Here is a 57,671-nt window from a genome sequence, read left to right on the forward strand (position 1 = left end):
TCCGCTGGGTACGGGTTTCAAGGGGCTTGACGAGGCTGGCACTGAGGGTGCAGCAGAGTAGAGCCATGGATCAGGATCAACGCCACTCGCACCCTTTCGTAGAGATTTCTGCAGGGGAGTACCGAGCTAGCATTTCCACGTTCGGCGGTGGCCTACGAAGTCTGGAATATGCGGGAAAGCCCTTGGTGGTTTCCTACCCCGAGGGGACTTATCCACCGCTTTCTTCCGGCATTATGCTGGCGCCCTGGCCGAACCGCACCGCCGATGGTGTGTTCGCCCACGACGGTGTACTGCACCGGCTGGACATTACTGAGCCGGGACGAGCCACCGCCATCCATGGATTCGTGGGACAGATGGCCTGGCACATTGCCGACCAGGGTGAGGATTTAGTAACGCTGGAGCTTTCTACCGGCCTACGGGCTGGCTGGCCGTGGCCCTTGCTGTTGCGGATGACATGGGCCGTACGCGCTGCAGGTAGTGGAGAAGGCGAGGGGCTATTCGCCACCTTTGAGGTGCGTAATGAATGCGACGCTTCCTGCCCCTTTGGTCTGGGGTGGCACCCCTACCTAAGCGCGTTAGGTACCCCGCTGGACGATTGCGTTGTGCACCTGCCGGTCGGAACGAACCTGCCACTGGATTCCGTGCGAAACCTGCCCGCCGGGCCGGAGATTCCTGCTCGCCGGGTGTTGCCGGACGTGGAAGCGGGCCAGCGTATGGCAGGGGTTTGGCTGGATCACTGTTTCGGTGATGTCGATAGGGCACAAGGGGTGACCGCCGAGGCACAGTTACTGAACCCCGAGGGCGAGGGTGTGCGTCTGTGGGTAGGAGAGGGCTTTAAATGGTTCCAGGTGTTTACCGCGGATCCGGCTCGTCGCGAAGGATACCCCGGTGTAGGACGGGCATTAGCTGTCGAACCGATGACGTGCCCACCGGACGCATTGCGTTCCGGTCGTGACCTTATTCGCCTGCAACCAGGCGAAAAGCGCAGCTTTGAATGTGGGATTTACTGTGTTTCGCGTGGGGGCGTCGAGACCTAAAACAAAGGTACTTCCATAAATAGAAAAGAATTTCCTTTATAGCACTACGCGGCGTTAAGATTTCTATTGAATCAAACATCCAATAGTTCTCGTCGCTGGTAGTTGTGAACTAAAACGATTGGTGCCTGGGACGGGAACCCGACGTTCCTGGAGGTTCGCAGCTATGACAGCTGAAGGACTACGTTTGGACGCGAGCTGGGTAGACTACGCGCTGGTCGCGCTATACTTCGCTTTCGTCCTCGGCATCGGATGGGCAGCTAAGTCCAAGGTGTCCAGCTCAATCGACTTCTTCCTCTCCGGCCGATCCCTACCCGCCTGGGTGACGGGTCTGGCCTTTATCTCTGCCAACCTGGGCGCCGTTGAAATCGTGGGTCACTCGGCCAACGGCGTGCAGTACGGATTCGAGACCATGCACTATTTCTGGATCGGTGCGATCCCGGCCATGGTCTTCCTCGGCATCGTGATGATGCCCTTCTACTACGGCTCTAAGGTGCGCTCCGTTCCGGAGTTCATGCAGCGCCGTTTTGGCAACGGCGCGCACCTGGTCAACGGCATCTCCTTTGCCGTAGCTCAGCTGCTGATTGCCGGCGTGAACCTACTGCTGCTGGCCAAGGTGGTTAACTCACTGCTCGGCTGGCCACTGTGGGTCACCCTGGTTGTTGCCGCGGTCATCGTTTTGTCGTACATCACCCTGGGTGGTCTGTCCGCAGCGATCTACAACGAGGTGCTGCAGTTCTTCGTGATTATCGCCGCCCTGCTGCCGCTGACAATGATCGGCCTGCACCAGGTTGGTGGTTGGGATGGCCTGCAGGCCAAGGTTGCAGACTCCTCGCACTTCCACACCTGGCCGGGCACCGAAATCTCAGGCTTTGAGAACCCGGTCGTCTCCGCTATCGGTTTGGTCTTTGGCCTGGGCTTCGTGCTGTCCTTCGGTTACTGGACCACCAACTTCGTGGAGGTCCAGCGCTCCATGGCAGCCGATTCGCTGTCCTCTGCACGGAAGACCCCGATCATCGGTGCGTTTCCGAAGATGTTCATTCCGTTCCTGGTGGTTATCCCGGGCATGGTTGCAGGCGCGACTGTCACCCCGATTATGGATGGCTCCGCCGAACCGAACGATGCCATCCTGTACCTGATGCGCGACCTACTGCCGAACGGCCTGCTGGGCGTGGCCATCGCAGGTCTGTTGGCCGCATTCATGGCTGGTATGGCGGCTAATATTTCCGCCTTCAACACCGTGTTTTCCTATGACATCTGGCAGTCCTACATCGTGAAGGACCGCGACGACGACTACTACCTGAAGGTCGGCCGTATGGCCACCGTCGGCGCTACCGTCATCGCCGTGTTCACCGCCCTGTTGGCCTCCAACTTCGGCAACGTCATGGACTACCTGCAGACGCTGTTCGGCTTCTTCAACGCCCCGCTGTTCGCCACCTTCATCCTGGGTATGTTCTGGAAGCGCATGACGCCCACCGCAGGTTGGGTCGGCCTGGTTTCCGGTACGGGTATCGCGGTTGTCTACTGGGCTATAGCCACCTTCGGCAGCACCGACGCTAGCTTCTTCAACCTCCCGGGACAGGGCACGGCCTTTGTCGCCGCATCCTTGGCATTCGTCACGGACATCATCGCTTCCATCCTGGTTTCCATGGTCACCAAGCCGAAGCCGGATGAGGAACTGGTGGGCTTCGTCAAGTCCGTCACCCCGAAGGAAAACCTCACGGATGCTGCCGAAGCCAGCCTGCCGTGGTACCGCCGCACCGTACCGCTGGGCATCCTATGCCTGGCCATGGTGCTCGTCCTCAACATCGTGTTCGCTTAACAAGGACGCAAGTTTTTCAGAAAGGAGTGAATGGACACAATGGCTAAGAACACTGCTAAGAAGGGCTCCCACATGGCGGGTGCCTTCGATATCCGCAATGTCATCGGTTCCCTCATGGGCCTGTACGGACTTGTGCTCTTGCTGAGCTACTTCCTGCTTGACCCGGGTATGGATGTATCCACCGGCGAGCCGAAGAACGAAACATATAACCTGGTGTGCGGGTTGGCCATGATCGCCGTGGCAGCGATCTTCGTACTGTGGACCAAGTTGGATCCAATCAAGATTGATGAATCCGCCGAACCGCAGGAACCGCAAACTAAATAACGCATTGCCCGCCCCACTGAAGAGGCGGGCTTTTTCTTCGTGCGCTTCTATGCGCATTAACTAAAGGGAGTGATCCACGCCGTGCAGCATGATTTCAAGGTAACTCGAACGACACTTGCGGATGGCCGCGAGCTGCTGTACTTCGACGATGAACCGGCATACGTGGCAGGGGAGAAACAACGGGAGCTGCACGATTCCCGTGATCTGCCACAGGCCACCACGGAATCCGAGATGCGGCAGGATCCTTTGACCGGCCAGTGGTATGTCTACGCCGCCCACCGTATGAACCGCACATTCATGCCCCCGGCGAACGAGAATCCGCTGGCCCCCACCAAACCTGGCGAACTGCCCACTGAGGTGCCCGCCGATGATTACGACGTCGTGGTTTTTGAAAATCGCTTCCCCTCCCTGTCCATGCACATGGAGGTGCCGGACGACTTCGCCACACAGGTCGACGGCCAGGAGCTTTTCCCCCGTAAGCCCGCCATTGGCCGCTGCGAGGTCGTCTGCTTTACCCCGGATGTGAACTCCTCGTTTAAGGACCTGTCCTACGAGCGTGCCCGTACCGTCGTCGAAGCCTGGGCCCACCGCACCGCTGAGCTCTCCGCTATCGAGGGCATCCGCTATGTGTTCCCCTTTGAAAACCGCGGCAAGGAAATCGGCGTGACGCTGCAACACCCGCACGGCCAGATCTACTCCTATCCCTTCGTTCCGCCGCGCGCCGCCGAGGTAGCCACGCGCGCTCGCGCTTTCCGGGAAGACACCGGCCAGGATCTTTTTGACGCCGTCTTGTCCGCTGAAAAGGAATCCGGCACCCGTGTACTTCTCGCTGGAGAGCACTTCACCGCTTATGTTCCGGCGGCAGCAAAGTGGCCGGTCGAGGTCATCCTAATGGCCAACCGGGCAGTCCCGGATTTCGCGGCACTCACAGACGAGGAAAAGGATGAACTCACCCGCTTCTACCTAGACCTGCTGGGCCGTATGGATCGCTTCTTCGAGGGCATTGAACGTACTCCCTATATCGCTGCCTGGAACCAGGCGCCGGTGGGGGAGGATCGCGAAAACGGTCGCCTGTACTTGCAGCTGTATTCGATGATGCGCTCTGCTGGGCGCATGAAGTTCCTGGCGGGAAGCGAGTCCGGCCAGGAAGCCTGGATTTCCGACACCACACCAGAAAGAATCGCCGAGCGCTTCCGGGAGGTAGCCGACAATGCCAACTAACGTAACCCCCCGCTGGCTGCAGACCCGCACCGAGGAGCAGGGCACCGCCGACGTACAATCCCTATTCCAACAGGTCTACGGCTATCAATCTGCGGGTGTGTGGTCCGCGCCGGGCCGCGTCAACCTGATCGGTGAGCACGTGGACTATGCCGACGGCATCAGCCTGCCCTTCGCGCTCTCGCAGCGCACCTACGTGGCCGCCGCCAAGAACAATGACGGTGTGTACCGCGTAGCTTCTCGCTACGGTGACCCAGCCGAAATCGTCCACGTCGAGATTCCTGTTTCCGAGGTTGGCCCCAATAATCCAGCCAACTGGGCCGGCTACGCAGTCGGAGCCATCTGGGCGGCCATCGAGGCCGGGCTGATGCCTGCCGGTGGATTGAACCTCGCCATTGAGTCCGACGTGCCAGTCGGCGCAGGGCTTTCCAGCTCCGCAGCGTTGGAATGCTCGGCGGCTCTTGCGGCCTTCGACCTAAACGGCAGCGCACCCCTTGATGATGCGGTGCGCAGCGGACTCATGAGGGCATCAATAAGAGCAGAAAATGAGGTAGTCGGCGCCTCCACGGGCGGCCTCGACCAGCGCATTTCCCTATTCGGGCAGGCTGGCCACGCGCTCGCCATCGACTTCGCCGAAGACAGCGCCACGTTAGTTCCTTTCGACATCGCGGCGCGCGGGCTTGCGATCCTCATCATGAACACGAATGCCCCGCATCGCCTGAACGATGGGCAATACGCCGCGCGCCGTGCCGTGATCGATGGGGTGACCGCCGACCTGGGCGTGAGCAGCCTACGCTATGCGAAGGACGCAGAGGCGGACTCTGCCCGGTGGGCACAGGCGAATGGCCAAGACCCACAGCAGGTGGCGGCACGCGTACGCCATGTGGTTAGCGAGATTGCCCGCACCGCGGAAGCGATCCAACAGATCAGTGGTGGAGACGTGGAGGCCTTCGGCCGATCGATGCAGGGCAGTCACGCCTCCCTGCGCGATGACTACGAGGTCACTGTGCCGGAGCTAGATACCGCGGTGGATATGGCAATGGAACAGGGAGCATTGGGCGCCCGCATGACCGGTGGTGGATTCGGCGGCTCCGCCATTGCACTGCTGCGCGAGGATCGGGTGGAAGCAACGGCGCAGGCTGTGGCGGAGGCATTCGCGAAAAAGGGCTTTAATGAACCCGAGTTTGTGGTGGCTTTGCCGAGCGACGGCGCGCACCGGAACGCCTAAATCCCAGCTAAATAGATTAATTGCTGTGCCGCGAGTAAGGTGTTCACCCGTGTTGCGAACAATGCTGAAATCAAAGATCCACCGTGCGACAGTTACGCAGGCCGACTTGCACTACGTCGGCTCGTGCACCATCGACGCTGATCTGATGGAAGCTGCCGACATCCTTGAAGGCGAGCAGATCGACATCGTCGACATCGATAACGGCAACCGCCTGACGACCTACGCCATCACCGGCGACCGAGGCAGCGGAGTGATCGGTATCAACGGTGCCGCCGCGCGCCTAATCAGTCCCGGTGATCTCGTCATAATTATCGGGTACGCCCAGTACAGCGAGGAAGACCTGAAGGACTACGCCTCCCGCGTGGTTTTCGTGGACGAGAACAACAAGCAGGTGGAGCTCGGCGGAGACCCGGCCCACGTGCCGGACGGCTCGGGGCTCAAGAACCCGCGCCACCCGGAGGCTTAGCAACTGTTGATTGGCTAGGCCTCCCACTTGCCTATTTGCCAGCGGTGTCAATCGACATGTTCTTTAGTGTTACTTTTCTCACAGGCCACAATAAAAGATGCATCTCATATAGAACTTTTATTGATGGGGGCATAGGGTGGAAATATGCACTTGACCACGTTTGCAGATCTCGGCCTGAGGATACTTATGGTTCTCGGGGATCTGCGGGAAGGTGAGAGAGTGACTCTCGCTGACCTCGCGACGCGTATCAACGGATCGACTAACCATGTGGCAAAAGTAAATGCCCGGCTCGTCGATTTGGGATGGGTGACTGCCGTACGAGGTAGGAGTGGTGGAGTGTATCTGGCGGATAGGACCCGTCAGGCAAGTGTGGGCAAGATATTGCGCCAATTGGAAGGTCCCGGCGAAGTCGTGGATTGCGAAGGCGGCCAACGTTGCCCTCTTGCCGCCCGCGACTGTGCTCTCCGTAGACGCCTCGCCGCAGCACGCGAAGCATTCTTCGCGGAGTTGGATGGAGACACTATCGGCGACCTCATAGCGAATACCGCACCCGCACATTCTGGAAAAAGCCGCACTTATCAGAGCCTTGGGTTACCACATACTCCACAGAGGCCTGGCGCAAAAAAGTAAGGAGCTTGACGCTTTGTATATCTCAACTCAACCTCAAACTACTGATATTTCCCTGGCCCCCGAAAATGAGGAAATCATCAAGGCAACTTTGCCTATTGTCGGCGGGGCAATTGAAGACATCACTCCAGTGTTCTACCGCACCATGTTCAAGAAGCATCCTGAGCTGCTCTCTGACCTATTCAACCGTGGTAATCAACGTTCAGGTGAGCAACAAAAGGCTTTAGCCGCTTCCATCGCTACTTTCGCTTCTATGCTGGTCAACCCCGATGCCCCTGACCCACGCGAAATGCTCTCCCGCATTGGTCACAAACATGTGTCCCTCGGCATCACAGAGGACCAGTACCAGATCGTGCATGACAATCTTTTCGCCGCCATCGTAGAGGTGTTGGGCGAAGACGTGGTAACCCCCGAGGTTGCTGCCGCATGGGACGAGGTCTACTGGTTGATGGCCAAAGTATTGATCGATTTCGAGCGCAACCTTTACCGGTCAGCTGATGTGGCCGACGGGGATGTGTTCCGAACTGTTACTTTGCAGGAGAAGAAGCAGCTTTCCCACAACGTCGTGGAGTTTACCTTTAATGGCGTGAACTTCAGTGACGCCTTGCCTGGCCAGTATGTTTCCATTGGAGTTGAACTCTCCGACGGTGCTCGTCAGCTTCGCCAGTATTCCATCGTCGGCACTACGGAGGAGACCTTCACCGTCGCCGTGCAGCGTGATGGCGAGGTCAGTTCTTTCCTCATGGATGAGTTGGAAACCGGCAGTCAAGTGGAAGCCACCCTGCCGGCCGGCGACCTGGTTCTGCAAGACGATGATGCCCCGGTGATTTTGGTTTCACAGGGAATCGGCTCTACTCCGATGGCCGGTATGTTGGCTGCTCTAGTTGCTCGCTCGGCAACGGGTGGGGTACCGAGTGTTACCGCTATTCACGCTGATGCCGCCCCAGAGACTTATGCTCAGCGAGACATCACGGAGTCCCAAGTCTCCGCACTCGCGGAAAACGGTGAAGCTCGCCATATCGTCCGATATCGAGATAACGGTGAAACCGTAGAGCTTGCCAAGATGGCAGAAGAAGGGCTAATCCCACAAGGAGCTCACTGGTACCTATGTGGTGGCAGTAAATTCCTGCAGAACCTGCGCGATCAGCTTGCTGAGCACTCGGATGCGCTATCGCCGAAGGAGATTCACTTCGAGCTGTTTAGCCCCAATGACTGGTTGATTTAAGGTGCGCTAAACTTATGTCCTGTGACTGACGCATCGAAAACCCCAGCTTCTGACGTCCCTGAACAGCTACGCATCCGCCGTGAAAAGCGGCAGCGCATCCTCGAATCCGGCAAGGACGCTTACCCGGTAGAGGTGCCACGCACCCACTCCCTGGCCGAGGTGCGCGCAAAGTGGGCAGTGAAGAAGACTGACGGTGAAGCTGAAGAGCAGCCGGTTGAGGCAGAGGGCGTCACCTACCTCGCCGCAGGCGACGAAACCCAGGACGTAGTGAGCGTGACCGGGCGCCTGATCTTCATGCGCAACACGGGCAAGCTGTGCTTCGCCACCCTGCAGGATGGCGACGGGACGCAGCTGCAGGCCATGCTTTCTCTGGCGGAGGTTGGCGAGGACGCACTCGCGGCTTGGAAGTCCGACGTGGACCTTGGCGACTTCATCGGCGTAACTGGTCGCGTGATCGCCTCCCGCCGCGGTGAGCTGTCCGTCATGGCCAGCGAGTGGGTTATGGCCGCGAAGTCCCTGCGTCCGCTGCCGGTTGCCTTCGCTGAAATGAACGAAGAGACGCGTGTGCGCCAGCGCTACAACGACCTGATCGTGCGCGAAGAAGCTCGCAAGAACGCGATGACTCGCGTGAAGGTTATCCGCGCGCTGCGCGACTACATGGAGGGCGAGGGCTTCGTAGAGATCGAAACCCCAATGCTGCAGACCCTGCACGGTGGCGCGGCGGCTCGACCGTTCGTCACGCACTCCAACGCGCTGGACATCGACCTTTACCTGCGCATCGCGCCGGAGCTGTTCCTGAAGCGCGCCGTGGTGGGCGGTATTGACCGCGTCTTCGAGATCAACCGCAACTTCCGTAACGAGGGTGTGGACAAGTCCCACTCCCCGGAGTTCGCAATGCTGGAGACCTACGCAGCATGGGGCGACTACGACGACTGCGCGCGTACCACCCGCGAATCCATTCAGTACATCGTGGACCAGCTGACCAAGGGCACCGACCTAGAGGGCACTGGCAAGGTGCGCCTCGCCGACGGCACCGAGTACGACTTCGGTGGGGAGTGGAAGGAAATCGAGATGTACCCCTCGCTGAACGAGGCACTTGCGCGCAAGTACCCCGGCCAGCCAGAGGTGACGATCGACTCCACCGTTGAGGAACTGAAGGAAATCGCCAAGGTTATCGGCCTTGACGTTCCCGCCAAGGGCGGCTGGGGTCACGGAAAACTGGTGGAGGAAATCTGGGAGATCCTGTGCGAGGACCAGCTGGAAGGCCCCATCTTCGTGCGTAACTTCCCGGTCGAGACCTCCCCGCTGACCCGCCAGCACCGCAGCAAGCCAGGTGTGACGGAGAAGTGGGACCTGTACGTCCGCGGCTTCGAGCTGGCCACCGGCTACTCCGAGCTGGTGGATCCGGTTATTCAGCGCGAGCGTTTCGAGGATCAGGCACGCCTGGCCGCCAATGGTGACGACGAGGCAATGCGTCTGGACGAAGATTTCCTGGCCGCCATGGAGCAGGGTATGCCGCCGACGGCAGGTACCGGCATGGGTATTGACCGCCTGCTCATGGCCCTGACCGGCCTGGGTATTCGCGAAACCGTACTCTTCCCGATCGTGAAGCCAGAGCGCGACAACTAGTCGAGCGGCATACCTAGTAACTAATACAGACGCTAGGGATCCCCTCGGGTGGTACCCGTGGCGACCACCCGACTAGCGTTGCCGTTCAGCGCAAAAGGTGCACAATCGTGCACCTTTTTTCGTATTCGGGTGTAATTCAGGACGCCAATTGCCCCAAAGTGTGACGCGCGCCATTAGAGTGGTTTACGCTACATACATAATTATCCGCACATGCAGATATTTGATTTGCGCTGACAACCAGTGAAAGGTGGCCGCACGAAATGAGCGACCGAAGCAAGCGTGCCGATTCAACTCCTGGCCTGAACAACATCAAGCGAGATGCAATCGGCACGGTTATGGGAGTCCTGACGAAGTTCACAGGCTCCGACCTGGCAGAGAAGTACGGCCTCGGCAAGAAGGTCGACCGCGTTGCCTATCAGTCCACTAAGACCGGTATGCGCACCCTCGGTGCCGTGAACCGCCAGTTCAAGAAGATCAAGGGCTCTGGCAAGCCGGTTCGTCTGGCAAACCAGACCACCGACGAGAACAACCAGCCCGTCCCGACTGAGGCGCCGGCACCGGGTAAGGCACTGTTTGACCTGACCCCCACCGAGGATCAGGAGATGATCGTCGCCGCAGTACGCGAGTTCGCAGAAGAGCGCCTGCGTCCCACCGGCCACGACCAGAATGAGGCATCCGAGCCTGCCGAGGGTCTGCTCGAAGCAGCCGCCGAGCTGGGCGTTGCCCTGATCAACCTGCCGGAGGAGTATGAAGGCATCGCCTCTGCTTCTGGCGCTACCACCAACGCCCTGATCGCCGAAGCCCTGGCATTCGGCGACATGGGCCAGGCTGTTGCCATCCTGGCGCCGGCTGGTGTGGCGAATGTCATCACCAACTACGGTGACGACTCCCAGCAGAAGACCTACCTGCCGGAGTTCGCTGGCGAATCCGTCCCGGCCTCCGCTGTGGTCGTCTCTGAGTCCCGCCCGCTGTTCGACCCCTTCACCTTGCAGACCACCGCCGTCCGCGAGGGCGATGACATCGTTATCAACGGCGTCAAGACCATGGTTCCGAACGCAGGCAAGGCTGAGCTGTTCATCATCGCCGTCAACCTGGACGGTGAAAACACCTTCGTCATCGTCGAGTCCGATACCGAGGGTCTCGTTGTCGAGGCTGACCCGTCCATGGGTCTGCGCGGCGCTGCCCTGGGGCGCGTTCTGCTGAAGGACGTCCGCGTTCCCGCCAGCCAGCTGCTGGGCGGCAAGGACTTGTCCGCTGAAGAGCGCAAGGAAAACTACGCGGAGATCATCCGTCGCTCCCGCCTGGGCTGGGCCGCACTGACAGCCGGCACCGGCGAAGCCATCCTGGAGTACACCAAGAAGTACGTCAACGAGCGCGAAGCCTTCGGCGAGCCGATCTCGCACCGTCAAGCCGTAGCCTTCATGGTCGCCAACCTGCGCATCGAGCTCGACGGCCTGCGCCTGATCCTGCTGCGCGGTGTTTCCCGCCTGGACCAGGGCCTCTCCTTCAACCGTGAAGCCGGCCTGGCTCGCCGTTACGCCTCCGACAAGGGCATGGTCATGGGCCTCGACGGCGTGCAGCTGCTGGGTGGCCACGGCTTCACCAAGGAGCACCCGGTCGAGCGCTGGTACCGCGACATGCGCGCCATTGGCATCGCCGAAGGCGTAGTCGTCGTCTAACTCCCGCCACACATTCGAATCGATATCGAATAAGCACTAGGAACTTCAAGGAACCACATCATGATTAATCTGGAACTCCCCAAGCGTTTGAAGGCGGGCCAGAACCAAGCGCACCAGGCCGCCGCCGAAATCTTCCGTCCGATCTCCCGCAAGTACGACCTCGCGGAGCACGAGCGCCCCGTTGAGCTGGACACCATGGCCAGCCTGGTCGAGGGTATGGCAGATGCCGGCCAGGCAATGGCTGGTGCCTCCGGTGGCCGTGGCGATGCCAAGAAGCAAGATAAGGGCGTCAAGAATGGCGGCAACATGGCCTCCATCCTCAACGTCATCGAGACCTGCTGGGGCGACGTCGGACTGACCCTCTCCATCCCTTACCAGGGGCTGGGCAACGCAGCCGTCGCCGCAGTGGCCGACGATGAGCAGCTCGAGCGCTTCGGCAAGATCTGGGCCGCTATGGCCATCACGGAGCCGCAGTTCGGCTCCGACTCCGCAGCCGTTGCCGCCACCGCCAAGCTAGATGGTGACGAGTACGTCCTGAACGGTGAGAAGATCTTCGTCACCGCCGGCGAGCGCTGCACCCACGTTGTCGTCTGGGCATCCGTCGACAAGTCCGCAGGCCGCGCAGCCATCAAGTCTTTCGTCGTCCCGCGCGATACCCCGGGCTTCGAGCTGGTCCGCCTGGAGCACAAGCTGGGCATCCGCTCCTCCGACACCGCGCACTTCATCCTGGATAACGTCCGCATCCCGAAGGAGAACCTGCTGGGCTCCCCGGAGGTGGACACCAAGAAGGGCTTCGGTGGCGTGATGGCCACCTTCGACAACACCCGCCCGATGGTTGCCGCCATGGCCGTTGGTGTTGCTCGCGCCGCGCTGGAAAAGCTGCGCGAGATCCTCACCGATGCTGGTGTGGAGATCAACTACGACGCCCCGGCGTGGAACCAGCCTGCAGCTGCCAGCGAGTACATTCGCCTGGAGAGCGACTGGGAAGCCGCATACCTGATGACGCTGCGCGCCGGCTGGATGGCCGACAACAAGCAGCCGAACAGCAAGGAAGCCTCCGAGTGCAAGGCAAAGGCCGGTCGCATGGCTACCGACCTGACCCTGCGCGCGGTGGAGATGGCCGGAGCTTATGGCTACTCCGAGCGTGACCTGCTGGAGAAGTGGGCTCGCGACTCCAAGATCCTGGACATCTTCGAGGGCACCCAGCAGATTCAGCAGCTGGTTGTTGCACGACGCGAGCTGGGTCTTTCCTCCAAGGAGCTCAAGTAAGAGCCAGCGCTTAAGGCGCCCAGCCTGTTAAAACAGGCGCACCGAGTGATCAACGGGGCCATGGCCTTTACCGACTAGCAATTTGTCGGCATTGGCGATGGCCTCGTTGAGCCATTTAGTGGACCATTCCAGTGCTTGCTCTAAGGAATCGCCTGCCCCCAGCCGCGTGGCCAGGGCAGAGGACAATGAACACCCCGTGCCGTGGGTGTTTTTGGTTTCCACCCGTGGCGAACTGACTTTGTGGGTTGTCCCGGATGGGGCCACGGCAATATTTCCGGCCTCCGACCCGGCGAGATGACCCAGTTTCACGATCACGGTGGTGTCGGTTTTTGTCGCCCACTGCGTCGCGATTTCAACTGCTTCCTGCTCGCTGCTGGCGAGGTCGGTGTTGGTAAGGAGTGCCAGCTCGGGGAGATTCGGCGTCACCACAGAAGAAGCAGCAGCAAAGTCCCGCAGTGCGTCCTCGGCATCGGCAGTGAGCAGCCGATCGCCGGAGGAGGCTACAGCCACGGGATCCAACACCGTAGTGACATGGTGTTTCTGCAGGTAATCGCGCACAGCCTGAATAGTTGCTGTATCGCCAAGCATTCCGATCTTTACGGCATCAACGGCGACGTCTTCAAAGACGCAATCGAGCTGCGCACGCAGAAAATCCAGCGGGGGAGTGTGGATTTCGCGCACGCCCTGCGTGTTCTGTGCAACGAGTGCGGTGATGACGGACATGCCATAGCCGCCTGCCGCCATGATGGATTTGAGATCGGCCTGCGCGCCGGCTCCACCCGTCGGGTCGGTACCGGCGATGGATAGAACGCGCGGGCGGAGGGGCTGAGATTGTTGCTGGTTCATACCCCTCATTATTGCGCACCCAGGCGCGCACCTGTGTGGGGCGGTGTTTGGAGCCCAGCCCGATTGGTTTTCGCTTAGGTTGGTTTTCGTTTAGGGTTGCGGCAGTTCGCGCGGAACCACCTTGCCCACCGCATTGCGGGGGAGCTTGTCCAGGTAGATGAAGTAGCGCGGCACGCTGTGGCGAGCTAGATGCGCCTTGACCTCTGCCTTTGCTTGCTCCTCAAACTCCGCCTTTTCTGCATCAGTCAGTTCGGCGGCAGTCTTGCCATCCGGTACAACCCACGCGCACAGGGCCTGTCCGAATTCCGGATCCGCCACACCACGCACGGCCGACTCTGCGACGAAGTCCATGGAGTTGACCACATCTTCCGTCTCCTGGGGGAAGACATTCTCTCCGCCGGAAACGATCATGTCGTCACTGCGACCGGAAATAAACAGCAGTCCATCCTGGTAGTAGCCGAGGTCACCAGTGGCGACCATGCCATCGATGATCTCCTTATCGGAGCCGGGGCGGGTATAGCCCTCGAACAGCATGTCGTTCTTGACGAAGATGCGACCGATCTCGCCTTCCGGCAGTTCAGTGCCGTTGTCGTCCAGGATCTTCAGAGTTGTAGCCATGGGCGGCTTGCCGGCGGTGTTGATGTGCTTGCGCAGGTCCTCCGGTGTTGCAATAGAAGCCCAGCTGACCTCGGTGGAGCCGTATAGGTTGTACAGCACATCGCCGAACTTTTTTTGAGTCTCGCGCACAACATTCGGCGGCAGAGCCTCGCCCGATGTGGCGATGATCTTCGTGCCCGGGTTAAATCCCTCCGGCACAACCTCCAACATACGGCGCAACATCGTCGGCACCATGGCAATCGTGTACGGCCGGTTCTTCTCAATCAGCTGGACGGCGCCTTCGGGGGAGAAGCGGCGCTGCATGATCATCGTGTTGCGCAGCGCCAGAGCCAGCTGGATCTGCGCGAAACCCCAGGTGTGGAACATGGGGGCAGAAAGGAACGACGGACGGTGGTGGCGCATCGGAATGCGGCTCATGATGGACGACGCTGGCATGTACGTCTTCGGCTCCGGTCGCCGCGCGCCCTTGGGGGTGCCGGTGGTGCCTGAGGTGAGGATGATGGTGCGGCCCTGGCGCGGACGATTGGGAATAGAGAGGTTCTCCGGCGTGGTACGCAGAACCTCGTTGAGGGACGCCCAGTCTTCGCTACGGGTGGCGTAGTCTCCGCTTGCGATTGCGTCGCGAATATTGGAAGGCTTCTTCAGCGCTTCCTCGGCCTCCCGGGAAAGCCCCAGCGTATCGCCGTTTTCCCAGGCGATGATCACCGGGCAAGCGTCGAAATCCTTCGGCAGCAGCGGCAGGAATTCCTCGTCGATAAAGAGGATGTCGATCTTTTGCTCCTGGATCACGGCCTGGGTCTGTTTTGCCGACGCCCCCGTATTGAAGAGGACAATGTCCGTACCCAGCCGGCCATGCGCGCACAGAGTGAGAATGAACCCGCGGTGGTTGCGGCACAGAACGCCGATGCGATCACGTTCGCGGACGCCGGTGCGGAACAGGGCTTGCGCCAAGGCTGTGGATTGTTCGTGGAGTTCTTGGTACGTCATCGAGCCCGCGTCATCGATAATGGCCGTGTGGTAGGGGTCGCGAGCAGCACCGATGGCAAGTAGGCCGGCAGGAAGGAATGCCCATTGGAAGACTCCCTTGAGAGCCTTGGAAGCGGCGACGGGGCTCATGGAGCCCAGCACTCCGGATTTGAACAGGGGCAGGGTGCCTTTAAGGAGTGTGCCAGCAGTCCCGATGTGATCGGTGAGGGTGGGTTTCGGCAACTGAGCGGCGGCTGCTGCGTTCATTTTTGGGTGACTCTCCTTAGGGGTCTTCCTCAGGCTTGGTGAGCTAGGCTTGGCGAGCTTCAGTGGTCTACATCACTGTAATGTTTAGATACGAAAATGTCTCACTTTGAAAAAATAACTATGAGAACAACATATGTGGGGGCGCGTGTAGAAAGCGGGTGTTGAAGCGGGGTGGTAGGTGCAAATTAGGCTGAGTTGCTGCCGCGCAAGCGCTTATCGAGACGTGCGTTCGCTGACGGCGTACAGCCTAAAATGTGTGGCTAGAATTGTCTGTTGACCTGCTGATACTTGGGTATCTGGGGTGGGGGTGGTGTCGGAATAAAGGAGGAACGGCGCAGAGTTGTACGGAAGGCGATATGAGTTGTCCGCACTCACGGCTAAGGTGGGCAACATTGGCGAATACGCAAGCTACATCTTTTGAAAAAGGGAGCACACCATGTTCGAGAGGTTCACGGATCGCGCGCGCCGCGTCGTTGTGTTGGCGCAGGAGGAAGCACGCGCGCTTAACCACAACTACATCGGCACTGAGCACATCCTGCTCGGCCTGATCCAGGAAGGCGAGGGTGTAGCGGCCAAGGCTTTGGAATCCATGGGGATCTCCCTGGATGCCGTGCGCACCGAAGTAAAGGACATCATCGGCACCGGTGGTCACCCGCCGAGCGGCTACATTCCTTTCACTCCGCGCGCCAAGAAGGTGCTGGAACTTGCACTGCGCGAAGCGCTGCAGCTGGGCCACAAGTACATCGGTACCGAGCACATTCTGCTCGGCCTAATCCGCGAGGGTGAGGGCGTGGCTGCCCAGGTGCTGGTGAAGCTCGGCGCTGATCTCTCCCGCGTGCGCCAGCAGGTCATCCAGCTGCTCAGCGGTTACGAGGGGAACGACGAGGACAACGGCGGTGGCGAGCCTGCCACCGCCGGAGTTGGCAGTAGCGCTGATGGCGCACCGAGCCGACCCGGACAGAAGTCCAACTCCCTCGTACTGGATCAGTTTGGCCGCAACCTCACCCAGGCAGCCAAGGATGGCAAGCTCGACCCGGTCGTTGGTCGTGAAAACGAGATCGAGCGCGTGATGCAGGTTCTGTCCCGCCGCGCCAAGAACAACCCGGTGCTGATCGGTGAGCCCGGTGTGGGTAAGACCGCTGTGGTTGAAGGCTTGGCGCTGGACATCGTCAACGGCAAGGTGCCGGAGACGCTGAAGGATAAGCAGCTGTACTCCCTGGATCTGGGTTCCCTGGTGGCGGGTTCCCGCTACCGCGGTGACTTCGAGGAACGCCTGAAGAAGGTGCTCAAGGAGATCAACCAGCGCGGCGACATCATCCTGTTTATCGACGAGATCCACACCCTCGTCGGCGCGGGTGCTGCCGAGGGTGCGATCGACGCAGCCAGCATTCTGAAGCCGAAGCTGGCCCGTGGCGAGCTGCAGACCATCGGCGCGACCACCCTGGATGAATACCGCAAGCACATCGAGAAGGACGCTGCCCTGGAGCGCCGCTTCCAGCCGGTACAGGTACCAGAGCCTTCCGTCGAGCTGACCGTAAAGATCCTGAAGGGCCTGCGCGACCGCTACGAGGCACACCACCGTGTATCGATCACCGATGGCGCACTGACCGCCGCAGCTCAGCTGGCAGATCGCTACATCAACGACCGGTTCCTGCCGGATAAGGCCGTGGACTTGATCGACGAGGCGGGTGCACGTATGCGCATCAAGCGCATGACTGCCCCGAAGTCGATCCAGGAGGTCGACGACAAGATTGCCGAGGTACGCCGTAAGAAGGAAGCGGCTATCGACGAGCAGGACTTCGAGAAGGCAGCAGCTTTGCGTGATGATGAGCGCAAGCTGGGCGAAGAGCGCGCCGAGAAGGAAAAGGCATGGCGTGCAGGCGAACTGGACGAGGTTGCCGAAGTCGGCGAAGAGCAAATCGCCGAGGTCATGGGCACCTGGACCGGCATCCCTGTCTTCAAGCTGACGGAGGAGGAATCCACCCGTCTGCTGCATATGGAAGACGAGCTGCACAAGCGCATCATCGGCCAGGACGATGCCGTCAAGGCTGTCTCTCGTGCGATCCGCCGTACCCGCGCCGGGCTAAAGGATCCGAAGCGTCCGTCTGGTTCGTTCATCTTCGCCGGCCCGTCCGGTGTGGGTAAGACCGAGCTGTCGAAGGCTCTGGCCGAGTTCCTATTCGGTGACGACGACGCACTGATCCAGATCGACATGGGCGAGTTCCATGACAAGTTCACGGCCTCCCGCCTGTTCGGTGCCCCTCCGGGATATGTCGGCTACGACGAGGGTGGCCAGCTGACCGAGAAGGTTCGCCGCAAGCCGTTCTCCGTGGTGCTCTTCGATGAGATTGAAAAGGCACACACCGAGATCTACAACACCCTGCTGCAGGTGCTGGAAGATGGTCGCCTGACAGATGGCCAGGGGCGCATGGTGGACTTCAAGAACACCGTTCTGATCTTCACCTCCAACCTGGGTACCAGGGACATCTCGAAGGCTGTGGGCATGGGCTTTAGCTCCTCCGGTGAGGCCGACGAGGACACTCAATACGAGCGGATGAAGCAGAAGGTCGACGACGAGCTGAAGAAGCACTTCCGCCCAGAGTTCCTGAACCGTATCGACGACATCGTGGTCTTCCACCAGCTGACCCGCGAGCAGATCGTGCAGATGGTCGACCTACTGCTGGGGCGCGTACGCACTGCGCTGCAGCAGAAGGATATGGATCTGGAGCTCACCGAGCAGGCGAAGTCCCTGCTGGCCAAGCGCGGCTTCGACCCGGTTCTGGGTGCCCGTCCACTGCGTCGCACCATTCAGCGCGAGATCGAAGATCAGCTGTCCGAGAAGATCCTGTTCGGCGAGATCGGAGCAGGCGAGATCGTCACCGTGGACGTCGAGAACTGGGACGGCGAATCCAAGGGCGACGATGCGAAGTTCGTGTTCGGCACCAAGCCCAAGCCTCTGCCAGAGGTTGGCGAGGATGAAGTTGCCGACGAGGCACAGGAAGCTGTGTCTGTCGCCGCTGAGGGCAGTGTGCCGGAGGATAAGGATTTTGACGCCGCCGAATCCGGCGACGATTGGGATCAGAAAGGCTAACGAAAAGCCAGCCTAGGCCTCATAAAAAGCGGCCTAGGCCTTGTTAAATGGAACTGGCCGACCGTGGATCACGTTATCCAACCAGTCCAGAGCCGGTACCAGGTTCGTTAGCATTGGCAGCATGTGATCGCCCAGCGGCACGGTGTGGGGGAGGGTGTGCTCCACGTAGTTCACCTTCGTGCCGCCCTTTGCCCACTGGCGTGCCATGCGTCGGCTCTGCTCTACCGGGATCGTGTCGTCGTTTGTGCCATGGCCGACGTACACAGGAACCTGAGGCGGGCGGTTACCGATGCGTTGGGCGTCAACAAGCTTCTTAAATGGCTGCTCCTGCAATAGCTCCGTCAGTGACTCGCCGGACTTCGTCAGGGTGCGGGTGTCCGTGTACGCGTGACGCAGAAGTGATTCGGGAAGGCATTCGCTCGCGGTCTGGCGCACAAACTCCTTGCCCTTATCATTCATATGCTCTTCGACGGTGCCGCGGATCTCTGGGTTGGAGATCAAAAATCCGTTGAGGGTGTATCCGAGTGCGGCGGCCAGCGGGCCATTATCGATGGCTACCGACGTGGTATGCAGATCCGCAGGCACACCGCCTGCATAGCCGGCCTTCAGGTTAATCTCCGGGGCATAGGTGGGAGCCAGCTCCAGTGCTGCAGCAGACGAGCCGCCACCCTGGGAATAGCCCCACAGGGCAACCGGTGCGGACTGTGGAACTCGCTGCAGGTTCTTCGCCGCGCGAGCCATATCTAGGGTGGCATTTCCCTGATCCACACGGTTCATATATGTGTGCTGGGCAGGTGTACCCAGGCCATTTAAGTCAGTGAGAGCCACAGCCCAACCGCGGGAGAGGGCTGCTGCAACGGGAGCGGCTTCGTATTCCAAACCCATCGACAGTAGCTTGCCTGGGGCACACGCATCACCGCTGCCCTGGGTGCCTGGCGCGACTACCAGTAACGGGCGCTCACCACCGCCGGTGTAGGGCGCGCGGGGGACCAAAACTGTGCCAGTCACAGGAACTGTCTCGCCCCGGGAGTTGGTGGAAACATAAGCCACGCGCTGGGCTTCGCTATTCGTCCAGTCGACAAAGGGGATGCCCAAGGCGAAATTGCTCGGGGCAGTTTTCAGGATTTCTCCCGGCTTGCCTTTTACCTGGAGCGGCAGGGAGGAGTAGAAGCTGTCTGGATCGTAGTTCGGCAGGGAACCGACGGCGGACTTGCCACTGCCTGTTGCCGCAGCTTTGGAGAGCGAGCCGTCGACAGAACCATAAAAGCCGCCCGGCGCAGGGGCGGCGACCGCTGGGGCTGCAGCAGCGGAAACTCCGGCGACAGGCAGGAGAGCTGCACAGGTTACGGAGAGAAAACGGGAACTTAGGGAGCTAATAAAACGGTTGGAACCGGGGCGAGAAAACGTCATAGAAAAATCCTAAACGCTTCAACGGCCCTAAGTGTTAGGTTGCGCTAGTTAGATGTTCCAAACGGGGTTAAGTGGTGCTTTTAGTGGTTTCGGTAGCGTCGTCTACTTGCTCGTCATCCGCGTTATCCACATTGGCGGTGAAAGGATCCAGTGCCTCAAGGTCGACCTCTTGATCCTCGTCGTTGGGTACCTTGCGGCTCAAGTCGATAGCCAAGCCAATGGCAGTGAAGACGATGGTGGGTAGCAGCCAACCCATGCCAGCATCCATCAATGGAACCCAGCTCAGTGCATTTTGCAGCGGCTCGACCGGCACGTTTAGCGCTGCCAGGAAATCGATGAAAGAGAACACGAAAGCCACGGCCACACCAATGCGGTAGGAGAACACCAGCTTGTGCTGACGGCATAGCAGGTGCACATAGGACAGGGTGATGAGCACGATCGCTGGCGGGTAGATTAGGCCGATCACGGGGCCGGAGACGCTCAGAATCTTCTCCAGACCAAGGTTTGCAATCGCTAGACCAACAAGTGTGAGGATCGTTGCCCACCAGCGGTAGCTGATCGCCGGAACCAGTTCGTGGAAGAACGTGGAAGTTGCCGCGGTCAGACCAACGACGGTGGTGATGCAGGCCAGCAGCACGATCAGGGAGAACACAATCTCGCCGGTTTCGCCCATAGTCAGGTGTGCAGCGGAGCTCAGGATAGCCGCGCCGTCGCTGTAGGTTTCCTTGTCGGGCATGCGGGCACCGACCAGTCCGAGACCTAGGTAGACCATCATCAGGAAGAATCCTGCGGTGAAAGCGGCAATACCGGAGAGCTTGACGATTCGCTTGTGATCGGTCTCGCCCTTTTGGCTAAAAGAGCTCACAACGATCAGCGCAAACGCAAGGGCACCGATGGAATCCATCGTGAAGTAGCCCTGAGAAATACCGTTGACTAGGGGATTAGAGGAATATGCCTCGGTCGCAGGAATGCTCGGGTCATGCAGCTTCTGTAGGCCAACTACAGCCAGCACTGCCAGCAGGATCAGCAGTACTGGGGTGAGGGCCTTACCCAGAGTGTCCACAACCTTGCCAGGCCACAGCGTCAACAGGTAACAGACCAGGAAGAAAGCGAATGTGCCAGCCAAGCGCCACCAGCCACCCGTGAGGTCAAAGGTGGACTCGATGCCCAGCTCGTAGCCGATCGCCGCTGCACGCGGCACGGCGTAGAGCGCGCCGATGGACAGGTAAGCCACGATGGAGAAAATGAGGCCGAACACGGCGCCGGCGCGGGAGGCTAGGTCGCGGACACCGGTTCCGGAAATCGCGATAGCGATAACCGTCAGCACTGGCATCAAGACGCCGGTGAGGAGGAAGCCAATCATGGCGGGCGTGAAGTGCTCACCGGATTCCACGCCAAGCATCGGAGGGAAGATGAGGTTGCCGGCACCGAAGAACATGGAGAACAACATGAGGCCCACGGCCACGACGGTTCCCGTCGTTTTCGGACGCTTCGAAGTCGAGGTTGTTGAAGTCGACATAGAACATTCCTAAATGTGATTTGGGTAACGTATATCACTCTAATGCACATTCGTGTACAAAAGCTAAGTCGCACTAGCCCCGTCCGTCACCACCTAGTGAGGCAGGTGGTATTTGCCCTCGTTGTAATCCAAGAGCCCGTCGACGAGTAGCGATTGCAAAGCTCGCTCTCGTTGTTCCTGCTCAGGCCATAGGAGGTCTATTTCTTGTTTAGTGACGCCCCCTTCTCCTGCTTCCCGCAGTAGCCCCATAATCTTTCCGCGCACTTGGCGATCCGTTCCCTCAAACTTCTGCACCCGTCGGGCAGCTGCTGTCGCTTCAGCCTCAGTGGGCTGGGGCTTGCCTGCATTCACCCACGCACAGTCATCGATGACAGGGCAGCGGTCGCACGCTGGGTTTTTCGCTGTGCAGACCAGGGCGCCTAGTTCCATGAGGGCAGCACACATCAGGTTTGCATCGTCGGTCACAGAATCTGTGGCGGAAGGCTGAGAGTGTGGCGAGTGGGGGAGTTGGCGTCCAACCAAACGAGGGTCCGGATCCACATACGGCAGCAACGATGCCACATCCGCCAGATCCCGCGCCCGCGCGGGACCTTGCAAGAACCGTCCATCGACGAGGCGACGGTAGACGCGCCGAACATTCGTATCGACCACGGGCACGGCCTGGCCGAAAGCGAAAGCGGCGACAGCGCGTGCGGTGTAACTTCCGATGCCGGGCAGGGCCTCCAGCTCGGCGATGCGGCGGGGGACCTCTCCACCGTGGCGCTCCACACAGGCGATAGCGCACTCGCGTAGGCGCAAGGCGCGCCGGGGATATCCCAGGTTAGCCCACTTTTTCAGAACCTCTGCCTTCGGCGCCTCCGCTAGATCCGCCGGGGTGGGCCAGCGTTCCAACCAGGCTTGCCACAAAGGAATCACACGGGCGACAGGCGTTTGCTGACTCATCACTTCGCTGAGCAGGATCGCCCATGGGGTTGTGTCTGGGTGGCGCCACGGCAAGTCGCGGGCATGGCGGGCGTACCAGTTATTGAGTTTGCTGGGTAGCCCTTCTGAGTGCCGGAGGCAACGTTGAGACGAGTCGGTATGTGGGGAGTTCATTGCACGAATCACTGTAGCGCGATGCACAATGGAGGCATGACTTCGAGCCATCACAAGACCCCGCAGCAGGCTTGGGACAGTCTGCGGGAGGGCAACCAAAGATTTATGCGTGGCGAATCCGACCACCCACACCAGGATCTCAGCCGGCGTATTACGCTGCAGGCTGGACAGAAGCCGCAGGCTGTGGTGTTGGCGTGTTCCGATTCGCGAGCGCCGGTGGAGATCCTCTTTGACCAGGGTCTCGGTGACGTTTTCGTGATCCGTACTGCCGGGGAGATCACCGATCTGTCGGTGCTGGCTTCACTGGAATTCGCAGTGGATTCCCTGGAGGTTCCACTGGTCGTTGTGTTGGGTCACGAAAAATGCGGTGCGGTTGCCGCGGCCTCTCGGGCATTACATGGTGGCGATATGCCGGCAGGCTTCCAGCGCGTGCTGGTGGAAAAAGTGACCCCCTCGTTGCTGTCGGCGAAGAAGCGCGGCATGGAAAGCAGTGAGGATTTCGAGCGTAACCATGTGGCGGAGATTGCGGATCACATTGTGGACCGTTCGCCGGAAATTCAGGCACACTTGGCTGATGGACGATGCGCTGTGGTGGGATTGCGCTACCGGCTTTCGGATGGGCTGGCGGAGCCACTTGTCAGCTATGGGCTGGACATCGAGGGCGCGCAGCGAGTGCACTGATTTGCACGAGCACTGATTTGCGTGAGCACTGTGTCTATCCGCCTCCTTTTGGCAGCAAGCATTTAGCATTGATTTTGTGACTGATGCAGACAATAGGCGCCCATTGCCACGCGAAGTGTATATCCGCCGCCGTATTGCCGCGGTGGTGATTCTGGTCGTTGTGATCGGTGTGATCTGGGGTCTGATCAGCCTGTTCAGTGGGGGTGAGGAACCCGAAAATGCCGCTACAAGTGAGTCGGCTGCCACGACGTCCGAGCAGCAGGACATGACCAGCCCACCGGAACCGCCGAAGGGGGCGGATTCCAGTGAGTCCAAGGACGCGAAGGCGTCCGAAAGTAAGACCGAGGAGTCTACGACCGAAGAGAACAAGGACGAGAAGAAAAAGGATTCTTGCTCTTTGGCTGATTTGAAGGTCACCGCTCGTCCGGGCGCGCCGACGTTTAACGCGGATCAGCAGCCGAATTTCTTCGTCAAGATCGAGAACCCGACGAATGCGGATTGCGACATCAACTTTGATGATGCGCCGCTGAAGTTTGAGGTCTTCACCATGGGTAACTACCAGCGCGTGTGGGGCGATATCGATTGCAACGCACCGGAAGTTGTTGGTGAGACCAAGGTCAAGGCGGGCGAGTCTCTGAACTACGAGATGGCCGCATGGTCTCGCACTACGTCCGCGCCTAACAAGTGTGAGGATCGCCAGCCGGTAGGCCCAGGCAGCTATCTGCTGTATGCGCACGTTGGCAACAACACGTCCGAGCCAGCCTCGTTTAACTTGCAGTAGACCGTTAACCGCCGGGGGCAACGAGGCAGAAATTAACTGCCTCGCAGAGGGTAGAAACCTCCTTTACCTGCATCCCCTTCGGTGCCTCGAAGTGGCAGTTCTTCGGCACCAGGGCTGTGCTGAAACCAAGGCGATAGGCTTCGGCCAATCTTTGGGTGAGCTGCGGAATACGCCGTACCTCACCGCCCAAGCCAACTTCTCCTAGAGCCACCAGCCCCAACGGTAGTGGCGTGCGTTTTGCCGTGGAGGCCAATGCCAGCCCCGTAGCCAAATCCGCCGACGGCTCCAGAATTTTCATGCCACCAACCGTCGCGGCGTAGACCTCCTTATCCGCCAGAGCTAGTCCGCAGCGTTCGGAGAGCACTGCCAGTACCATCGATACTCGCGAGGCATCCATGCCTGTGACATAGCGCTTGGGATTCTTAAACTCGCTGTTGAGCGCCAAGGTTTGCAGCTCACCCACCATGGCTCTGCGGCCGTCCATAACCACTGTTACTGCAGTACCGGTCACGGACTCGGTGCGGTGATGGAGGAATAAACCGCTGGGGTCGGAGACCTCCTGGATGCCATGGGCAGTCTGCTCGAAACAGCCGACCTCGTCCGTAGCTCCGAAGCGGTTCTTAATACCCCGCAGGAAACGCATGGAGGAGTGCTTGTCGCCCTCGAAGTTCAACACGACGTCTACCAGATGCTCAATGGTGCGCGGACCTGCAACCGTTCCTTCCTTCGTTACATGGCCTACGGCAATCACAGGGGTACCGGACATTTTCGCCAATGTGGTCAGGGTGCTCGTGACGGCACGGGTCTGCGCTACGCCGCCGGCGACACCTTCTACGCCAGTGGCCTGCATTGTCTGCAAGGAGTCGACGATGATGAGCTCCGGGGCGAGTGCGTCTATCTGTGCAAGTCCGTTTTCCAGGTCATTTTCACTGGCAAGATAGAGATTGTCGTGTAAAGCCCCAGTGCGCTCTGCACGGTGACGCACTTGTCCGACGGATTCCTCCGCTGTGAGGATCAGTACCGTGTGCCCCTTCTTGGCCCAGGCAGCGGCAACCTCCAACAAAAGGGTGGATTTACCCACGCCGGGTTCACCTGCTAAGAGCACTGCGCTGCCGGGAACAATGCCACCGCCCAGCACGCGGTCAAGTTCCCCGATACCCGTTGGCCGGTGCTTGGCGATCGTCGGATCCACCTTGGTTATCGGCTGGGCACTTGCTCCTGGAACCAAACCCCCGACCCCGAGTCCGCCGCGGCGTCCAGCGCCACCCTTGCCACCAGACCCAGCTGCTATGCCGGCGAGCCCCATAGCCCCGAGGGCACGCGAATCTCGTTCCTCTAGCGAGCCCCACTCCCCGCACTGTGGGCAGCGTCCCATCCATTTTGAGAGCTGATGATCGCAGGATGTACATTCGAAAACCCGGCTTGCTTTGCTCGACTTACTTGCCATGTTCACAACAATAAACGCCGCCCCGGACAACCAATGTCCAGTAGCGGCGTTTGTTCGATTATGTAGCGACCTATTTGATCGCTCTGCTCGACCTACTTATCGGTCAGGCTGCCGTCCTCGTCGCGGTGCAGCTTGCCCGACTCAGGAACGTATCCGTTCACCGGAGCGTTCAGCTCTACCTCGCCAACATTTATCTTGAAAGTTACCTTCTTGTGTCCGCCGACGTAAACGTCCTGCAGACCCTTGATAGAGGTGGTGGCGTACTTCAGCTGAGCCTGCCCCTTGGTCTCCAGATCCTCCATAGCGAACTTGCCATCGCCAACCAGGGAGCCGCCAGCCGGGATCTCCGCGTTGTTGATTCCGGAGACCTCCTTGCCGTCGACCTTCACGGACTCAATCTTGACGGCCTGACCCTTCTCATCCTCGTTGGTCACGGTGAACTTCAGCGCCAGGGTATTGTCCGGGCCAACCACCACGGAAACGTCCTGCACGTCAGCGTGGCCAGCGTTGCCGTGCGCACCGTTGACGGCGGCCACCTGGCTGGAAGTCTGGGTGATCTGACCTGCGCCACACGCAGACAGTGCGAGCGCGGAACCTGCTGCGACCAGCGCCAGCGCACCACGGGCAAAGGTCGTCTTCAGGGGCTGGGCCTTGAGGGTCTTCACGATGCGTTCCTCCATCTGAGGCATGTCTTAAAGCAGTTGAATAAAAACGTCTGCAACCAGCCTAGCCTGTAGCCCCCCGAGACACCTAGCCAAGGAGCCAATAATGGCTAATTAATGCCCCTTAATGCACAGTTGCTCGGATGCGTATGCCCCGAATGCGGGTAGTGGGGCTGATTGCGGTAGAATTTATCGGGTATTTGCGCACTTATTTCCCAGTGCCCGTCACACCCCCGCCATAGCCCTTCGGAAGGACGTTAGAGGAATATTTATGGAGTTCGCAGTCGGAGATACGGTCGTTTACCCGCACCACGGCGCCGCTGTTATCGAGGGCATCGAGCAGCGGGAGTTCAAGGGGGAAACCGTCGACTACTTGGTGCTGCGTATTAACCAAGGCGACCTGTCCGTTCGCGTGCCGGCGGCAAACGCCGAAAAGGTTGGTGTGCGTGACGTGGTGGGCGAGGAAGGCCTGCGCAAGGTCTTCTCGGTACTGCGCGAGACCGATGTTGAAGAGGCTGGAAACTGGTCCCGCCGATACAAGGCCAACCAGGAGCGCCTGACCAGTGGCGATGTGAACAAGGTGGCCGAGGTTGTGCGCGACCTGTGGCGCCGCGATCAGGACCGCGGCCTGTCTGCAGGTGAGAAGCGCATGCTGGCCAAGGCTCGCCAGATCCTCGTAGGCGAGCTCGCTCTAGCCGAGGGTGTGGACGACAAGAAGACTGATGCGCTGCTGGCTGACATGCAGGCTGCTATTAAGCGCCACCGTGAGGCCGCCGCTGCTGCCCGTGCGGCGGGCGTGGACGAGGATTCCAAGTCCGGTGGCTCCATCGATCTGGACGACGAGCTGGACGGCGAAGACTAAGCCGAGCTAACGCCGTGACAGCGAACGTCTATGCACTTGTCGCCGCTGCCGGTAGCGGCACCCGCCTGGGGTTTGACACCCCGAAAGCTTTCGTAGAGCTCCACGGTCGGTCGTTGCTGGAACGGTCGTTGGACGGCCTGGCGGCGTCCCAAAGTATCGATCAAGCGATTGTGCTGGTCAGCGAGAACATGCGCGACCGCGCCGAGCGCATCATCAGTGATCCCATCAACGTCGCGGAATGGGCCCCCATGACCGTCAGCGTGGAGCTTGGCGGTGGCGAGCGATTCGATTCTGTTTATGCGGGCCTCGTTGCGATCCAACGGCGGTTAAACGCTGCGGGCGAGGCCACCACCGGGCGCTTCGTCGCCGTTCACGATGCCGCGCGTTGCCTCACCCCACCTGCCATGATCGCTGAGGTCGTCGACCGCGCGCGCCGTGGCGTCGCAGAAGGTTCCTGGTATGGGGCGATCCCGGTGTTGCCGGTGGTAGACACTATTAAAGTTATTGACGCCCCCACCTCCGGCCCGCGCGCAGGTCAGACGGTCGTGGAGCAGACCCCAGACCGCGCTAGCCTGCGAGCGGCTGCTACACCGCAGGTATTCGACCTGGAGAAGCTGATCGAGGCCAACGAGCAGTACCTGCGCACCACGGAGATCAGTTCTGCACATGCGGTGGATCGAGTGGGTGCCTCGCCGTTACCGCTGGTAACGGACGATGCCTCGCTGATGGAAATGGCAGGTTTCCCGGTGGTGGCGGTGGACGCGGATCCGCTGGCGATGAAAATCACCACACCCCAGGATTACCGCGTGGCGCAGATGATTCTGGATGGCAGCGAAGGCTAACAACCCGCTCCAGACAAGTAGAACACAAGCAGAGGCGAGAGGCAGACCGTATTGAACACCCCACACATCATTCCCCGCGTAGGTATTGCAACTGACGCTCACCAGGTGCAACCAGGTAAAGACTGCTGGATGGCCTGCCTGCTGTGGGAGGGGCAGGACGGCTGCGAAGGACATTCCGACGGTGACGTGGTGGCGCACGCAGTGGTGGATGCTCTGCTGTCTGCCGCAGGGCTGGGAGATCTGGGTAGTTTCGTCGGTGTGGGGCGCAAAGAGTACGACAACGTCTCCGGCGAACGCCTACTGCGTGAGTGCCGCGAGCTGTTGGAATCTAAGGGCTTCGTGATCGGGAACGCGGCGGTGCAGATGGTGGGGAACCGCCCGAAGATGGGAACCCGGCGTGAGGAGGCCGAGAAGGTGATGGGAGAGCTGATCGGCGCGCCGGTCTCCGTCTCTGCGACCACGACCGATCACATGGGCTTCACCGGCCGCGGTGAGGGTGTGGCGGCTGTGGCGACGGCGGTTGTGTGGCAGGCGCAGAACTAGTTGTTGACAATCCTTTCGCGCCCTCGTAGGTTTGTTCCATCAAACAGAACCCCTGCGCATTAAAGGTTTGGAACTTTCTTGTCGAATAGCTACTCGTTTTCTTTTAGCTACCCGCGCTCCAATGAAGGGGTTGAGGTTCGCTCTCTCGCGTATTCCGCGACGCCGACGGTGATACTGGGAGTAAACGGTGCAGGTAAGACCACGCTCATGAAGCTGCTTGCTGGTCAGCTAACACCGTCTAAAGGCGCTGTGCCGAAATTGGGTCGAGCTGTGTACGTCCCGCAGCATTTCGAAAACATTAATGGGGCGCGCATTGTCGACTATGTTTCCTACGTCGCTTGGCTTAATGGTGCCGGTTGGAGGGAGAGCAAGAGGTCCGCAGCCTATTGGATTGAATTCGTCGGACTGAAAACACACGCACATAAGCAATGCAGCAAGCTTTCTGGTGGGCAGCAAGCTCGCGTGCAAATTGCTACAGCCCTGAACTCTAATGCGGAGCACATTTTGCTGGACGAACCCAGCGCTGCACTCGACCCATTGGCGAAACGGGATCTGCAAGGACTCTATCGATCCATCGTGGAATCGGGTGTTGGTCTTTGGGTTTCTAGCCACCAGCCTTTGGAAGTGGAGAAGCCGTTCGAACATGTACTTGTATTGCATGAGGGCAGAGTTGAATTCCAGGGGCCGATAAGCGATTTTCTACGAGTTGGGCGCGAATCACTGGGGACGGAAAAGTCACATCAATATTCCGACACTGTGAGAAACCTTGCGAAGGCGTTTTCAAGGAACGGTGGTCATGACGAGGATTAACGCTCTCAATGTTGCTTTAGTGCTCGCGGCTTCTGTGCTTGGTTTGGTAAGCGTTGCGTTGAACACCAACCCGGTGCTTACGCAGGACAACGCGGTCTCCAACAGTTTGGCTCTCTACTATGCGTTGGGGCCAATTCTGGGGTTTATCGGAGCCAAAGAGATGGCACGGTTCCGTTCTTTCCTTGAGTCTCGCGGCTCTGTACAGGATGTTTTTAGAGTCTGGCTCCGTTCTTTGGCACTGCCACTATTGCTCGCGGTGGTTGTGGTGCTGGCTTACCTCATTGTGCAGCTGGCGGATATCAGCTACGTAGAGTCCGCAAGGTCGCTTGTTCTGGGGCTGGCCTTCATCGCTCTTCACGGCGTGGCATGGCTGAGCTTGGGGGCGACTTTAGGACTGTACCTACCAGCAATTGTGTCGATCGCTGTCGGCCTGCTTCTTCCTTTTATCCTGGTCGCTTATCCTATATCGCTCTCAAACGTGGCGTGGCGACAAATGTTCGGACAGTCGTTCGGCTCTTGTTGCCAGGTCTCACAGAGTGTGGACCCGATTCTGTGGAAGGCTTCGGCGCTGGTGTTGGGGGCTATATGCGTTTGTTCGTTGCTGTTGACCGCGGCTTTTCACGGAAACCGGCTTCGGGGGCTGTTTGTGCGACCTATCCGCGTGGCAGCTGTTGTTCTACTCGGTGTGGGCTGTGGATTAGGCTACGGGATCGCCCAGGACGGAAACTACGATTCCGCGGTGCCTCGCCCCCAAGAGCGTATGATCTGCGACAGAGCATTGTGTTACTGGCGTGAAACCCCACCTGATCAGGTAGGCGCAAATCGCAAGGTGTGGGAAACTTTAGGCGTCACTACCTACAGGCTGATCGACGCCGAACCACAACGGGACGGCGACATCCGGCTCGCCCGTTCGGGGCAACAATCGGAAGTGAAGCACGCGCTACTGTTTGAGCTCCTCAGCAACGAACCTACGCTTAAGAGGGCACCATCGTGTTGGAGTACTCCGCAGGATCCATTATCCGTAGCGGAGGCTCTCCCCGATCTGACGGAAAAGGAACTGGAAAGGGCCACACTGACTCCATCCGGGCAGTGGCGCGGGGTGCATGGCACGAATGAGGGAGTGGACGTGAAGTTCATCCTGGATCGGGCGAACTCCGAGTGCTGGGGGAGATAGTGACTGCCCAGCATCGAGCACAGATCTATTGGCACGGACACTCCGCGACCTACTCGGCGATGCTTCAGATATTCGGTGTCGTGGGTGCCGTACTTTTCGGCACGACCACTATTCCCATTCCCTGGGCTTCGTGGAGTTCGTCCGGTGTCATCCCGTTTAACTTCGTGTTCGCCATAGCCATCGTTAGCTCTGCTGTGATGTACTGGGATAATCGGCTTTCCCAGCTGGAAGAATTGACTGGCCGGCCGTGGGTGGCCTGCGATTGGATTTTCCTGGGCATTTGCCTGGGGGAGTGCGGCGTTGTTGCAATTTTAGGAAACCCGGGGATGCTGCAGTACACGCTTATCGCACTGGGGGTTATCTTCGGTACATGCCTTGTAGCGGACCTGCGCAAAAGTTTCTATGGCTTGTTGCTACTAACCGCTGCGCAGTGCCTGCTCATATCGGTGTTGCCTAGCAAGTACTTGCCATTGTTTTGGTCCCCCAGGACCGACGTGATTGTGATTGCACTGCCCATCTGCCTACTACTTTTCGCGGCTACGCGGAGCTCCATGAAGAAGGCCGAGCCGTGGTTGGATCAGTTCAGCAGTTAATGCGGTTGCAGATTTCTCCGATGCCATCGATCGCGATGCGCACCTCGTCGCCACCGGCCAGGTACTGCGGTGGGGTCATGCCATGGCCGACGCCCTCTGGCGTGCCCGTCACAATGACGTCACCGGGCGCCAACGAGGCGAAGTTGCTGATGTAATCCACCAGATCCTGCGGCTTAAACACTAGGTCGGCAACGCTGTGCTCTTGGCGGAGTTCGCCGTTGACCCAAGTGCGCAGTACCGCCCCTTCCGCAATCGGATCGAAGTGCTCAGCGGGAACCATCCATGGGCCGAAACCACTGGAGCGATCCAGGTTCTTCCCCTGCAGCCACTGCTGGGTGCGATATTGCCAATCGCGCTGGGAGAAGTCATTCATCACGGTATAGCCCGCGATCTGTCCAGCTTCGCCCATGATTACAGCCAGTTCGCCCTCGTAGTCTGCCTGGGCGGAAAGCTCTGGGGGAACAATGACCTCGTCGAAGGGACCCGCCAGGGCGGACGCGTACTTTACGAACAGGGTGGGGTGGTTTGGGATGGGGTGCCCCATCTCCGCAATGTGCTCCCGGTAGTTCAGGCCTACACAAAAAATTTTCCCCGGGTTGGGGACGACAGGCCCTAGCTGCTCGGGGGTGAATTTCACCGTGGGAAGGGCTTCCATTTCGGAATCGCTCAATTGTGCTTTGTATGGGAATTCGGCCAGGAGCTTGCCCTCGCCACCCTCGGCAGAAAAAGACGTGACTGCGATGGGCTGCCAGGCGCCCCGATCGTTCAAGCGGATAGTGGCGAATCTCGGAGCGTTCTGAGCGTTCACTTGGGGCTCCCCTTTCTGCTGTGGCTAGGTGCCCTCCACGATACTGGCATGCAGGGGAAAGGGGCTGTCGGTCCATGCCTATACTGTGGGTGTGACTTTGCGAATTTACGACACTGCCGCCCGCCAGCTCCGCGACTTTGAGCCTCTCCGTGAAGGCCATGCCTCGATCTATTTGTGCGGGGCGACCGTGCAGTCGATCCCGCACATCGGACATGTGCGTAGCGGAGTTGCTTTTGACATTCTGCGCAACTGGCTAGAGGCCAAGGGTCTGGACGTCGCTTTCGTAAGGAACGTCACCGACATTGACGACAAGATCTTGACCAAGGCCGCGGAGAACAACCGCCCGTGGTGGGAGTGGGCCGCCACGCACGAGCGCGCGTTTAACTGGGCTTATGACCAGTTGGGCGTCACCCCACCTTCCATCGAGCCCCGCGCCACAGGGCACGTGCCGCAGATGATCGAGTACATGCAGCGCATCATCGACAACGGCCACGGCTACGCCGCAGACGGCAACGTGTACGCGCAACCCGCGACGATCGATAACTACGGTTTCCTGTCCGGCCAGAAGCTGGATGAGATGGATCAGGGTGAATCCGCGGGTACCGGCAAGCGCGACCCGCGCGACTTCACCATGTGGAAGGCAGCCAAGCCGGGCGAGCCGGCCTGGGATACTCCGTGGGGCCGTGGCCGCCCGGGTTGGCACATCGAGTGCTCCGCGATGGCCACGACCTACCTGGGCAGTGAGTTCGACATTCACTGCGGTGGGTTGGACCTGCAGTTCCCGCACCACGAGAACGAGGCCGCGCAGGCGACGGCAGCGGGGGATGGGTTCGCGCGCTACTGGATGCACAACGGCTGGGTGACGATGTCCGGTGAGAAGATGTCGAAGTCCCTGGGCAACGTGCTTTCTATCCCGAATGTGCTGAAGCTGGTGCGTCCGGTTGAGCTGCGCTACTACCTGGGCAGCGCGCACTACCGTTCGATGCTGGAGTACTCCGAGGCTGCGCTGGGCGAGGCCGCTGCGGGCTACCGCCGCATCGAGAAGTTCCTGGTGCGCGCCATCGAGTTCGTCACCGGAGAGACCGCCGTGGACCCGCAGGCGCTGCCGGTCGGCGAAGTGCCGGCGCGGTTCGCGGAGAAGATGGATGACGACCTGGCCGTACCGCAGTCGTTGGCCGTGATCCACGATATTGTTCGCGAGGGCAACAAGCTACTGGAGGCTAAGCCCACGGACGAGGTAGAGCAGCAGGTCAAGCAGATCGCTGGACAGGTTCGTGCGATGGCTGCCGTGCTGGGTGTGGATCCGCTCAGCGAGACGTGGTTGGAATCCACCAAGGCCGCTGCGGGCGGATCCGACGTGGCGATGGGTGCCCTGGATGTGCTGGTCAAGGCTGAGCTGGAGCGCCGCGCCGAAGCCCGCGCGGCCAAGGACTGGGCCACCGCCGACGAGGTACGCGACCGCCTGGCCGAGGCTGGCGTTGAGGTTACGGATACAGCCGATGGCGCGAAGTGGTCGCTGAAGGGGTAGTTCCATAGACGTACTCGTCGGGCTGTAACTCTGATCCTGGAAGCTCGACCTCGTCGTCATATATTTCTTCGGGTACGAAGTATTCTTCGTCTTTCGACCACATTGGGTTCAGGCCTGGCAAGAACCAAATGGTGGCGGCAGAAACGATGGCAATGATGATGCCGCCCAGTGTTGCGTGCTCCGGCGGGATGTACCAAAAACCGGCCACGATCAGGGCGCCGATGGAGCCGATACATAGGGGGAGGAAGAGGTTCAGATTCAACCTGTTTGCGGTTCTGTATTCGACCCAGTCCTCGCTGGGGAAGCGGCCGCGGGCTTGGGAGCGGATTCGGCGCTGCGTTTTCTGAGAACATACGACGCATGCGATGGCGACTAGTGCCAGCCCGACTCCGGCGATAATAAAGTCGCCGACTACTGCGCCGTATGCCATCACGCCGATCGATACGGTTAGGGCAAAGCGTTCGGTCGCGGAAAGCGGAATTGCCTGGTGGGGGTCTACTTCAGGGTAGAGGTTGGCCAGAGGGGCCGGGGTGTATGCGGTCATCCTTCGTGTCCTTTCTCGGGGGTGAGAGGTGGGGGTGGGAGACGAAGCTAAACACAAGATGCTTCTGTCTCTTAGGCTGACGTCATGATACTTTCAGTTAAGTTGAGCCTTACCTAATTAAGGTAACACTATCCTAAGTTAGTGGTAAATCCTGGGTAGAAGGTAAGGCTGCGTAAGTCTTTTGATGTTTCAGTTCTGAGTAGGATCAGCATGCACCTTTCACTGTTTGGATCACGTCGAGGCTCGGTGCGACGGTCGTTCGGTCGTACATCCACGGCCGTGGCCGCCACCTCCGTACTTGCCTTCGCTCCCGTAGCATTTACCACGGTCGCTACTCCCGTTGCCTCAGCGGCGGGAACCTGTGAATTTAATTGGGGTATCAAGCAGAGCTACCGTGCCTATATCCAAGGCCCTGTCGCTAAAGGCGGATGGGGTGGCGACGGTATCGGCTTTACCGGCGATAAGACCGGCCCGAATGGCACCTTCCAGTTCAGTCCCCAAAAGCCCCAGGTAAACGGCGATACGGTGACCGTTCCGCTAAACGGAGTTCTCCGTTTCAACGGTCACAACTATGGCGGCGATGACCTGCTAGATATGACGCTCTCCGATTGGAAGGTACGCGCAAAAGGAAAAACCGCCGAGATCCTGGTGGACTATGTCTCCTATGAGTCGGACATGGTCGATAAGAGCAAACGGGGAGCCAAAATCACTGGCGACGATGAAGTCATCGCCAAGGTGAACCTGTCTACCCCGGTGAACCCCGGCTCAGGGAGCGTAAACCTTTCTGGTTCTACGACGCTTACTCAAGGTGGCAGTCGGCTGTTTCTCGCTTACAAGGCGGGAACCTCGATGGATCCAACCAGTGGCTCAGTTGCTTTGGACGGCAGCTGTGGATCAGATTCGGGCAGTGGCTCGGGATCGGGCGAAAAGCGCACGCTGACCACGATCGATGGCAACTTCACCGGCTTTAACAAGGAAGCTATGGGAATTCTGTCTGAGACGAACGACACGATGAACGCCCTGACCACTTTCATGGGTAACTCCCAAGCCTTCTTGGACGAGTATGAATCTTTCGTCAATCGCGGGCGCGGTAAGAACGGATCTTCTAGCGGAAGCGACTCCGGAACTAGCTCCACCTCCGGAACGAGCTCCAACTCCAACTCCGGTTCTGGTGGCGGATCGGCCTCTGGTGGAGCATCGCTTGGATCCGGAAACAGTGGTGCGCGAAACGGCGGAACAGGCGGCGGGTCGGCCTCCAGCGGAGGCGGAACAACCCGTGGCGGTGTCGCTGCAGGCGGAGCAGCTGGTGGCGGTGGAGATCTGCACTGCGCGTCGGTCAAGGCAGTCGAAAGCGCCAAGGCATCGTGGGCTCTGAAAGAATCCTTCCAGTCGTACATCACCGGCTCTATCGCTAAGGGCAAGTGGGATTTGAGCGGGGTCGGATACAGCGGTGGCAAGTATCAGTTCACCGGCAACGGTGGCAACGTCGATACATCTTCGCAGCAGGGAACGATTTCCTATGGTGGCGCGATGCAATTCACCGGTCACAACGGAATTCTCGACCTGAACATTGCTAATCCGGAGATCCAGTTCAACGGTGGAACAGGAAGGCTTGTTGCCGATGTTCGTTCTTCAAACATGGAAGGCGAGAAACGAGACTTCGGGCGCACAGTGCTGGGAGACCTGAGCTTTAGTTCCCTTGATGTCTCGGAAAACTCAGTAAGCGGAGAGGCGAGTGTATCGCTGACCCAGGATGGTTCCGTAGCTTTCGCTGAATTCTACGATCCGGGAACCCAGCTAGCGCCGATATCTTTCAGCGCCCAGCTAGGTGGCCAGGGTGACTGCGACGCAGTGGGCGGTACTTCAGCATCTGGATCGAATGCGGGTGGATCGGGCGGTGGTTCTTCTGCCGCGCACAATGCTGCCGCCGCGAAGCTCGCCGGCAATAAGGACGGTTTCGGCAATGGCGTCGACGGCGATTCTTCATCGGCTGGGTACGAAAACGGATCGAGCAAATTCAAGGTTAAGCCTGTTGCGGCTGAGGGCCAGGATGAGAATCCGACTTCTTACCTTCTCGGATTGATCGTAGGAGTCATCGTCGCAGGTGGAAGCATCGGTCGACTGGTTGTAAGTAATCCGTCTTAATCCGCCTACTAGGTGGCAAAACACTGTTCAGTTAGAAAGCACGTTTTAATGTCCATTGTTCCTAATCGAACTGTGCGGTTAGCGTTCCGCACCTGTGTGTTGTTTATCTGCACGGCCAGCCTCGCTGCGTGTGGCGTTAAGGGCGCCTATGAATCCGAAGCTGATGCTGCTCTGCGAAACGACATCAAGAATGCCGCTGATCTGCAGGACCCCCGTAGCTTTGAGGGAGTTTCGGAGGTCAAGGACTTCACGGATGTGGAGCCTGTGACCAAGAATCCATCCCCGAAGCTGCCGGTGGAGCTGACCGACGCAGACGGCCACGATGTCAAAGTTAATAAGCTAGATCGGATTCTGGCTCTAGACCTGTATGGCACTTACACTAAAACCCTTACTGGCCTGGGGCTTGCCGACCGGATTGTAGGCCGCACGGTCTCTTCTACTGAAAACATCTTGGCCGACAGGCCAGTGGTCACTCAGGGTGGGCACAACATCAACGTGGAAGCCGTGTTGTCGTTGGAGCCGGATATCGTCATCGTGGACCACTCCATCGGTCCACGGGACGCTATCGATCAGATTCGTCAGGCGGGCGTGACCACCGTGGTCATGGAACCGACCCGCACGATCGATTCGGTGGCCGAGGACATCACCACGCTCGGTGCTGTCGTGGGGCTCCCGGAGGATGCGGAAAAGCTTGCAGATCGCACAGTCGAGGAAATAGATCTGGATAAAGAGACCATCAAGAAGATGGTGCCCTCTACACCGATGCGGGTGGCATTCCTTTATGCTCGTGGAAATGGTGGAGTGTTCTTTATTATGGGCGAAGGGACCGGAGCCAAAGACCTGATCGAGGGCGTTGGTGCGGTTGACGTGGGGACGGAGAACAACCTTTCCTACATCGAACCAGCCAATGCGGAGTCGCTAGCTAGGTTAAACCCAGATGCGTTCATCATGATGACCGGCGGGTTGGAATCCACCGGAGGGATCGAAGGTCTGCTCAAACGCCCCGGCATAGCCCAAACCACAGCAGGGCAGAAGCGGCGCGTAATCACGATTCCAGATGGTCAATCGCTGGCGTTCGGTCCTATGACTGGGCAAACACTTTTGCGGACAGCGAAGGCGTTATATGACCCACACGGTTAACACGAACGAGTTTCTCCGGGCGCGAACGCGCCGATGGGTAGGGATTTTCGGTGCACTGGTGGTGCTAATGCTTGTTGCTGCGGTGCTATCGATCGTGCTTGGACAGTACTACGTGCCACTGCAGGATTTAGGTTCAATCTTGCTGGGGAAAGACCATCATTCAGGTCTGGCCTCCAGCGTAGTGTGGGATATTCGCTTGCCGCGCATCCTGCTGGGGTTCCTAGTCGGCGCATGTTTGGGTGTGGCTGGAACATTGATGCAGGCGGTGTTTGCCAACCCTCTGGCCGAGCCATCGATTATTGGCGTGACCTCGGGCGCCGGGGTTGGTGCGGCGTTGGCAATCGTCTTTAACCTTGCTTTCTTCGGCACGTTCACCGTTCCGTTCTTCGCCTTTCTTTCCGCATTGGTTGCCGCTGGCCTGATTTACCAGCTAGCACGAAGTCAAGGCCGAGTTGTGGTTATCAATCTGGTTCTCACAGGTATCGCGGTCAATGCCGTGTGTGGAGCAATTATCTCCTTCATGGTCTATTTGGCTCCGACCGCCAGTCGGGAAGAGATCATCTTTTGGCAGATGGGATCCCTAAATGGTGCCCAGTGGAAGCACGTTTGGGCGGTTTTGCCGATCACGATGGTTGGAATTGCCGTAGCCCTACGGATGGGTGGGGCACTAGACGTGCTTGCTTTGGGTGAGAAAGCCGCTGGTCACACAGGGATCAATGTAAGTCAATTGAGAGCGATTGTGATCATCGCTGCGACCGTACTCACTGCAGGTGCAGTTGCCTTTGCTGGGCTCATCGGCTTCGTAGGGCTGATTATCCCGCACCTGTTGCGAACGGTCATGGGGCCGGAGAATTATCTCCTCATCCCTGCTTCTGCGCTTGGCGGGGCGGTCTTGATTGGTCTGGCCGATGTGGCTGCCCGCACGTTGATTGAATTCGCAGATTTGCCGATTGGCATCTTCACTGCCCTTGTCGGCGGCCCGACTTTCTTCGTTCTGCTGCGCCGAATGATGCGAAAGGGGATGCACGCATGAGTGCTCACGGTAGCGATGCGACTACTAACAGTATGGCTATCGGCGATAAGGCCATTGAGGTATCTGGCCTCGCCGTCGACGTTGGTGCCAAGCGGTTGCTCAGTGACATTAGTTTTGTCGCTCGTGCCGGCGAGGTCACAGGGCTCATTGGGCCGAATGGTGCTGGTAAGTCGACGCTGCTCGCCGCGCTGTCTGGGGATATTAAACCTACTGAGGGTGTGGTTTCCGTCGCCGGATTAGACCCCTCTCGGGCCGATGCAAGGGCAATGGCGCAGCGCCGTGCGGTGTTGCTTCAGGATGTCCAAGTCGCGTTTGAGTTTCTTGTTCGAGATGTTGTGGCGATGGGACGGCGACCGTGGCGAGGGACAGTCGATAGCAGTGTGGATGAGCTCATTGTTGACGCTGCTCTGGACGCCACCGGTTCCACTGCGTTGGCAGTTCGTGACATCGTCACTCTTTCCGGTGGCGAACGTGCTCGGGTTGCGTTGTCCCGAGTTTTGGCCCAGCAAACACCGGTGGTGTTGTTAGACGAGCCGACCGCGGCGATGGATATCCGTCATCAGGAACAAGTCTTGAGCTTGATGCAGCAGATCGCTCACAGAGTTGGAACTGCGGTGGTGATTGTGTTGCATGACCTCGACGCAGCTGCGGCGTATTGCGATCACATCGTCTGTCTATCGAATGGGCGAATTGCCGCCGCTGGATCGGTTGATTCGGTCTATACCGACGAGATTCTCTCCAGCGTTTATGACTGGCCCATCGAAGTTGTCCGCAGTGCGGATAATGACGTCTCTGTTCGTCCGCGGCGGAGGGATCCGCCAGCTGCAGTAGCTCGACTGCTTTCTGCATATCAATCCATTCCATTCACTAGGGCTAAGTCCCTAGGATCCATTCATCAGGAGTAATTCTCATGTCTATTAAGTCAACTCGAAATGTCATGCTCGGCACTGTGATGACTTTCGCCCTGGGCACTGCTGCACTTTCCGTACCCGTTGCATCGGCACAGGATGGCGCATCTCAAGCTCAACCTGAATGCAAAACTGTTATCACTGGCGGTACCTTCAACTGGGGATTGAAGGAGAGCTTCCGCAGCTACATTCTGGGGAATATCGCTAAGGGAAGCTGGGAGACGAAGGGTGAGGTTAAGGAATCTGATCCTGCCAACAAGAAGTCCAAGGACTTCCAATTCCAATTCCAGGTAGACCCAAGTGTATCTAGCATTGAGGTCGATTCCGAGGGCAACGTAACCAAGGCAGAGATCGGCACCAAGCCGTCCGATGTCGTTTTCGAAGGCCATCATGGCGCGTTGTACTCGAACTTCAAGTCCCCTTACATCACGGCCGAGGGAGCTAGTATTCAGGGCGGCGCCAGCTATGAGGGATACTACGTGCCTGGCAAGCACATGACTGAATATACGCCTGAGGACCGTATCGAAGAGAACAAAGTTTCCGGCAGGGACGTGTTCTCGAAGGGTAACGGAGACTGGAAGGTCAACGGGGATACTGTCACGCTGGATGCAAGCAGCATGACCTACGTTCCTAAGCCAGGAACGGATGGGGACAAGAACATTGTGGAGGGCGTAGACGTCCTATTCATGGGCATTTACTCGGCGGACTACAAGCCAGAGCTGGATGACATCAATGTTTCTCTGACCACCGAGAAGAAATGTAAATCGCCAGGGGAGCCGAATCCGGATGATGAAGGTGGTTCCGGCCCGGACAACCCGAGCAACCCAGACAACCCGGACAACCCAGACAACCCGGATGACCAGGGGCAAGGCCAAGGTTCGCTGGGCAAGTTCGGAAAGGTGTGGAACTACATTCTTGGCACGGTCGGAATCCTAGGCATGCTGGCGATCATTGGCCACGCGATCAACGTGTCTGGCGCTCTCGATGGCATTCACAAGAAGATTGATGAATTCCTACGCCACCACAACTTGCGCTAATAACGAGTTCCCTTTTCTCGTTCAGCGACAAATTCCAGATTCCACGCGGATCTTGAAACTCTTTCGAAAGGAATAACGTGATGGCTTCGACCTCCACACTTTCAAACACAAGCTTTAACACAGCCGAGCCGATCTCTCAGGCACTGCGCAATGCCACTGCGGAGGCGCACGGGCGCGCAGAAGGATCCGAGTTCATGAGCACCCTTTTCAAAGGCGAGCTTGACGCTCAAGCGGTGTATGCGCTTTCGGGACAACTCTGGTTTGTCTACAGCGCTCTAGAGAACGCTGTAGAAAGAGTCTCCGGCACTCCCATCGGGTCGGCTATTGCCGATCCGCGCTTACAACGTTGCGCTGCGTTGGAACACGATCTGACGTATTGCCTCGGCTCCGATTGGCGCGAACAACTTGAACTACTGCCCGCCACCCGGCGGTATGTAGATCGCCTCGACTCTTTCGGGGAACAAGACGTTGTACGAGTGATCGCTCACCACTATGTCCGCTACCTCGGGGATATTTCCGGCGGTCAGGTTATCGCTGCGCGTGTAGCAGACCTCTACGATGTCGATCCCGAGGCATTGAAGTTCTATGACTTCTCCGCTATTGGCAAGATCCCTCCGTACCGAACCAACTACCGTCAGCGCCTCGATAGCCTGCCACTCACAACGCAGCAGCGTTCCGCATTGATTGAGGAAGCCATCGATGCTTTTGGTATGAATTTTGCACTGTTCACAGATCTTTACGGAGTCTGCGCGTGAATCCACCTTTCTTGTCCAAGTCCACTTCCCGCCACTTCGTTGCCAGCGCCCTGGCCAGTTCCGTCGCGTTAAGCGGCATGGCGGTTCCTGTAGCACAGGCAGAGGAAGTGTCCGCCCCAGTGTTAGAAGCCGGTGCTTTTGCTTGGCCGATCAAAACCTCTTTCCTTAAGCATGTGCAGGGGCCGGTCGCTAGGGGGACTGTCATCGGTGATGGAGGTGCGGAGTTTAAGGGAAACCAGTTTGTGTTCCCGGTCAACACCCAAGAAACGAAGCTGGACCCGCAGGGTAATGGCACGATTGCCCTGGACGGCAGCGCACATGTGACCGCATACAAAGGTCTTGGTAAGAACGGCGGACCAGCTTTGGATGTCTCTTATTTCGACTTGAAGTTGAACGTCACAGGTCAAACGGTATCGCTTATCGGGGACTACTCCCTTTCCGGTAACACGGCGAACGATCCTACGCAGCTAGACAAGCGCGGCGACGATGAAGTAATCGTGACCTTCCTCCTGGAAGCCCCGATTGATCCGGGTAAGGATTTCGTTGCCCAGAACCGTCCCACAACGGCCGGTATCGGATTGCAGAGATCTCTACTCCGCTACAATGAGGGCGAAAAGCTGGAGGGCGCGGATGTGGACCTACTGCTGGACTATGACGATGGCAAGCAGGTAGAAAATGTAACCCCGCAGGAACTGCAGGGAAGCGCAAGCGGATTCTCCGGTTCTTCTAGTGGCAGTTCCAAAAGCTCGCCCCTTGGCATCGCGGCCGGTGTGATCGCCGCCATTGCGGCAGTGATTGGGGTAGGGGCACTGGCCTCCGGGCACGTGGATTGGCGCGGAGTTTTAAAGAACTTCGGCATCAACGTCTAGAGGTAAAGCACCACACCACCCCATCTGCGAAGAATTGTTGGTCGTTCCAGCTGCTGCCGACAGGATTGGCAGTGGAAGTAACAAATTCACAGCAGGTGGGGTGCTTTGCTGTCCATGTACTCGTGAGCCTGGTTCCAGTTTCGCGTGCCGGGGAAGTAACATACACAAACGCACGTAGTCGACCAGGTAAGAGGGGCATTAACAGTGGCGGGCAACACCCAGCGCAGCGGAGGCGTGCGCAAGAAGAACAAGAAGGGCGCAACCAAGGGCTCCGGCGGTCAGGGGCGCCGCAGTCTGCGTGGCAAGGGAGCCACTCCGAAGGCGGAGGATCGCGTTTACCACGCCGCCTACAAGCGCAAGCAGGCTGCCAAGCGCCGGGCTTCCGGCGCGCACGACCGCTTCGCCAAGGAAGAGAACCAGGTGGAGTTGGTGGTCGGCCGCAACCCGGTGATCGAGTGTCTGCACGCCAAGGTTCCCGCCACCGCGCTCTACGTCGCGGAGGGCACCAAGAACGACGAGCGCCTGGCCGAGGCCGTCCACACCTGCGCCGACCGCGGCATCTCCGTGCTGGAGGTTTCCCGTGCCGAGCTGGACCGTATGACCGGCAACGGAATGCACCAGGGCATCGGCCTGCAAATCCCGCCGTTCCAGTACACGCAGGTCGAGGACCTGATCGAGCGGACCACCTCCGCACCACAGCCCGGCCTAGTCGTCGCGCTGGATAACATCACCGACCCGCGTAACCTCGGTGCGGTCATCCGCTCCGTCGCTGCATTCGGGGGTCACGGTGTGATCATCCCGGAGCGCCGCAGCGCCTCCGTTACCGCCGTTGCTTGGCGCACCTCCGCGGGCACGGCCGCCCGCCTGCCGGTCGCGAAGGCCACCAACATGGTGCGCTCTCTGAAGCAGTTTCAGCAGGCTGGTTACCAGGTCGTGGGCCTGGATGCTGGTGGCGACCACACTCTCGACACCTACGACGGCACCACCCCGACCGTCATCGTCGTCGGCTCCGAGGGCAAGGGTCTGTCCCGCCTGGTGGCGGACACCTGCGACACGATCATGTCGATCCCGATGGCCAAGTGGGTCGAGTCCCTTAATGCGTCGGTCGCTGCGGGCGTGGTGCTCAGCGAGTTCGCCCGTCAGCGTCGCGCCGCTAAGTGACGCCCCCTCGTTCCAACCATAACCAGTCTCAGCCCTAGTCGAACATTTCCTCCTGCTTATCCCACTGCACCTGCGCCCATGCTTCCCGCAACTCGGGCTGTGGGTCGTAGATGGTTTCCTCGCCGGTGGGGAAGTGGGCGTCGAAAACCTGTGTGGCGAAGCCCAGCGAATAGGGATCAAAACCTGGGTCGTGAGAGTGCACGAACTGTCTCCACCGCGACTGCATAGCGACGGTGGTGGCGCGCATCTCGTCGCGGCCACCGAGTAGCACCGCAATGCGCCCCTTGTCCTGGTCGTAGCGCTGGAAGAGGATCGGCAGGTCCAGGGCGTGCATCGCGCCCATGCCGGAATAGCGCAGGAACGGGGTGGTGGTATCCAGGCGGTAGACCCACGCTCGGTCGCTCGGGTGATTCTGCGCCAGGTACCAGGAAGGGCCGGTGAACAGCGCATCGCCGAAGAAGCGCCCCTTCAGCTTGCGGGACTTCGGGCCACCATAGTGCTGCTCCAGGATGTTCGTGGCGTGGGCGGCGGAGCCGGAAATCGCGTGGGCGAACGTGCGAGTGCGCGTGTACTGCATAGAGTTACGCTTCGGCTCCAGGTGCATCATGTCGTACTCGTTGCGGTTAGAACCGATCAGCAGGGGCACATCCATCATCGCGCCGGGAGTTAGCGGGTGCTCCGGTAGTAGGTCGCCGTCGATCACCGGCGCAAACGGGCCGGCCTTGGAAATGGGATTGTCTGCGTGGAAGCGAACGATCTCATCCGAGAGGCGCCCCAAAATTGCGTGCTCGGCGGTTAGCAGATCTTCGGTGGCGGCCTGCAGTTCCTCATCGCTGAGCTCCGGAGGGGCCTGACGAACCGGGGTGCGCTGATCCAGTGGCATAGATTCCTCTGCTCGCATCCGGTGCAGCCAGCGGGCTGCGAAATCCGTCCAGTATTTCGCATTAGCGCGTGTGTGGACGATCATCGGGGCGGGGGATTGCGCGATAGCCGCGCTGAACAGGCCCTTGGCAGATGGGGTGGCTAATAGGGCAGTGACCATGGATCCACCACTGGATTCACCCATGATGGTCACACGGTCCGGATCACCACCGAAGGCGCGGGCATTGTCGTGGATCCAGCGCAGTGCTGTCAGCAGGTCGGAGTGGCCTGCGTTGCTATCCATGGTGTCCGGCGTGTGCGTGCCTTCGCCCAGCGCCAATTGGCCGAAGATGCCCACGCGGTAGTTCACGGCCACGTACACACAATCGATGGCCTGGGCAAAATACTCACCGGAAAGCAGAGGCTTGTTCGCCGAGCCGTGGATATTCGATCCGCCATGGAAGTAGACCACCACCGGGCGGTTGGCCTCCGGATCAATGGCAGGCGTGGGGGAGTTTGCGGGACGCGGAACCACCACATTGAGCCATAGGCAGTCCTCGGTGCCCTCCCAGTTACCTGCGGACTTGCGCGCCGGGCGGTATTGGGAGCAGGCGTCTCCGGAAGTTGCGGCGTTAAACACGCCCTCCCATGGGGTAATGGGTTCGGCGCGGCGGAAGCGGCGTTCGCCGATAGGCTTTTCGGCGTAAGGGATGCCACGGAAGGCGGTGACGCCGTTCTCCGCGTGGCCTTTGATTAGGCCGGTGGTTGTGCGGATGATCCAGGGGTTGGTGGGTTGTGAGTTAGATGCCGTCTCGTTAATCACAAGTGCTACTCTAACGAGCTACTCGAGCGGCGTCCCTCTTACGGGGGAGATGAATATATTTTTAGCGCTATTAGTGGGGTGAGGGGCGCGCGAGTTAGGTGTGGTGTATGTGGCCCGCGGTTTCGTTGCTGGTCTGTTTCGATACTGACTCGCCGGCAGTCGAATACTCCTGAGCTCGCACTGCATCCGCCTGTACGTGCCGGGAACGCATCCACGCAATAACACGGCATACTAGGTAAATCACAAAGCTCAAGGTGGTTACGAACACGGAAACCGGTAGCCCCGGCGCCAGCGATGCCACCAGCCCTCCGACCGCCGCGACAACGGAGAACGTACCCGACAGCACCACGGCCAGCACCGGATTGCTGGTCACCTTCACCGCCGCCGCACCCGGGGTAATCAGCAACGCAATCAGCAGAAGCGCGCCGACAATCTGCACTCCCTGGCTGGCCACCACGCCGATTAATGCGGCAAATACCAGCGCCAGCAGGCGCACCTTTACACCAGAGGCAGCGGCCAGCACCGGATCCACCGTGGCGAACAAAAGCGGCCGCCAGAGTAGCGCCATCGTCACTACCACTAGAACAGTCAGCACCGCCAGGATGTTTAGCGAAGCCGAGCTCACGCCCACGATCTGCCCTGTCAACAGGCTAAACGCCGAAGACGACCTACCGGGGTAAAGATAAATAAACAGCACGGAAAGACCCATGCCGAAGCTTAAGACCACCGCCACGATGGCGTCTTGTTCCTTTTGTCCCAGTGCCGTCAGCGCCACAGCGGCCAATACTGCGCCGATCAGTGCACCCCAGCTCACGCTGAAACCAAAAAGCAGCGCGGCTGCCGCACCCATCAGCGCCAGCTCACCGGTGGAGTGTGCGGCGAAGCTCATTTTCCGCATCACGATCAGCGGTGCAATCGCGCCGGAGACGATACCCAGAAGCAGCGCTGCCAATAGCGCATGTTGAACGAAGTCCACCGAGAGCAACGCGAGGGTGTCATCCCACCAGTCGCCGGTCTGGAATTGGTTACTCATACGACCACCAGCTTTCCGTCCACATTCAACACCTGCACATCGGTTCGGTACAGCCGGGAGAGCGTCTCGCTGTTCATTACTTCCTTTACCGTGCCGATGGTGTGCCCATGCGGGGCGAGGTAAAGCACGCGATCGGTCACATTAAGGATCGGGTTGATGCCGTGGGTTACGAAAACGATCGCAGTGTTGTGCTCGCGCCGCCTGCGGTCGAGCAGCTCCACGGTCTGTTTTTGCGCCCGCAGATCCAGCGAGAGCAGCGGTTCATCGCACAGTAATAGCTCCGGATCCTGAGCCATCGCCTGCGCCTGGCGAATCAGTTGTTGCTGGCCACCGGAAAGTTCACCTACGCGGCGCTTGGCCAGGCCAGTCGCGCCTACCTCTTCTAGCGCCGCGTCTATTTGGGCCTTCTTCGGACGCCTATTTTTTATGACGCCCGCTGCAAGAGCCAACCCAACGAGATCCCGCGCGCGTAGCGGAATGGATGGGTCAAACATCCTTTGTTGGGGGATATAGCCCAGCTTGTCCGTTACTTTAAGACTGCCTCGACTGAGTTTGCGGGTGCCGAGGGCAGCGTTCAGGAGAGTGGATTTTCTCACCCCGTTCGGCCCCAAAATAGCCAAAAACTCCCCCGGCGCAACCTCGAGGTCGAGGTCATGCCAGAGGGGTTCAACTGCCGCGTTGCGGAGAGCAAGAACCATTACTTGGTTGCGTCCTCCAGCTGCTTGATGAGGGAGTCTGCGTACTCAAAGTAGTCCTGACCCTCATCGGGAGTTTCGTTGACATTTACGACCTTGATGCCTGCCTCCTTGGCGGCCTCGGTCAGTTGCGAGGCGGCCGAGGTCTCCGACTGCTCGTTAGTGATGAGGATGTCGGCCTTCTTGTCAGTGATGAGCTGGCGCGTAGCGGCCAGATCAGCTGCAGAAGGCTCGGACTCACTGTTCACGGCGTGGGTGAAACCTTCTGGGGTGACGTCCTTCAGATCGGAATCATCAATTAGCTCGGCAGCCACAGACTCGGTGAGGATCACGTTCTTTCCGCTGAGCTTCTCCACACGGGCCTTCAGCTCGTCGGTCTTCTTGGTGATGTCCTCGTCGGACTCCGGAATGTCGGAGTTCAACTTGTGCAGTTCGGTGGAGAGCTTCTTCTCGAACTCGGAGACCACATCCAGGTCGAACCAGACATGCGGGTTGGTCTCATCGTGGCTGTGCTCGTGGGCGTGCTCATCGCCGTGCTCATGCCCTTCGTGCTCGTCATGAGCGTCTTCGCCGTGCTCGTGACCCTCATGCTCGTGGGCGTGCTCATCTGCACCGTGGTCTTCACCGTGGTGGTGATGCGCTGCAGCCAGCGGCTGTGCAGTCACAAGGGGAGTGTCTTCCTCCACGTTGTCGGTTAGCCAGTTGTCGTAGCCTGCACCATTGGCAACAACGATGTCCGCGTCTTTCACCTTGGCGATGTCGCGGGCAGTCGCTTCGTACTCGTGTGGATCATCATCCTTGCTGCTGAGGATGGTGGTTACCTCAACGTCATCGCGCCCTTCGGTGATGTCCTCCGCGATGCTGCCCCAGATAGAGGTGGAGGCGACCAGCTTGATTTTGTCCCCATCAGCTGCGGAATCTTCAGACCCGCCGGCACAGGCAGTTACGCCCAAAGCCAACGTTGCGATACTTAACACTGCTCCGAAATTGGCAACCATTTTCTTCATTCTCCCGAGATTAATGGGGATGAAAACGCTCGTCAACATAAAGATGGGTTGCTTACAGGGCACCAAAGTAGGCACGGGGAAGTGGGCGTCAACCCCCGAACAAGAAGGCCCGGGGACTACCCTTAGAAGAATGAGCAGAGCAGTACGGCGCGGCACCCTGGCCTCCATCGCGGCAGAACTGGGCGTTTCGCGCACCACCGTCTCGAATGCCTACAACCGCCCGGATCAGCTCTCTCCCGAGCTCCGCGACAAGATTCTGCACGTAGCGGCGAAGGTTGGCTACCCGGGGCCAGACCCGATGGCGCGCTCGTTACGCACGCGACGCGCAGGCGCGATCGGAGTGCTGCTGACCGAGGAACTTCCCTATGCCTTCGAAGATCAGGCATCGCTAGAGTTCGTCTCCGGTGTATCGGTGAGCTGCGGAGCAATGGATGCCTCCATGCTATTGATCCCCGCGGGCGTGGACGATAACCCCAGCGCTGATCGGCCTGCGCAGCTGGTAAACCAGGCCAGCGTGGATGGCTTCATTGTCTACTCCGTGGCTGATGACGACCCTTATTTAGCCGCCGTACGCAACCGTGGACTACCGACCGTGGTGTGTGATCAGCCCGCCGGCGCGGGCGACCCCTTCGTGGGAATTGACGACCGCGAGGCCATCAAGCCCGCCATTCGCACTCTTGTGGAGGTCGGGCATACCCGCATCGGCGTGCTATGTATCCGTTTGGATCGCGTGCCAAACAACGGACCGGTCCCCACCGAACGCATTGAGGGGGCGCACATGCATGTGCAGCGCTCTCGCCTGCTTGGCATTCTGGACGTGCTCCGCGAGGCGGGGCTCTCCGAGCCACCTATCGTCGAGCGGCATATCAACAACCCCCAGACTGCCTACGAAGCTGCCGAGGAGCTGCTCGCAGCCAACCCAGAGCTCACTGCGGTGGCGTGCACCACGGACTCACAAGCCCTCGGAGTGCTGCGCTACGCAGAAAAGCAGCGCATCGACGTACCCAGCCAGCTTTCCGTGACGGGGTTTGACGGTATTCCTGAAGCTATTGACGCCCACATCACCACCGTCCGCCAACCCAGTAAAGATAAGGGATTGGAGAGCGGAAATATGCTTGCCGGACTCATCGAAAAGAGGCTGAACGACACATCGGCCAAGGCCAGCCGCAGGGTGGAAACGCCGACCGTGCTGCTGGAAACAGAGCTAATCCTCGGAACGTCCGTGGCGCCGCCGCAATAGTTTCTCGAGGAAATCCCGGACGTCCTCCGGGGTGTCCAGGCGGCGAGTAGCGGAGGTTTCACCGCCGCCGACGCGAATGCCCACATCCGCAGGCGGGGTGGACTCTGCCGAGGGCTGAGCGGTGGCGGAAGTGTAGCTCAGCGTGGAAAGCACAGTCTCATCCGTCGTGTCATCCCCGGCAAAAAGCACCCGCAGGTTGCGGCTATTTCGGGCCGTGTAGGCGCCGCGGAAGCCCTCGATATACGAGCCCTTGGTGGTCTTGTCTACCGCGACTTCCAAAATGTCTTTACCCCACGTCACCTGGGAAAGATCGCTGGTGGCCGCGAAGTCCGCCAGCCGTTGGTTGAGCCGCCCGGCCAGCTCCTTATCCGGCACCAGTCGGGTATGTAAGCCAACTGCCAGAGGCTTGACCTCCACCCAGGCTCCCTCATGCTCAGTGGCGATCACTTCTGCATGGTCACGCAGCTCTCCCAGCCAAGTCGTCTGCTCCTCACTCAAAGGCGTAGCCCCGCCGTCGGCAGGCTCCGCGCCATGGCTGCCCACAAGGCGTACCGGACCTTCCACTGGCAGCATCGTTGCGGCCGTCAGCAACTCCAGATTGCGCCCAGAAATCACCATTGCCTCGGTATGCGGAAGCTGCGCCAGCCCCACTAGTGCCTCCATCGCGCCGGGGACAGCGTGCACTCCCTCGGGCTCGTCCGAGAAGTGAGCCAGGGTGCCGTCGAAATCCATCGCTACCAGTAGGTCTGGGGTGGCGGCGAGCTCGGAGATGTCGGCGTCAGAAAGTAAAGGTAGAAACGATCCATCCATGGCACTAGCCGTCCTTCGGGCCGCTGAGGAACTCGACCGCAGGAATAGACTCCCAATCCTGCTTGTCCTCTGGGGCGGGCTGCTTGAGTTTCAGGGAGTTCTCGGAGGGGCGGGTGTAGGTGAGATCCTGGTCGTTGAGGACTGCCTTCAGACGGTCGGCCGTATCCTCATCGCCGGGGAGACACTGGGCTCCGTCGATGGGGGAAGAGGAGAACTCGCTAATCCGCATGCCACCTTCCTTCCACTCCACGTGACCGGAAAGGTGCACGCAGCCGCTCGCACCGGTCAGCGAATCCTCACCGAAAACCAGGAAGCTGCGGCCTTGCTGGGCATCCGGCAGCAGGCCCCCACGCGCCTCCGTATCGTAGATAGCCGAGACCTGCCATTGGGAGTTGCCCAGCGGTGCCTCCGAATCGGAGCAGGCGGCAAGGCCGGTCAGTCCGGTTGCGCTAAGCCCTAAAACCAAGAGGGCGGTGGTGCGACTCCTGCGCATCACTCCGCCTCCCGCAGCTGCTGCAGGAATGCATCGGCCCAGCGGTTGACATCGTGCTCCTGTAAGTGAGACCACATTTCGCGCATCCGGCGGATTTTATCCTTCGGCTCATCCTCGATGGCCCGTTGTAGTGCGTCTGCGATGGACTGAAGGTCATGCGGATTACACAGGTAGGCCTGCACCAACTGCGTGGCCGCGCCTGCGAACTCCGAGAGCACCAGCGCCCCCGAACCATCCGAGTGGCAGGCTACGTATTCCTTGGCCACCAGATTCATGCCATCCTTTAGCGGAGTAATGAGCATGACATCCGCGGCGGAGTACAACGCGACGATCTGTTCGAAGGGCAAACCGGAGTGCATGTAGTGGATCAGGGAACGCCCCAGGCTGCCGTGGTTGCCATTGATGCGGGAGACAATGGCCTCGACCTGCTGGCGAGTGCGCTGATAATCGTCTAGTCGCTCGCGAGACGGGGTAGCGACCTGCACCATCGCTATATCCTCCGGCGCCAAACGCCCAGAATCCAGTAGGAACTCTATGGCCTCCAGTCGGTGCTGGATGCCTTTGGTGTAGTCCAATCGATCCACGCCCGCGATCAGCACCTTCGGGTTACCCAGGCGGGCACGTAGATCACTGGCTTGTGCCAACACATCAGGCTGGTTGGCTTGGGCATTTACCTTGGCGGTGTCGATGGAAATCGGGAAAACTCCCACCTTCACCACACGCCCTGTGTCCAGAGTCACACTGCCCACCACCTGTGCCTCTTCGGGTAAGCGAGCCCCGCGCAGGAAATTAGCAGACTCAGAATCATCCACGATCTGTACCGAGTAATTCATCGCCCGCAGCGCCACCATAAAGTTCCGGGCAGAATCCTGCGTGTGGAACCCCACCACGTCCGCGCCCAGGGTGCCCTCTAGCACCTGGCGGCGCCATGGCAGCTGGCGGAACAACTCTGGGGCGGGGAAGGGGATATGCAGGAAAAAGCCGATGCAGACATCGTCGCGCATCTCGCGCAGCTGGCCGGGAACTAGGTGCAGTTGGTAGTCTTGCACCCACACCGTTGCATTCTTTGCGGCCTTATCCGCCGCAGCCTGGGCAAATCTTTGATTCACCTGCTGATAGCGATCCCACCAGTCTTTATCGTAGGTGGGGTGCACGATCAGGTCGTGATAAAGGGGCCACAGGGTGGCGTTGGAAAAGCCCTCGTAAAATTGGGAAAAATCATCCGCGTCGAGGTTCACGGGAATCATATGGATCCCAGCTTCCTCTGGCGACGGCATGTCCTCTAAGCGAACCTCATCGGTTGCTCCTGGCCAGCCGATCCACGCCCCACGGTTGGATTCCAGAACCGGCTTGAGAGCGGTGACCAGCCCGCCCGGTGAGGGCACCCATGTGACCTCACCGGTGGAGTCGTTGACGTTGCGATCGACGGGAAGGCGATTAGCAACAACCAAAAAATCGGATTGCATGGCGGTCACTCCGTATCAGCAAGGGGGCGTTAACAAACGGCGACCTACTCGCTGGCCTTGGTTGCCTTCTTCGCCGTTTTCTTGGTGGACTTCTTAGCCGCCTTCTTGGCGGTCTTCTTCGTCGACTTCTTTGCCGCGGTCTTCTTCGTCGACTTCTTTGCCGCGGCCTTCTTTGTCGTCTTTTTCGTCGACTTCTTGGTGGTCTTGCGGGTGGACTTCTTGGCCTCCTGCTCCGCTTCTTCCAGTTCAGCCACCACGCGGCGGTGGATTAGCCCCTCCGGCTCCACGCCCAGCATGCACATCAAGGTCGCTGCATCGAGGAAGTCCTCGGAGTAGGTCGCGACGATGCGCTGCGCAGCCTGAGCCGTTTCTGCTTCCACCGCATGCAGGGATTCATTATTAGCGGAACGGTTGTCGGTGACCTTCGGAGGCACGAGCCTGACCCCATTTCTACACAGTCGACGTACGGAACTTAAGTCTCAACTTTAGATATTTTACGCGATTTACTGTTCGCTCGTTCCTGTCGGGTGGTCTTGTTGTTTCTCGAGTTCGCCTTCTGACGCCCGCATTTCACTATCCAACTGCCACATACTCTTTGACGTGCTCCTTCGGCGGCGACGCCAGTGCAGCGGCTGGCGGACGCGTCCATCTGTGCCCATCCGTGGCTTCTGCTGGGGTGCTCGGCGCGAACCCACGTTGGGGCGTCGGAACTGCTGGTAGCGATGTAGGATCCGCGGGCGGCGAATACGGCGGGCGATCCACTCGCCGAGCACCACACCAGCAGCCAGTGCAGTGGCGGTAGTCAGCGCGAAACCGAGGTTAGACATACCGACTACGAATTGGTCGTTGAGCACCGAACTCATTCCACGGTACAACGCCAAACCGGGCAGGAAAGGCGTGATGCCAGCGGCCGCGGTGATCTGCGGAGGAATCATATAGCGACGGGAGAGCAGACCACCGGCCAGGCCGACAACCAGCGCGGCCAAGGCAATGCCGAAGGTGCCAGGCCAATCCAATAAAGTCGTCACGCTGAACAGGGCGAGTGAAGCGATCAACGCTGTCAGACTTGCAACTACCGTGGCGCGGCGCTCACAGAAGCACGCACTGCAGAAGAATCCCGTGGCGACAGCACCGGAGATGATCTGAATTGTCACAGACCCCAGCACGCCCGATGTATGCGTCGTGTCCAGCGGCGGCAGGGTAATGCCCATAACGGCCATCATCTGAATACCAGCTGCAATGCCGGTGATGATGCCGCCGGTTTGAAGCAAAGTTTCGTAGAAGCGTGCGGCCGACGTGACCGGGGCACCAGTGATTCCATCCTGTAGCGCCTGAACCAGCGTCAAACCTGCGAGTAGCGCGACGATCGAGGAACCGATGATCAATGAAGGTGGCAAGTAAAAATCGATTCGATCCGCAATCGAGTAGGTGACGGCTGCGGGAATTACAGCGGCGAAACCACCCAGCACGTTTTGGAAGAACAACGGCAAGGACTTCGAAGCCAACCAGGCATTCGCAAACATCGTGAAGATCGTTGTGATACCTGCGACGATCGCCACGGCCCAACCACCGCCGAGCAGCAACGCGACGGCAGCCGCGAACCCGCCCCAGCTCGCCAGTGCATAACGGTTCCTATACGGCAGCAGGGAAGTCTCAATGTCGAAGAGAATCTTCTGTGCCATTTCCAACGGGGTGGCTCCCGCAACGATCGAGCGGATTAGGCGATCGACCTCCGTGATACGGGAGAAATCTGTAGACAGCTGCCGCACAACGCGAAACATGTTTGTCGGGGGAGTGTTCTCGTTGAAACGCGAGTAGATGTAGATCGTGTTCAACGTGATGTCGACGTGGGTGTTGTTCAGGCCGTAGGCGCTCATGATGCTTCGGATCTGCGCCTTCGCATCTGAGTTGCTGCTGCCTGCGGTGAGGAGTTGATCGCCGATTCGGGCGGCGAGATCCATTACCGCATGAGTCTTTACCGGGTCGGAAAGATCCACCGGCGCCAGTGGTGACGGTGGCGGAGCTAGGCGGATAGCATCGATGGTCGCTCTGTTGCCAGAAAAAAGCAGGTCAGAGCTCTTCTTTAACGCCCTCGACATGAAACTAGACACCCTCATACCGTACATGGGGGCGAAAGAGTTTTCACAGGCGCACATTTGCCCAGCTCAACGGTGAAATGCCGGGACCGTTTTAATGTTCTCGCGGATCGCTTGCTAGGCTGGGAAAGTCCATCATCTGCAAGGGGCGATGTTTCTTGCGGACTTCGAAGATGGATTGTTGCTGGAGTGGCGCAATCGGTAGCGCAACGGTCTTGTAAACCGTAGGTTGCGAGTTCAAGTCTCGTCTCCAGCTCATCTGGATCCGGTGTGGCCTGAAGCGCCACTCCGTTGCCAGAAACGCCGGCGTAGTTTAGTGGTAGAACATCAGCTTCCCAAGCTGAGAGTGCGAGTTCGATTCTCGTCGCCGGCTCCAAATTCAGGGGTAGTCTTTTGTTGTGACTAACAATCAGCGCTCACCACAAAGAATCGCAGATTTACTGTCTGTAGAGGAAGCTCAAAAGCTAAACCTTTGGCTTCGCAATGAGCTTATATCTGGAACATCAAGTCTCGCCCAGCTTGCAAACGATCTTGTTACTCCCCAAGTAGAACTGTACGTCCCTGACGATTGGGAGCAGCGATTAAAGCAACTGCCAGTCCGGGAAGAAGGTGTTCATGGGAAAGAAAAGACGACACTTTATGACTTCGCCAATGAATACCTGGCTGATATAGCTCAGCAGTTGAATGCCGAAATGGAAGCGTGGGCTAGCGCGACTACCGATTTTGACCGACTGTACTGTTCCATCTTGGAAATGCGAGCCAAAGGGGTAGAAGTCTTGGTTTTTGATGACTGGGGATCGAGCGAAAGTGATGGCGATGAGCTCGGCGAAGCGCTAATCCCCTTCGAAATGGCAGACGGGATTGATTTTCAGGAAGTAAGCATCGATTTCTACGTTCGGTCGATGACGGAGCAGGTGGCAGAGGCGGCGCAAGTCATTATCGATTCGCTGAAGTGCAACGGTTTGCATCCCGTATGGGATAGCACTGTAAAGGGGCTCACTACGGGGCCTATTTCTGTTCGAATGGTCTGGCAGCCGCACAGCATCCTAGAGGAAGGATGGGACGATCTCTTTGAAACCCCGGAGGAATACCTAGCCAGCCTTGCTGTGCCACCAAGCGAATACTAGTAGTGCCGGTTCAGCCCGGGCTTGGAGGCTAACCTGGCACCTTTTCTAGTCGAAGGTGTACAGCATGACATGCGCGTGCTCGGCCTCGTCCACGCCCTTGTCGACATAACCGATCTTCTCGTACACGTGCTTCGCCCGGTCGTTGCCGAACACCACGCAAAGGCTTACTCCCGGCTTGCCGTCTGCCTTTGCTTGGTCAAGCACAGCCTGCATTAGCTTCGTACCCAACCCCTTGCCTGTGTTGCCAGGTGCCATGGCGATTGCTACCTCTGGATATTCCTCGGAGACAAACCCGTAACCATGATGCTCTTTTGAAGAGTCGAGCAACCATGCAGCGCCGATGGCCTCGCCGTTTTCTTCGACGATGACGCCACCTTGTCCCTCAGTCCAGCCATCCACATAAAAGACAGTGTCCTCGTCGAACGTCTCCGAAAATCCCCGCTCCGGGTCACCCCAGGTATCCGTTTCCTCGTTCATTTTGTGGATGAATGGACGGTCGGCTTCGACCGCTCGACGAAACGTGAACTCAATGGGGGAATCAGCGTGAGAAGTCATATATCTCAGCGTAGCGAAACAAACCCCCAGGGCGAAGCGTGGTGCTCGCGCTGGGGGTGGGAGTATGCGCCGGCGACGGCCAGGAGCCGGCAGGGGATCTTAGTAAATGTAGATCCGGTCGCCGACGTTCAGAGCGTTGAAGAAGTTCTGAGCGTGAGGGGCGGCCAGGTGGATGCAGCCGTGAGACATCACGTTCGGGGAGCCCTGGTGGAAGGCGTGGCCGTTGTTAGTGAAGTACACGGAGTATGGCATCGGGGCGTTGCCGTAGGTGCGGGAAACCTCGTTCTTCACCTTGCGGGTGATAACGTGCCAGCCCTTCGGGGTCTCGTAGCCACGCTTGCCGGTGGAAACCTTCACCGGGCCGTAGCTGGTCTTGCCGCCACGCTGCAGCCATGCAGTTTGATCGCGCAGGCTTACGCAGCCACGGGCGTTAGCCGGGCACGGGCTCTTGCGCGGAGCCGGGGCGGGGCGGTGCTTCGGGGCAGGAGCCGGACGTGGCGCTGGCTTGTTGGCGCGCTCGCGAGCAGCCAGGGCGCCAGGGGCGAGGAAGTTTGCAGCGTCGTCAGCTGCGCGATTGATCTGGCCACGGACAGGTGCCGGTAGTCCACGGGTTCCGTTGTGGACGTTGTCGCGTGCACCTAGAACGATGTTGTTGATGTCTTGCTGGGAGGAACCGAGGGGAGCAGCGGACGCAGCGCCGGTGCCCAGGGTTGCTGCCATCATGGTTGCAGCACCGACAGCAGCGATGCGGCGGCGGAGAGAGTGAGAGGTAGGTTTCGTCATAGGCACAGCTTAATGGGTCTAACTCTCAAAAGGCGTACTGAATGAGGATTTCTTTAGGAATTATGGACTGCAAGAGGTAGCTAAACCTCTACATTGTTCACAGCTGACATCCAGCTATCATGCAGACAGACGCTAATTCTCTGCAGCACAATGAGGTGCATGACCATGCCAAACAATCAGCCGGTGAAGGTACTCGTTGTCGATGACGAGGCCAATATTTCTGATCTCCTCAAAGTGAGCCTGAAGTTTCAAGGTTTCGACGTTGAAACGGCCGACAACGGCCAGGACGCACTGGCGCTGGCGAATACTTACAAGCCGGATGCATTCATTCTGGACGTGATGATGCCCAGCATGGATGGATTTACTCTGCTAAACAAGCTCCGCGAGGCCGGGCACGAAGCTCCGGTGCTTTTCCTTACAGCCAAGGATGGAGTGGAAGATCGTATCCACGGCCTCACAATCGGTGCAGATGATTATGTGACAAAGCCTTTTAGCCTCGAAGAAGTGATTACCCGGCTGCGGGTGATCCTGCGTCGAGTCTCTCCTGACGATGAGCAGGACTCTAGCCTCATTACCTACGAGGACATCACCCTTAATGACGACATGCATGAGGTCACTAAAGCTGGTGAGGTCGTTGATCTTTCCCCGACTGAATTCAAACTCTTGCGCTACCTGATGATCAACGCCGAGGTTGTGCTGAGCAAGTCCAAGATCCTGGATCACGTGTGGAATTACGACTTCGGCGGGGACGGCAATGTTGTCGAATCCTATGTCTCCTACCTGCGTCGCAAGATTGATAAGGAAGAGCCCCACCTGATCCAGACAGTGCGTGGCGTGGGGTATGTGCTTCGTAAGCCGCGGTCTTAGTTTTTAGATTCTGCGCATTTCTATGTCGTCACCTGCAAATTCCGCTGCAAGTTCTGCAGCCAACCCCGCTTCCTCCGCTGCAGCCGTCCCGGTGCGTTCGGGGCATCCGGGGCATTTCCTTTCCCATTACCCGCTACGAATCTCATTGGTCGTGGTCATCGCCGTTTTGGTTGCGATGGGCTTAACGGTTTCTGGCGTATCTGTGACTACCACCCTGCAGCGCTTCCTGATCCAAAGAGTTGACGAGCAGTTGGATCAGGCCACGAATGGTTGGGCTCACAGGTCGGGTCTGGTCGACGGCAACAGCGGTACGCAGAGCGAACAAAACAACAGCGATACTCAGAATGAACTAGAATCCGACGGGATCGCTGGTTCCTCAAGCGGACACTCCCTCGGCCTCGAAGGCTTCGGCGTGCTTAACCAGCAGCTTCCGAACCCCGTCACCGGAGTAACCCGACCGCCGAGCGACTTTTATGTCTTGGTAGTTGACGACAATATTTCCTACGAATACTTCAACTCTCCCGTGACATCTCGCCCCGAAATTCGCGGGCTGGGCAAACCGACCATGCCTGTCACCGTCGGTTCCCGCGAGGATTCCGGTTCTCGTATCAGTTGGCGGGCCACTAGCTTCCGAAACGATGATGGGACGATCACTATCGTTGCATTGCCGCTGGAGGAAGAAGAGCACATTATTTCCCGCCTCGTCCTACTTCAGGTACTTATCGGCTTGACGGTGATCGCATTCGTCATTCTGGCGTCGATGTATCTGGTTCGTCGCGCGTTACGTCCGTTGAACGAGGTGGAACTGACGGCGTCAAAAATTTCGAACGGCGACCTCGGGCAGCGCGTTCCGAACTGGCGACCTAACACGGAGGTCGGACGGCTTTCGCAGGCTCTCAATAAAATGCTCGCACAGATTCAAGCGGCATTCGTGGCCATCGGCGCTTCGGAAAAGCAGGCGCGCAAATCTGAGGCATCGATGCGTCGTTTCATCGGCGACGCCTCGCATGAACTGCGCACCCCGCTGACGTCGGTGAGAGGCTACGCGGAGCTGTACCAATCCGGTGCTACTGATGACGCCCACATGGTCATCGACCGTATTTCCGAAGAGGCTGGCCGCATGAGTCTACTGGTCGAGGATCTCCTGGCGCTGGTCCGC

The 57,671-nt window shown here is 59.1% G+C and carries 54 protein-coding genes and 2 tRNA genes (2 of these 56 only partly in view); 36 read left to right on the plus strand and 20 right to left on the minus strand.

The features are described from left to right. From panC to ACUY2T_RS01040, 12 genes are all read left to right on the plus strand, one after another. Positions 1-61, plus strand: the 3' end of a protein-coding gene (gene panC / locus ACUY2T_RS00985; protein WP_448307015.1) for a pantoate--beta-alanine ligase. 845 nt of this gene lie to the left of the window's left edge; the window shows 61 of its 906 coding nt (coding positions 846-906); the start codon falls outside the window, past its left edge; its stop codon occupies positions 59-61. A gap of 4 nt (positions 62-65) precedes the next feature. Further along, entirely contained in the window at positions 66-1,037 is a 972-nt protein-coding gene (locus tag ACUY2T_RS00990) for an aldose 1-epimerase family protein (protein WP_448307017.1), read from the plus strand. A gap of 163 nt (positions 1,038-1,200) precedes the next feature. Continuing rightward, complete coding sequence (locus ACUY2T_RS00995; protein ID WP_448307019.1) at positions 1,201-2,856, plus strand: sodium:solute symporter family protein; 1,656 nt, start codon at positions 1,201-1,203, stop codon at positions 2,854-2,856. Positions 2,857-2,895: 39 nt separating this feature from the next. After that, the gene (locus tag ACUY2T_RS01000) at positions 2,896-3,180 is read left to right on the plus strand and encodes a hypothetical protein (RefSeq protein WP_293791061.1); all 285 of its coding nucleotides are present in this window, start codon (positions 2,896-2,898) and stop codon (positions 3,178-3,180) included. A 69-nt stretch (positions 3,181-3,249) separates the two neighbouring features. Further along, positions 3,250-4,401: a galactose-1-phosphate uridylyltransferase gene (gene galT, locus ACUY2T_RS01005; RefSeq protein WP_293791062.1), complete on the plus strand. Its 1,152-nt coding sequence runs from the start codon at positions 3,250-3,252 to the stop codon at positions 4,399-4,401. After that, the gene (gene galK / locus ACUY2T_RS01010; RefSeq protein WP_448307022.1) at positions 4,391-5,626 is read left to right on the plus strand and encodes a galactokinase; all 1,236 of its coding nucleotides are present in this window, start codon (positions 4,391-4,393) and stop codon (positions 5,624-5,626) included. The genes galT and galK overlap by 11 nt, the downstream gene beginning before the upstream one ends. A 49-nt stretch (positions 5,627-5,675) precedes the next feature. Then, on the plus strand, positions 5,676-6,092 hold the full coding sequence (panD, locus tag ACUY2T_RS01015) for an aspartate 1-decarboxylase (RefSeq protein ID WP_293791064.1): 417 nt from the start codon (positions 5,676-5,678) through the stop codon (positions 6,090-6,092). 144 nt (positions 6,093-6,236) lie between these two features. Then, entirely contained in the window at positions 6,237-6,722 is a 486-nt protein-coding gene (locus tag ACUY2T_RS01020) for an RrF2 family transcriptional regulator (protein ID WP_293791065.1), read from the plus strand. A gap of 13 nt (positions 6,723-6,735) precedes the next feature. Further along, positions 6,736-7,944 (plus strand): globin domain-containing protein, encoded by a 1,209-nt coding sequence (locus tag ACUY2T_RS01025; RefSeq protein ID WP_293791066.1) that lies wholly within the window; start codon positions 6,736-6,738, stop codon positions 7,942-7,944. Positions 7,945-7,965: 21 nt separating this feature from the next. After that, on the plus strand, positions 7,966-9,573 hold the full coding sequence (gene lysS, locus ACUY2T_RS01030) for a lysine--tRNA ligase (protein WP_448307025.1): 1,608 nt from the start codon (positions 7,966-7,968) through the stop codon (positions 9,571-9,573). A gap of 260 nt (positions 9,574-9,833) precedes the next feature. Further along, positions 9,834-11,252 carry an acyl-CoA dehydrogenase family protein gene (locus ACUY2T_RS01035; protein ID WP_448307027.1) on the plus strand — a complete coding sequence of 473 codons (1,419 nt, stop codon included), beginning with the start codon at positions 9,834-9,836 and terminating at the stop codon, positions 11,250-11,252. A gap of 60 nt (positions 11,253-11,312) precedes the next feature. Further along, positions 11,313-12,521: an acyl-CoA dehydrogenase family protein gene (locus ACUY2T_RS01040; RefSeq protein WP_448307029.1), complete on the plus strand. Its 1,209-nt coding sequence runs from the start codon at positions 11,313-11,315 to the stop codon at positions 12,519-12,521. 27 nt (positions 12,522-12,548) lie between these two features. Here the strand turns inward: ACUY2T_RS01040 and thiD are convergent, their stop codons facing one another. Further along, complete coding sequence (thiD, locus tag ACUY2T_RS01045; protein ID WP_448307031.1) at positions 12,549-13,367, minus strand: bifunctional hydroxymethylpyrimidine kinase/phosphomethylpyrimidine kinase; 819 nt, start codon at positions 13,365-13,367, stop codon at positions 12,549-12,551. Between the two features lie 90 nt (positions 13,368-13,457). Further along, a complete protein-coding gene (locus ACUY2T_RS01050) occupies positions 13,458-15,218 on the minus strand; it encodes an AMP-binding protein (protein WP_293791071.1) in 1,761 nt (586 codons plus the stop codon). Positions 15,219-15,654: 436 nt separating this feature from the next. Here ACUY2T_RS01050 and ACUY2T_RS01055 point away from each other — a divergent pair, with 436 nt between their 5' ends. Then, a complete protein-coding gene (locus ACUY2T_RS01055) occupies positions 15,655-18,309 on the plus strand; it encodes an ATP-dependent Clp protease ATP-binding subunit (protein ID WP_448307034.1) in 2,655 nt (884 codons plus the stop codon). A gap of 33 nt (positions 18,310-18,342) precedes the next feature. Here the strand turns inward: ACUY2T_RS01055 and ACUY2T_RS01060 are convergent, their stop codons facing one another. From ACUY2T_RS01060 to ACUY2T_RS01070, 3 genes are all read right to left on the minus strand, one after another. Next, positions 18,343-19,719 carry a lipase family protein gene (locus tag ACUY2T_RS01060; RefSeq protein WP_448307036.1) on the minus strand — a complete coding sequence of 459 codons (1,377 nt, stop codon included), beginning with the start codon at positions 19,717-19,719 and terminating at the stop codon, positions 18,343-18,345. Positions 19,720-19,786: 67 nt separating this feature from the next. After that, positions 19,787-21,238 (minus strand): branched-chain amino acid transport system II carrier protein, encoded by a 1,452-nt coding sequence (brnQ, locus tag ACUY2T_RS01065; RefSeq protein ID WP_293791074.1) that lies wholly within the window; start codon positions 21,236-21,238, stop codon positions 19,787-19,789. 93 nt (positions 21,239-21,331) lie between these two features. Next, positions 21,332-22,333, minus strand: coding sequence for an A/G-specific adenine glycosylase (locus ACUY2T_RS01070; RefSeq protein ID WP_448307038.1), 1,002 nt, complete (start codon positions 22,331-22,333; stop codon positions 21,332-21,334). A 36-nt stretch (positions 22,334-22,369) separates the two neighbouring features. On the opposite strand from ACUY2T_RS01070, the gene ACUY2T_RS01075 reads away from it, so the two are divergent. Beyond that, entirely contained in the window at positions 22,370-23,014 is a 645-nt protein-coding gene (locus ACUY2T_RS01075; RefSeq protein WP_448307040.1) for a carbonic anhydrase, read from the plus strand. A 76-nt stretch (positions 23,015-23,090) separates the two neighbouring features. Continuing rightward, positions 23,091-23,795 (plus strand): hypothetical protein, encoded by a 705-nt coding sequence (locus tag ACUY2T_RS01080; RefSeq protein ID WP_293791077.1) that lies wholly within the window; start codon positions 23,091-23,093, stop codon positions 23,793-23,795. A 4-nt stretch (positions 23,796-23,799) separates the two neighbouring features. Here the strand turns inward: ACUY2T_RS01080 and radA are convergent, their stop codons facing one another. Both radA and ACUY2T_RS01090 read right to left on the minus strand, forming a co-directional pair. Beyond that, positions 23,800-25,242 (minus strand): DNA repair protein RadA, encoded by a 1,443-nt coding sequence (radA, locus tag ACUY2T_RS01085; RefSeq protein ID WP_448307043.1) that lies wholly within the window; start codon positions 25,240-25,242, stop codon positions 23,800-23,802. Positions 25,243-25,334: 92 nt separating this feature from the next. After that, the gene (locus ACUY2T_RS01090; protein WP_448307045.1) at positions 25,335-25,907 is read right to left on the minus strand and encodes a hypothetical protein; all 573 of its coding nucleotides are present in this window, start codon (positions 25,905-25,907) and stop codon (positions 25,335-25,337) included. 268 nt (positions 25,908-26,175) lie between these two features. Between ACUY2T_RS01090 and ACUY2T_RS01095 the strand changes: the two genes are divergently transcribed. The 6 genes from ACUY2T_RS01095 (at position 26,176) to ACUY2T_RS01120 (ending at position 30,728) form a co-directional block, all read left to right on the plus strand. Continuing rightward, a complete protein-coding gene (locus ACUY2T_RS01095; RefSeq protein ID WP_005296776.1) occupies positions 26,176-26,766 on the plus strand; it encodes a CarD family transcriptional regulator in 591 nt (196 codons plus the stop codon). A 14-nt stretch (positions 26,767-26,780) separates the two neighbouring features. Then, on the plus strand, positions 26,781-27,608 hold the full coding sequence (locus tag ACUY2T_RS01100; RefSeq protein WP_448307047.1) for an IspD/TarI family cytidylyltransferase: 828 nt from the start codon (positions 26,781-26,783) through the stop codon (positions 27,606-27,608). Positions 27,609-27,659: 51 nt separating this feature from the next. Further along, the gene (gene ispF / locus ACUY2T_RS01105; RefSeq protein ID WP_034965389.1) at positions 27,660-28,151 is read left to right on the plus strand and encodes a 2-C-methyl-D-erythritol 2,4-cyclodiphosphate synthase; all 492 of its coding nucleotides are present in this window, start codon (positions 27,660-27,662) and stop codon (positions 28,149-28,151) included. Between the two features lie 78 nt (positions 28,152-28,229). Continuing rightward, the gene (locus ACUY2T_RS01110) at positions 28,230-28,961 is read left to right on the plus strand and encodes an ATP-binding cassette domain-containing protein (protein ID WP_448307050.1); all 732 of its coding nucleotides are present in this window, start codon (positions 28,230-28,232) and stop codon (positions 28,959-28,961) included. Continuing rightward, the gene (locus ACUY2T_RS01115) at positions 28,948-30,135 is read left to right on the plus strand and encodes an ABC transporter permease (RefSeq protein WP_448307052.1); all 1,188 of its coding nucleotides are present in this window, start codon (positions 28,948-28,950) and stop codon (positions 30,133-30,135) included. Before ACUY2T_RS01110 ends, ACUY2T_RS01115 begins: the two co-directional genes overlap by 14 nt. Beyond that, complete coding sequence (locus ACUY2T_RS01120; RefSeq protein ID WP_448307054.1) at positions 30,135-30,728, plus strand: hypothetical protein; 594 nt, start codon at positions 30,135-30,137, stop codon at positions 30,726-30,728. The genes ACUY2T_RS01115 and ACUY2T_RS01120 overlap by 1 nt, the downstream gene beginning before the upstream one ends. Here the strand turns inward: ACUY2T_RS01120 and ACUY2T_RS01125 are convergent. Beyond that, the gene (locus ACUY2T_RS01125; protein ID WP_448307056.1) at positions 30,718-31,536 is read right to left on the minus strand and encodes a fumarylacetoacetate hydrolase family protein; all 819 of its coding nucleotides are present in this window, start codon (positions 31,534-31,536) and stop codon (positions 30,718-30,720) included. The genes ACUY2T_RS01120 and ACUY2T_RS01125 overlap by 11 nt on opposite strands. A 91-nt stretch (positions 31,537-31,627) precedes the next feature. Here ACUY2T_RS01125 and cysS point away from each other — a divergent pair, with 91 nt between their 5' ends. After that, on the plus strand, positions 31,628-33,064 hold the full coding sequence (gene cysS, locus ACUY2T_RS01130; RefSeq protein WP_448307058.1) for a cysteine--tRNA ligase: 1,437 nt from the start codon (positions 31,628-31,630) through the stop codon (positions 33,062-33,064). On the opposite strand, the gene ACUY2T_RS01135 is transcribed toward cysS, so the two are convergent. Beyond that, a complete protein-coding gene (locus tag ACUY2T_RS01135) occupies positions 33,021-33,608 on the minus strand; it encodes a hypothetical protein (protein ID WP_034969824.1) in 588 nt (195 codons plus the stop codon). The two genes, cysS and ACUY2T_RS01135, sit on opposite strands and share 44 nt — an antisense overlap. A 210-nt stretch (positions 33,609-33,818) precedes the next feature. Between ACUY2T_RS01135 and ACUY2T_RS01140 the strand changes: the two genes are divergently transcribed. From ACUY2T_RS01140 to rlmB, 8 genes are all read left to right on the plus strand, one after another. Further along, positions 33,819-35,753, plus strand: coding sequence for an HtaA domain-containing protein (locus ACUY2T_RS01140; RefSeq protein WP_080716680.1), 1,935 nt, complete (start codon positions 33,819-33,821; stop codon positions 35,751-35,753). 48 nt (positions 35,754-35,801) lie between these two features. Next, positions 35,802-36,893 (plus strand): heme/hemin ABC transporter substrate-binding protein, encoded by a 1,092-nt coding sequence (locus ACUY2T_RS01145; protein WP_035007512.1) that lies wholly within the window; start codon positions 35,802-35,804, stop codon positions 36,891-36,893. Next, positions 36,877-37,926 (plus strand): FecCD family ABC transporter permease, encoded by a 1,050-nt coding sequence (locus tag ACUY2T_RS01150; protein WP_005296741.1) that lies wholly within the window; start codon positions 36,877-36,879, stop codon positions 37,924-37,926. Before ACUY2T_RS01145 ends, ACUY2T_RS01150 begins: the two co-directional genes overlap by 17 nt. Further along, positions 37,923-38,831, plus strand: coding sequence for a heme ABC transporter ATP-binding protein (locus ACUY2T_RS01155; RefSeq protein ID WP_370510484.1), 909 nt, complete (start codon positions 37,923-37,925; stop codon positions 38,829-38,831). The genes ACUY2T_RS01150 and ACUY2T_RS01155 overlap by 4 nt, the downstream gene beginning before the upstream one ends. 5 nt (positions 38,832-38,836) lie before the next feature. Beyond that, positions 38,837-39,871, plus strand: coding sequence for an HtaA domain-containing protein (locus ACUY2T_RS01160; RefSeq protein WP_448307062.1), 1,035 nt, complete (start codon positions 38,837-38,839; stop codon positions 39,869-39,871). A gap of 80 nt (positions 39,872-39,951) precedes the next feature. After that, on the plus strand, positions 39,952-40,626 hold the full coding sequence (locus tag ACUY2T_RS01165; protein ID WP_448307064.1) for a biliverdin-producing heme oxygenase: 675 nt from the start codon (positions 39,952-39,954) through the stop codon (positions 40,624-40,626). Next, positions 40,623-41,495 (plus strand): HtaA domain-containing protein, encoded by an 873-nt coding sequence (locus ACUY2T_RS01170; RefSeq protein ID WP_239388477.1) that lies wholly within the window; start codon positions 40,623-40,625, stop codon positions 41,493-41,495. The genes ACUY2T_RS01165 and ACUY2T_RS01170 overlap by 4 nt, the downstream gene beginning before the upstream one ends. 204 nt (positions 41,496-41,699) lie before the next feature. Next, complete coding sequence (gene rlmB / locus ACUY2T_RS01175; protein ID WP_448307067.1) at positions 41,700-42,656, plus strand: 23S rRNA (guanosine(2251)-2'-O)-methyltransferase RlmB; 957 nt, start codon at positions 41,700-41,702, stop codon at positions 42,654-42,656. Between the two features lie 34 nt (positions 42,657-42,690). Here the strand turns inward: rlmB and ACUY2T_RS01180 are convergent, their stop codons facing one another. The 4 genes from ACUY2T_RS01180 to ACUY2T_RS01195 all read right to left on the minus strand — a co-directional run bounded on the left by ACUY2T_RS01180 (position 42,691) and on the right by ACUY2T_RS01195 (position 47,066). Then, positions 42,691-44,340, minus strand: a complete 1,650-nt coding sequence (locus tag ACUY2T_RS01180) for a carboxylesterase/lipase family protein (protein WP_448307069.1) — start codon at positions 44,338-44,340, stop codon at positions 42,691-42,693. Positions 44,341-44,434: 94 nt separating this feature from the next. Beyond that, complete coding sequence (locus tag ACUY2T_RS01185; protein ID WP_448307071.1) at positions 44,435-45,373, minus strand: metal ABC transporter permease; 939 nt, start codon at positions 45,371-45,373, stop codon at positions 44,435-44,437. Continuing rightward, positions 45,370-46,071 carry a metal ABC transporter ATP-binding protein gene (locus ACUY2T_RS01190; RefSeq protein ID WP_448307073.1) on the minus strand — a complete coding sequence of 234 codons (702 nt, stop codon included), beginning with the start codon at positions 46,069-46,071 and terminating at the stop codon, positions 45,370-45,372. Before ACUY2T_RS01190 ends, ACUY2T_RS01185 begins: the two co-directional genes overlap by 4 nt. Further along, the gene (locus ACUY2T_RS01195; protein WP_448307075.1) at positions 46,071-47,066 is read right to left on the minus strand and encodes a metal ABC transporter solute-binding protein, Zn/Mn family; all 996 of its coding nucleotides are present in this window, start codon (positions 47,064-47,066) and stop codon (positions 46,071-46,073) included. The genes ACUY2T_RS01190 and ACUY2T_RS01195 overlap by 1 nt, the downstream gene beginning before the upstream one ends. 139 nt (positions 47,067-47,205) lie before the next feature. Here ACUY2T_RS01195 and ACUY2T_RS01200 point away from each other — a divergent pair, with 139 nt between their 5' ends. Continuing rightward, positions 47,206-48,315 (plus strand): LacI family DNA-binding transcriptional regulator, encoded by a 1,110-nt coding sequence (locus ACUY2T_RS01200; protein WP_448307078.1) that lies wholly within the window; start codon positions 47,206-47,208, stop codon positions 48,313-48,315. On the opposite strand, the gene otsB is transcribed toward ACUY2T_RS01200, so the two are convergent. The 5 genes from otsB to thrE all read right to left on the minus strand — a co-directional run bounded on the left by otsB (position 48,280) and on the right by thrE (position 53,183). Then, entirely contained in the window at positions 48,280-49,125 is an 846-nt protein-coding gene (gene otsB / locus ACUY2T_RS01205; protein ID WP_448307080.1) for a trehalose-phosphatase, read from the minus strand. The genes ACUY2T_RS01200 and otsB overlap by 36 nt on opposite strands. A gap of 4 nt (positions 49,126-49,129) precedes the next feature. Continuing rightward, a complete protein-coding gene (locus ACUY2T_RS01210) occupies positions 49,130-49,618 on the minus strand; it encodes an META domain-containing protein (protein ID WP_448307082.1) in 489 nt (162 codons plus the stop codon). Then, a complete protein-coding gene (locus tag ACUY2T_RS01215) occupies positions 49,618-51,084 on the minus strand; it encodes an alpha,alpha-trehalose-phosphate synthase (UDP-forming) (protein WP_448307084.1) in 1,467 nt (488 codons plus the stop codon). The genes ACUY2T_RS01210 and ACUY2T_RS01215 overlap by 1 nt, the downstream gene beginning before the upstream one ends. Before the next feature lie 44 nt (positions 51,085-51,128). Continuing rightward, the gene (locus ACUY2T_RS01220; protein WP_448307086.1) at positions 51,129-51,518 is read right to left on the minus strand and encodes a hypothetical protein; all 390 of its coding nucleotides are present in this window, start codon (positions 51,516-51,518) and stop codon (positions 51,129-51,131) included. A 69-nt stretch (positions 51,519-51,587) separates the two neighbouring features. Continuing rightward, a complete protein-coding gene (gene thrE, locus ACUY2T_RS01225; RefSeq protein WP_448307088.1) occupies positions 51,588-53,183 on the minus strand; it encodes a threonine/serine exporter ThrE in 1,596 nt (531 codons plus the stop codon). Between the two features lie 180 nt (positions 53,184-53,363). On the opposite strand from thrE, the gene ACUY2T_RS01230 reads away from it, so the two are divergent. From ACUY2T_RS01230 to ACUY2T_RS01240, 3 genes are all read left to right on the plus strand, one after another. Next, a tRNA-Thr gene (locus ACUY2T_RS01230) sits at positions 53,364-53,436 on the plus strand. 46 nt (positions 53,437-53,482) lie between these two features. Then, positions 53,483-53,556 (plus strand) — tRNA-Gly (locus tag ACUY2T_RS01235). 22 nt (positions 53,557-53,578) lie between these two features. Next, a complete protein-coding gene (locus ACUY2T_RS01240; protein WP_448307090.1) occupies positions 53,579-54,307 on the plus strand; it encodes a hypothetical protein in 729 nt (242 codons plus the stop codon). Positions 54,308-54,352: 45 nt separating this feature from the next. Here the strand turns inward: ACUY2T_RS01240 and ACUY2T_RS01245 are convergent, their stop codons facing one another. Both ACUY2T_RS01245 and ACUY2T_RS01250 read right to left on the minus strand, forming a co-directional pair. Continuing rightward, the gene (locus tag ACUY2T_RS01245; protein ID WP_293791102.1) at positions 54,353-54,862 is read right to left on the minus strand and encodes a GNAT family N-acetyltransferase; all 510 of its coding nucleotides are present in this window, start codon (positions 54,860-54,862) and stop codon (positions 54,353-54,355) included. 99 nt (positions 54,863-54,961) lie between these two features. Beyond that, a complete protein-coding gene (locus ACUY2T_RS01250; protein WP_448307092.1) occupies positions 54,962-55,645 on the minus strand; it encodes a L,D-transpeptidase in 684 nt (227 codons plus the stop codon). 159 nt (positions 55,646-55,804) lie between these two features. Here ACUY2T_RS01250 and ACUY2T_RS01255 point away from each other — a divergent pair, with 159 nt between their 5' ends. Beyond that, positions 55,805-56,512 (plus strand): response regulator transcription factor, encoded by a 708-nt coding sequence (locus ACUY2T_RS01255; protein WP_448307094.1) that lies wholly within the window; start codon positions 55,805-55,807, stop codon positions 56,510-56,512. Between the two features lie 22 nt (positions 56,513-56,534). Further along, positions 56,535-57,671: the 5' portion of a sensor histidine kinase gene (locus ACUY2T_RS01260; RefSeq protein ID WP_448307096.1), read on the plus strand. It continues 492 nt past the right edge of the window; 1,137 of the gene's 1,629 nt are visible here — the first part of the coding sequence; its start codon is at positions 56,535-56,537; the stop codon falls past the right edge of the window.

It is taken from the genome of Corynebacterium sp. 22-2729, from assembly GCF_053479475.1.

Coding starts and splice junctions, on each gene's coding strand:
- ACUY2T_RS01185 (WP_448307071.1), bottom strand. CDS start 45,373: ATGAGTAACCAATTCCAGACCGGCGACTGGTGGGATGACACCCTCGCG.
- ACUY2T_RS01195 (WP_448307075.1), bottom strand. CDS start 47,066: ATGGTTGCCAATTTCGGAGCAGTGTTAAGTATCGCAACGTTGGCTTTG.
- ACUY2T_RS01000 (WP_293791061.1), top strand. CDS start 2,896: ATGGCTAAGAACACTGCTAAGAAGGGCTCCCACATGGCGGGTGCCTTC.
- thiD (WP_448307031.1), bottom strand. CDS start 13,367: ATGAACCAGCAACAATCTCAGCCCCTCCGCCCGCGCGTTCTATCCATC.
- galK (WP_448307022.1), top strand. CDS start 4,391: ATGCCAACTAACGTAACCCCCCGCTGGCTGCAGACCCGCACCGAGGAG.
- ACUY2T_RS01155 (WP_370510484.1), top strand. CDS start 37,923: ATGAGTGCTCACGGTAGCGATGCGACTACTAACAGTATGGCTATCGGC.
- ACUY2T_RS01210 (WP_448307082.1), bottom strand. CDS start 49,618: ATGCGCAGGAGTCGCACCACCGCCCTCTTGGTTTTAGGGCTTAGCGCA.
- ACUY2T_RS01250 (WP_448307092.1), bottom strand. CDS start 55,645: ATGACGAAACCTACCTCTCACTCTCTCCGCCGCCGCATCGCTGCTGTC.
- ACUY2T_RS01115 (WP_448307052.1), top strand. CDS start 28,948: ATGACGAGGATTAACGCTCTCAATGTTGCTTTAGTGCTCGCGGCTTCT.
- ACUY2T_RS01160 (WP_448307062.1), top strand. CDS start 38,837: ATGTCTATTAAGTCAACTCGAAATGTCATGCTCGGCACTGTGATGACT.
- ACUY2T_RS01200 (WP_448307078.1), top strand. CDS start 47,206: ATGAGCAGAGCAGTACGGCGCGGCACCCTGGCCTCCATCGCGGCAGAA.
- radA (WP_448307043.1), bottom strand. CDS start 25,242: ATGGCAAGTAAGTCGAGCAAAGCAAGCCGGGTTTTCGAATGTACATCC.
- ACUY2T_RS01150 (WP_005296741.1), top strand. CDS start 36,877: ATGACCCACACGGTTAACACGAACGAGTTTCTCCGGGCGCGAACGCGC.
- ACUY2T_RS01040 (WP_448307029.1), top strand. CDS start 11,313: ATGATTAATCTGGAACTCCCCAAGCGTTTGAAGGCGGGCCAGAACCAA.
- ACUY2T_RS01245 (WP_293791102.1), bottom strand. CDS start 54,862: ATGACTTCTCACGCTGATTCCCCCATTGAGTTCACGTTTCGTCGAGCG.
- ACUY2T_RS00990 (WP_448307017.1), top strand. CDS start 66: ATGGATCAGGATCAACGCCACTCGCACCCTTTCGTAGAGATTTCTGCA.
- ACUY2T_RS01075 (WP_448307040.1), top strand. CDS start 22,370: ATGACTTCGAGCCATCACAAGACCCCGCAGCAGGCTTGGGACAGTCTG.
- otsB (WP_448307080.1), bottom strand. CDS start 49,125: ATGGATGGATCGTTTCTACCTTTACTTTCTGACGCCGACATCTCCGAG.
- ACUY2T_RS01020 (WP_293791065.1), top strand. CDS start 6,237: ATGCACTTGACCACGTTTGCAGATCTCGGCCTGAGGATACTTATGGTT.
- ACUY2T_RS01095 (WP_005296776.1), top strand. CDS start 26,176: ATGGAGTTCGCAGTCGGAGATACGGTCGTTTACCCGCACCACGGCGCC.
- ACUY2T_RS01035 (WP_448307027.1), top strand. CDS start 9,834: ATGAGCGACCGAAGCAAGCGTGCCGATTCAACTCCTGGCCTGAACAAC.
- brnQ (WP_293791074.1), bottom strand. CDS start 21,238: ATGTCGACTTCAACAACCTCGACTTCGAAGCGTCCGAAAACGACGGGA.
- ACUY2T_RS01070 (WP_448307038.1), bottom strand. CDS start 22,333: ATGAACTCCCCACATACCGACTCGTCTCAACGTTGCCTCCGGCACTCA.
- ACUY2T_RS01050 (WP_293791071.1), bottom strand. CDS start 15,218: ATGAACGCAGCAGCCGCCGCTCAGTTGCCGAAACCCACCCTCACCGAT.
- ACUY2T_RS01060 (WP_448307036.1), bottom strand. CDS start 19,719: ATGACGTTTTCTCGCCCCGGTTCCAACCGTTTTATTAGCTCCCTAAGT.
- ACUY2T_RS01055 (WP_448307034.1), top strand. CDS start 15,655: ATGTTCGAGAGGTTCACGGATCGCGCGCGCCGCGTCGTTGTGTTGGCG.
- ACUY2T_RS01140 (WP_080716680.1), top strand. CDS start 33,819: ATGCACCTTTCACTGTTTGGATCACGTCGAGGCTCGGTGCGACGGTCG.
- ACUY2T_RS01165 (WP_448307064.1), top strand. CDS start 39,952: ATGGCTTCGACCTCCACACTTTCAAACACAAGCTTTAACACAGCCGAG.
- ACUY2T_RS01215 (WP_448307084.1), bottom strand. CDS start 51,084: ATGCAATCCGATTTTTTGGTTGTTGCTAATCGCCTTCCCGTCGATCGC.
- thrE (WP_448307088.1), bottom strand. CDS start 53,183: ATGTCGAGGGCGTTAAAGAAGAGCTCTGACCTGCTTTTTTCTGGCAAC.
- ACUY2T_RS01135 (WP_034969824.1), bottom strand. CDS start 33,608: ATGACCGCATACACCCCGGCCCCTCTGGCCAACCTCTACCCTGAAGTA.
- ACUY2T_RS01145 (WP_035007512.1), top strand. CDS start 35,802: ATGTCCATTGTTCCTAATCGAACTGTGCGGTTAGCGTTCCGCACCTGT.
- ACUY2T_RS01255 (WP_448307094.1), top strand. CDS start 55,805: ATGACCATGCCAAACAATCAGCCGGTGAAGGTACTCGTTGTCGATGAC.
- ACUY2T_RS00995 (WP_448307019.1), top strand. CDS start 1,201: ATGACAGCTGAAGGACTACGTTTGGACGCGAGCTGGGTAGACTACGCG.
- ACUY2T_RS01190 (WP_448307073.1), bottom strand. CDS start 46,071: ATGGTTCTTGCTCTCCGCAACGCGGCAGTTGAACCCCTCTGGCATGAC.